The 57,671-nt window shown below is 58.7% G+C and carries 52 protein-coding genes and 5 pseudogenes (1 of these 57 cut by a window edge); 22 read left to right on the top strand and 35 right to left on the bottom strand.

Annotated elements, in window-relative coordinates; translation table 11 throughout:
• The first annotated feature begins 927 nt into the window (after positions 1–927).
• Complete coding sequence (locus RBB80_RS03800) at positions 928–1,620, top strand: OmpH family outer membrane protein (protein WP_433966978.1); 693 nt, start codon at positions 928–930, stop codon at positions 1,618–1,620.
• Between the two features lie 184 nt (positions 1,621–1,804).
• Complete coding sequence (locus RBB80_RS03795) at positions 1,805–2,485, top strand: OmpH family outer membrane protein (RefSeq protein ID WP_433966977.1); 681 nt, start codon at positions 1,805–1,807, stop codon at positions 2,483–2,485.
• Positions 2,486–2,919: 434 nt separating this feature from the next.
• On the opposite strand, the pseudogene lepA reads toward RBB80_RS03795, so the two are convergent.
• Positions 2,920–4,721, bottom strand: a pseudogene (lepA, locus tag RBB80_RS03790) (translation elongation factor 4).
• A 193-nt stretch (positions 4,722–4,914) separates the two neighbouring features.
• Between lepA and RBB80_RS03785 the strand changes: the two are divergent.
• The 4 genes from RBB80_RS03785 (at position 4,915) to RBB80_RS03770 (ending at position 10,718) form a co-directional block, all read left to right on the top strand.
• Positions 4,915–6,585 (top strand): hypothetical protein, encoded by a 1,671-nt coding sequence (locus tag RBB80_RS03785; protein ID WP_433966976.1) that lies wholly within the window; start codon positions 4,915–4,917, stop codon positions 6,583–6,585.
• Between the two features lie 386 nt (positions 6,586–6,971).
• A complete protein-coding gene (locus RBB80_RS03780) occupies positions 6,972–8,246 on the top strand; it encodes a PP2C family protein-serine/threonine phosphatase (protein WP_433966975.1) in 1,275 nt (424 codons plus the stop codon).
• A 146-nt stretch (positions 8,247–8,392) separates the two neighbouring features.
• A complete protein-coding gene (locus RBB80_RS03775; protein ID WP_433966974.1) occupies positions 8,393–10,255 on the top strand; it encodes a transglycosylase SLT domain-containing protein in 1,863 nt (620 codons plus the stop codon).
• 178 nt (positions 10,256–10,433) lie between these two features.
• Entirely contained in the window at positions 10,434–10,718 is a 285-nt protein-coding gene (locus tag RBB80_RS03770) for a hypothetical protein (protein ID WP_433966973.1), read from the top strand.
• Between the two features lie 132 nt (positions 10,719–10,850).
• On the opposite strand, the gene RBB80_RS03765 is transcribed toward RBB80_RS03770, so the two are convergent.
• From RBB80_RS03765 to RBB80_RS03725, 9 genes are all read right to left on the bottom strand, one after another.
• Positions 10,851–11,186: a hypothetical protein gene (locus RBB80_RS03765; RefSeq protein WP_433966972.1), complete on the bottom strand. Its 336-nt coding sequence runs from the start codon at positions 11,184–11,186 to the stop codon at positions 10,851–10,853.
• Between the two features lie 139 nt (positions 11,187–11,325).
• On the bottom strand, positions 11,326–11,874 hold the full coding sequence (locus RBB80_RS03760) for a peroxiredoxin (protein ID WP_433966971.1): 549 nt from the start codon (positions 11,872–11,874) through the stop codon (positions 11,326–11,328).
• Positions 11,875–11,999: 125 nt separating this feature from the next.
• Positions 12,000–12,866, bottom strand: coding sequence for an LpxI family protein (locus RBB80_RS03755; protein WP_433966970.1), 867 nt, complete (start codon positions 12,864–12,866; stop codon positions 12,000–12,002).
• Positions 12,867–12,885: 19 nt separating this feature from the next.
• Entirely contained in the window at positions 12,886–14,043 is a 1,158-nt protein-coding gene (locus RBB80_RS03750; RefSeq protein ID WP_433966969.1) for a Gfo/Idh/MocA family protein, read from the bottom strand.
• A gap of 51 nt (positions 14,044–14,094) precedes the next feature.
• Positions 14,095–14,880 (bottom strand): acyl-ACP--UDP-N-acetylglucosamine O-acyltransferase, encoded by a 786-nt coding sequence (lpxA, locus tag RBB80_RS03745; protein WP_433969475.1) that lies wholly within the window; start codon positions 14,878–14,880, stop codon positions 14,095–14,097.
• Positions 14,877–15,503: a 3-hydroxyacyl-ACP dehydratase FabZ gene (fabZ, locus tag RBB80_RS03740; RefSeq protein WP_433966968.1), complete on the bottom strand. Its 627-nt coding sequence runs from the start codon at positions 15,501–15,503 to the stop codon at positions 14,877–14,879. Before fabZ ends, lpxA begins: the two co-directional genes overlap by 4 nt.
• A gap of 54 nt (positions 15,504–15,557) precedes the next feature.
• Positions 15,558–16,613 carry a PLP-dependent cysteine synthase family protein gene (locus tag RBB80_RS03735; RefSeq protein ID WP_433966967.1) on the bottom strand — a complete coding sequence of 352 codons (1,056 nt, stop codon included), beginning with the start codon at positions 16,611–16,613 and terminating at the stop codon, positions 15,558–15,560.
• A gap of 49 nt (positions 16,614–16,662) precedes the next feature.
• On the bottom strand, positions 16,663–17,529 hold the full coding sequence (locus RBB80_RS03730; RefSeq protein WP_433966966.1) for a hypothetical protein: 867 nt from the start codon (positions 17,527–17,529) through the stop codon (positions 16,663–16,665).
• 11 nt (positions 17,530–17,540) lie between these two features.
• Positions 17,541–18,344, bottom strand: coding sequence for an SDR family NAD(P)-dependent oxidoreductase (locus tag RBB80_RS03725; RefSeq protein ID WP_433966965.1), 804 nt, complete (start codon positions 18,342–18,344; stop codon positions 17,541–17,543).
• 90 nt (positions 18,345–18,434) lie between these two features.
• On the opposite strand from RBB80_RS03725, the gene RBB80_RS03720 reads away from it, so the two are divergent.
• Positions 18,435–18,827, top strand: coding sequence for a DoxX family membrane protein (locus tag RBB80_RS03720; protein ID WP_433966964.1), 393 nt, complete (start codon positions 18,435–18,437; stop codon positions 18,825–18,827).
• Positions 18,828–19,086: 259 nt separating this feature from the next.
• On the opposite strand, the gene RBB80_RS03715 is transcribed toward RBB80_RS03720, so the two are convergent.
• Positions 19,087–19,542 carry an MmcQ/YjbR family DNA-binding protein gene (locus RBB80_RS03715; RefSeq protein ID WP_433966963.1) on the bottom strand — a complete coding sequence of 152 codons (456 nt, stop codon included), beginning with the start codon at positions 19,540–19,542 and terminating at the stop codon, positions 19,087–19,089.
• A gap of 67 nt (positions 19,543–19,609) precedes the next feature.
• On the opposite strand from RBB80_RS03715, the gene RBB80_RS03710 reads away from it, so the two are divergent.
• The gene (locus RBB80_RS03710; RefSeq protein WP_433966962.1) at positions 19,610–19,837 is read left to right on the top strand and encodes a hypothetical protein; all 228 of its coding nucleotides are present in this window, start codon (positions 19,610–19,612) and stop codon (positions 19,835–19,837) included.
• A gap of 65 nt (positions 19,838–19,902) precedes the next feature.
• Here the strand turns inward: RBB80_RS03710 and RBB80_RS03705 are convergent, their stop codons facing one another.
• Together RBB80_RS03705 and RBB80_RS03700 are read right to left on the bottom strand one after the other, a co-directional pair.
• Complete coding sequence (locus RBB80_RS03705; protein WP_433969473.1) at positions 19,903–20,091, bottom strand: DUF3253 domain-containing protein; 189 nt, start codon at positions 20,089–20,091, stop codon at positions 19,903–19,905.
• On the bottom strand, positions 20,025–20,312 hold the full coding sequence (locus RBB80_RS03700; protein WP_433969471.1) for a DUF2256 domain-containing protein: 288 nt from the start codon (positions 20,310–20,312) through the stop codon (positions 20,025–20,027). Before RBB80_RS03700 ends, RBB80_RS03705 begins: the two co-directional genes overlap by 67 nt.
• Before the next feature lie 346 nt (positions 20,313–20,658).
• On the opposite strand from RBB80_RS03700, the gene RBB80_RS03695 reads away from it, so the two are divergent.
• Positions 20,659–21,804 carry a D-alanine--D-alanine ligase family protein gene (locus RBB80_RS03695; RefSeq protein WP_433969470.1) on the top strand — a complete coding sequence of 382 codons (1,146 nt, stop codon included), beginning with the start codon at positions 20,659–20,661 and terminating at the stop codon, positions 21,802–21,804.
• 51 nt (positions 21,805–21,855) lie between these two features.
• The gene (locus RBB80_RS03690) at positions 21,856–22,491 is read left to right on the top strand and encodes an energy transducer TonB (protein WP_433966961.1); all 636 of its coding nucleotides are present in this window, start codon (positions 21,856–21,858) and stop codon (positions 22,489–22,491) included.
• 23 nt (positions 22,492–22,514) lie between these two features.
• Here the strand turns inward: RBB80_RS03690 and ilvA are convergent.
• The 8 genes and pseudogenes from ilvA to RBB80_RS03650 all read right to left on the bottom strand — a co-directional run bounded on the left by ilvA (position 22,515) and on the right by RBB80_RS03650 (position 34,016).
• Positions 22,515–23,641 (bottom strand): annotated as a pseudogene (gene ilvA / locus RBB80_RS03685) (threonine ammonia-lyase).
• A 164-nt stretch (positions 23,642–23,805) separates the two neighbouring features.
• The gene (locus RBB80_RS03680) at positions 23,806–24,657 is read right to left on the bottom strand and encodes a prephenate dehydrogenase (RefSeq protein WP_433966960.1); all 852 of its coding nucleotides are present in this window, start codon (positions 24,655–24,657) and stop codon (positions 23,806–23,808) included.
• A 16-nt stretch (positions 24,658–24,673) separates the two neighbouring features.
• Entirely contained in the window at positions 24,674–25,693 is a 1,020-nt protein-coding gene (gene aroF / locus RBB80_RS03675) for a 3-deoxy-7-phosphoheptulonate synthase (protein WP_433966959.1), read from the bottom strand.
• A gap of 91 nt (positions 25,694–25,784) precedes the next feature.
• Positions 25,785–26,048: a chorismate mutase gene (locus tag RBB80_RS03670; protein ID WP_433966958.1), complete on the bottom strand. Its 264-nt coding sequence runs from the start codon at positions 26,046–26,048 to the stop codon at positions 25,785–25,787.
• Positions 26,049–26,163: 115 nt separating this feature from the next.
• Positions 26,164–26,919 carry a tryptophan synthase subunit alpha gene (gene trpA / locus RBB80_RS03665; protein ID WP_433966957.1) on the bottom strand — a complete coding sequence of 252 codons (756 nt, stop codon included), beginning with the start codon at positions 26,917–26,919 and terminating at the stop codon, positions 26,164–26,166.
• 17 nt (positions 26,920–26,936) lie between these two features.
• A pseudogene (trpB, locus tag RBB80_RS03660) lies at positions 26,937–28,174 on the bottom strand (tryptophan synthase subunit beta).
• A gap of 237 nt (positions 28,175–28,411) precedes the next feature.
• Positions 28,412–30,886, bottom strand: a complete 2,475-nt coding sequence (locus RBB80_RS03655; protein WP_433966956.1) for a RelA/SpoT family protein — start codon at positions 30,884–30,886, stop codon at positions 28,412–28,414.
• A gap of 235 nt (positions 30,887–31,121) precedes the next feature.
• A complete protein-coding gene (locus tag RBB80_RS03650) occupies positions 31,122–34,016 on the bottom strand; it encodes an aconitate hydratase (RefSeq protein WP_433966955.1) in 2,895 nt (964 codons plus the stop codon).
• A gap of 418 nt (positions 34,017–34,434) precedes the next feature.
• On the opposite strand from RBB80_RS03650, the gene RBB80_RS03645 reads away from it, so the two are divergent.
• A complete protein-coding gene (locus tag RBB80_RS03645) occupies positions 34,435–36,309 on the top strand; it encodes a hypothetical protein (protein WP_433966954.1) in 1,875 nt (624 codons plus the stop codon).
• 68 nt (positions 36,310–36,377) lie between these two features.
• On the opposite strand, the gene RBB80_RS03640 is transcribed toward RBB80_RS03645, so the two are convergent.
• The gene (locus RBB80_RS03640; RefSeq protein ID WP_433966953.1) at positions 36,378–36,983 is read right to left on the bottom strand and encodes a hypothetical protein; all 606 of its coding nucleotides are present in this window, start codon (positions 36,981–36,983) and stop codon (positions 36,378–36,380) included.
• 124 nt (positions 36,984–37,107) lie between these two features.
• On the opposite strand from RBB80_RS03640, the gene purD reads away from it, so the two are divergent.
• From purD to RBB80_RS03615, 5 genes are all read left to right on the top strand, one after another.
• Positions 37,108–38,394 (top strand): phosphoribosylamine--glycine ligase, encoded by a 1,287-nt coding sequence (purD, locus tag RBB80_RS03635; RefSeq protein ID WP_433966952.1) that lies wholly within the window; start codon positions 37,108–37,110, stop codon positions 38,392–38,394.
• 382 nt (positions 38,395–38,776) lie between these two features.
• Positions 38,777–39,727 (top strand): aldo/keto reductase, encoded by a 951-nt coding sequence (locus RBB80_RS03630; RefSeq protein WP_433966951.1) that lies wholly within the window; start codon positions 38,777–38,779, stop codon positions 39,725–39,727.
• 149 nt (positions 39,728–39,876) lie between these two features.
• A complete protein-coding gene (locus RBB80_RS03625; RefSeq protein WP_433966950.1) occupies positions 39,877–40,371 on the top strand; it encodes a DinB family protein in 495 nt (164 codons plus the stop codon).
• 115 nt (positions 40,372–40,486) lie between these two features.
• Positions 40,487–40,678: a hypothetical protein gene (locus RBB80_RS03620; protein ID WP_433966949.1), complete on the top strand. Its 192-nt coding sequence runs from the start codon at positions 40,487–40,489 to the stop codon at positions 40,676–40,678.
• 37 nt (positions 40,679–40,715) lie between these two features.
• On the top strand, positions 40,716–41,585 hold the full coding sequence (locus RBB80_RS03615; RefSeq protein WP_433966948.1) for a TIM barrel protein: 870 nt from the start codon (positions 40,716–40,718) through the stop codon (positions 41,583–41,585).
• A 16-nt stretch (positions 41,586–41,601) separates the two neighbouring features.
• On the opposite strand, the gene RBB80_RS03610 is transcribed toward RBB80_RS03615, so the two are convergent.
• The 5 genes and pseudogenes from RBB80_RS03610 to RBB80_RS03590 all read right to left on the bottom strand — a co-directional run bounded on the left by RBB80_RS03610 (position 41,602) and on the right by RBB80_RS03590 (position 47,581).
• Entirely contained in the window at positions 41,602–42,015 is a 414-nt protein-coding gene (locus RBB80_RS03610) for a MerC domain-containing protein (protein ID WP_433966947.1), read from the bottom strand.
• A gap of 205 nt (positions 42,016–42,220) precedes the next feature.
• Positions 42,221–43,687 (bottom strand): amidophosphoribosyltransferase, encoded by a 1,467-nt coding sequence (gene purF, locus RBB80_RS03605; protein WP_433966946.1) that lies wholly within the window; start codon positions 43,685–43,687, stop codon positions 42,221–42,223.
• A gap of 82 nt (positions 43,688–43,769) precedes the next feature.
• Positions 43,770–46,286, bottom strand: a pseudogene (gene purL / locus RBB80_RS03600) (phosphoribosylformylglycinamidine synthase subunit PurL).
• Between the two features lie 44 nt (positions 46,287–46,330).
• Positions 46,331–47,227, bottom strand: a complete 897-nt coding sequence (locus tag RBB80_RS03595) for a DUF5996 family protein (RefSeq protein ID WP_433966945.1) — start codon at positions 47,225–47,227, stop codon at positions 46,331–46,333.
• Between the two features lie 56 nt (positions 47,228–47,283).
• Positions 47,284–47,581 (bottom strand): annotated as a pseudogene (locus RBB80_RS03590) (dUTP diphosphatase).
• A gap of 329 nt (positions 47,582–47,910) precedes the next feature.
• On the opposite strand from RBB80_RS03590, the gene RBB80_RS03585 reads away from it, so the two are divergent.
• A complete protein-coding gene (locus tag RBB80_RS03585) occupies positions 47,911–48,405 on the top strand; it encodes a gluconate 2-dehydrogenase subunit 3 family protein (RefSeq protein ID WP_433966944.1) in 495 nt (164 codons plus the stop codon).
• A 56-nt stretch (positions 48,406–48,461) separates the two neighbouring features.
• On the opposite strand, the gene RBB80_RS03580 is transcribed toward RBB80_RS03585, so the two are convergent.
• Genes RBB80_RS03580 through RBB80_RS03570 form a run of 3 tightly spaced genes read right to left on the bottom strand, consistent with a single transcriptional unit; the run spans position 48,462 to position 49,793 of the window.
• Complete coding sequence (locus tag RBB80_RS03580) at positions 48,462–48,965, bottom strand: DinB family protein (RefSeq protein WP_433966943.1); 504 nt, start codon at positions 48,963–48,965, stop codon at positions 48,462–48,464.
• A gap of 58 nt (positions 48,966–49,023) precedes the next feature.
• A complete protein-coding gene (locus RBB80_RS03575) occupies positions 49,024–49,179 on the bottom strand; it encodes an SDR family oxidoreductase (RefSeq protein WP_433966942.1) in 156 nt (51 codons plus the stop codon).
• Positions 49,180–49,184: 5 nt separating this feature from the next.
• Positions 49,185–49,793: an SDR family NAD(P)-dependent oxidoreductase gene (locus RBB80_RS03570; protein WP_433966941.1), complete on the bottom strand. Its 609-nt coding sequence runs from the start codon at positions 49,791–49,793 to the stop codon at positions 49,185–49,187.
• 900 nt (positions 49,794–50,693) lie between these two features.
• Between RBB80_RS03570 and rplU the strand changes: the two genes are divergently transcribed.
• Together rplU and rpmA are read left to right on the top strand one after the other, a co-directional pair.
• Complete coding sequence (rplU, locus tag RBB80_RS03565; protein ID WP_433969468.1) at positions 50,694–51,020, top strand: 50S ribosomal protein L21; 327 nt, start codon at positions 50,694–50,696, stop codon at positions 51,018–51,020.
• An 84-nt stretch (positions 51,021–51,104) separates the two neighbouring features.
• Positions 51,105–51,380, top strand: a complete 276-nt coding sequence (rpmA, locus tag RBB80_RS03560) for a 50S ribosomal protein L27 (RefSeq protein ID WP_433966940.1) — start codon at positions 51,105–51,107, stop codon at positions 51,378–51,380.
• Between the two features lie 86 nt (positions 51,381–51,466).
• Here the strand turns inward: rpmA and RBB80_RS03555 are convergent, their stop codons facing one another.
• The 4 genes from RBB80_RS03555 to rpsU form a co-directional block, all read right to left on the bottom strand.
• Complete coding sequence (locus RBB80_RS03555; protein WP_433966939.1) at positions 51,467–51,742, bottom strand: hypothetical protein; 276 nt, start codon at positions 51,740–51,742, stop codon at positions 51,467–51,469.
• The gene (locus RBB80_RS03550) at positions 51,742–52,389 is read right to left on the bottom strand and encodes an MBL fold metallo-hydrolase (protein WP_433966938.1); all 648 of its coding nucleotides are present in this window, start codon (positions 52,387–52,389) and stop codon (positions 51,742–51,744) included. The genes RBB80_RS03555 and RBB80_RS03550 overlap by 1 nt, the downstream gene beginning before the upstream one ends.
• 52 nt (positions 52,390–52,441) lie before the next feature.
• The gene (locus RBB80_RS03545) at positions 52,442–52,855 is read right to left on the bottom strand and encodes a zinc-ribbon domain containing protein (RefSeq protein ID WP_433966937.1); all 414 of its coding nucleotides are present in this window, start codon (positions 52,853–52,855) and stop codon (positions 52,442–52,444) included.
• A 280-nt stretch (positions 52,856–53,135) separates the two neighbouring features.
• Complete coding sequence (gene rpsU / locus RBB80_RS03540) at positions 53,136–53,333, bottom strand: 30S ribosomal protein S21 (RefSeq protein ID WP_014267628.1); 198 nt, start codon at positions 53,331–53,333, stop codon at positions 53,136–53,138.
• Between the two features lie 151 nt (positions 53,334–53,484).
• Here rpsU and RBB80_RS03535 point away from each other — a divergent pair, with 151 nt between their 5' ends.
• The 3 genes from RBB80_RS03535 to aspS are packed head-to-tail and all read left to right on the top strand — an operon-like array spanning position 53,485 to position 57,277.
• Positions 53,485–54,006 (top strand): gamma carbonic anhydrase family protein, encoded by a 522-nt coding sequence (locus tag RBB80_RS03535; protein WP_433966936.1) that lies wholly within the window; start codon positions 53,485–53,487, stop codon positions 54,004–54,006.
• Positions 54,007–54,037: 31 nt separating this feature from the next.
• The gene (hisS, locus tag RBB80_RS03530; RefSeq protein WP_433966935.1) at positions 54,038–55,330 is read left to right on the top strand and encodes a histidine--tRNA ligase; all 1,293 of its coding nucleotides are present in this window, start codon (positions 54,038–54,040) and stop codon (positions 55,328–55,330) included.
• A gap of 60 nt (positions 55,331–55,390) precedes the next feature.
• A complete protein-coding gene (aspS, locus tag RBB80_RS03525) occupies positions 55,391–57,277 on the top strand; it encodes an aspartate--tRNA ligase (RefSeq protein ID WP_433966934.1) in 1,887 nt (628 codons plus the stop codon).
• Between the two features lie 157 nt (positions 57,278–57,434).
• Here aspS and RBB80_RS03520 read toward each other — a convergent pair whose 3' ends face one another.
• A protein-coding gene (locus RBB80_RS03520) for a hypothetical protein (RefSeq protein WP_433966933.1) crosses the window boundary here: on the bottom strand, positions 57,435–57,671 show its 3' portion. It continues 201 nt past the right edge of the window; the window shows 237 of its 438 coding nt (coding positions 202–438); the start codon falls outside the window, past its right edge — the gene reads right to left on this strand; it ends in the stop codon at positions 57,435–57,437.

Raw genomic sequence — 57,671 nt, 5'->3', positions numbered from 1 at the left:
AGGAACCAAACCGGTTTTGCAGCGTCGGATGAAACGGTCTCAAGTTTTACTCGAACGGACGTCTTCTATTGGTATTCGGCTGTAATCACGCCGGCCAATCCGCCGGTTACGCACAGCCTGGAGCGCCAGCAACGGCGAACCAGATTTTCACCCTCTACCTGTTTGCGACAGAGTCCGACAAATTCGGTCTACTGTAATCCTGTGTCTTCTGCCGCCAAACCTACGCAATTGGTAGTTTTCTGGTGACCACACAGCGATCGGCACCCACAGCCGGTTCACAAGGCAACTCCTAGGGTACGCCCAAAGAAGCCACTTGGCAAGAGCTCCCTTCTACGACTTCCTGGGGACGATCTGGTTGTGAAACCAGAAGGACCGCTTCGCGGAAGCGGCCCTTCTATCTCAATGGCCAGTCACTGGCCTCCTGAAAACTTCCGATAAAGGAAGCAGACCCCCGGGCTTACGGTCCACACCATCGGTTGGGTGCGGATTCTGCTAGCCGGCGGCAAGCAATCTGGCACACGTCGGATCGAGCCAACGTGTTGCCTTTCATGAAGAAGCAATTCGCTCGCCAAAATCGTAGCCAGCCATTTCACTGGCAATCTCGAGGAGAAGCTGCCAGACCTTGCTCGGAAGATTTGAAAAATAGTATATTGCCTCGAGCGTGTTCCATCTTTCTGTAGAAGGCCTCGAATCCCTCGATTGACCCTGCTCAGGCTGGACCCTATAATCTATGTGTTCCGGCAGCCCTCTCGTTTTGCTACCGATTTGCCCTCACGGAAGTCGGTTCAATCGAGGCAAAAGATGGGCGTGCTCTGTCTCAAGGGTGCGTTGATCGAGTGGATGGAGGGAACGGCCCAGACGGCACGCGACCGTGAGCCCGAAGCCGTACAAGGTTTGACCAATCCCTGAAGGAGTACCACACACCGCATGAATCGTACCTTTGCTTTTGTTACCGCTCTCGCTGCGGGAATGATATCCGCTGCCGGAGTGGCCCAGACCGCCGGCACACCGGCCACTCCCTCCGCAGCTCCCACCCAGGCAGCCCCCGCTCCAGTAGCGCCACACGCGGTGCCCGCGAAGATTGCGACCATAGAGTTCGAGCAGGTCGCCGCTGCGACCAACGAAGGACAACGCGCTCTCCAGGCCTTGCAGAAGAAGTACGAGCCCAAGGGGACCGAGTTGCAGGCGAAGGCGCAGGAGATCGACACCCTCAAGAAGCAGCTGCAGAGCGCTCCCGCGACGATGACCGAGTCCGAACGCGCCGCGAAGCTGCGTGCCATCGACACCAAGGAAAAGCAGCTGCAGCGCGATGGCGAAGATGCGCAGCAGGCCGTCGCCGGGGAGCAGCAGCAGGCCATCGGTGTGGTTGCGAAAAAGCTAGCGCCTGTCGTCAAGAAATATGTGGAGGACAACGGCTACACAATGCTCCTCGATATCACCGGCCAGCAGGGTGGTTCGATGAGCGTGCTCTGGACCAGCGAGGGTACAGATATCTCGCGCGCAGTTCTCGAATCGTACAACGCGTCTTCGGGAGTCGCACCTCCAGTGCCTTCCGCACCTTCCCCAACGGCTCATCCGCACGCCTCCGCGACTCCGAAGCCTGCGCTGCCGAAGCAGTAACACTCGCGTGACAGAGTCGGCTACGGAGAGCTGGCTGGTTGGAAGCTAGCCTCCGTAGACTTCGAAGACGATGTCGCCTGGTGATCCGAAGTAGTTCAGATATTTTGTAACAAGCTATCGAACATTTGTAACTAGTATGGACCGATCGAACCGATCGAAATTTTGAAGGAGTATCACAGACCGCATGAATCGCACCCTCGTTCTTATCTCCGCGCTCGGCGCCGGATTGATGACCACAGCCGGAATCTCCCAGACAGCCGCAGCTCCAGCTCCTGCCACCGCTGCACCTGCCGCTGTCGAGCCTCAGGCCATTCCCGCAAAGATTGCGCTCGTTGCCTTCGAGCAGGCGGTCTTTGCTACTAACGAAGGCCAGCGTGCCGTCCAGCAGATTCAGGACAAGTACAAGCCCAAGAAGGATCAGATCGATACCCTCTCGAAGGAGGTCGATTCGCTCAAAGCCCAGCTACAGAGTGCTCCCGCGACTCTCTCCGATGAAGAGCGCGCTACACGTCTGCGCAACATCGACACCAAAGAGAAGGAGCTGAACCGCAACGCCGAAGATGCCCAGACCGCCTACAACGCGGATCTGCAGGAAGCCTACGGCAAGGTTGCAGCGAAGGTCTCGGTCACCCTGAAGGACTACGTCAGCAAGAACGGCTACACCTTGCTGCTCGATGTCAGCGGACAGCAGAGCAACGTGATGTGGGCCAACCAGAGCACGGACGTAACACAGGCCATTGTGACCGCGTACAACACCACGTCCGGTATCGCTGCGCCGGCGCCGTCTGGGCCGTCTTCCCCTGCCCCCACGACAGCTCGCCCGCGTCCAACAACAGCGCCGAAGCCTGCTGCACCGAAGCAATAATTCAAAATCAACGGCATGATGCAGCGACGAGAGATCTAGAGATATTCGCTCCTCGCTGCATCATGCTCTGTTTTCAGAACTAAGCACAGCTCTCCTGTGGAAAAACCTGTGGATTGCGGATACCAAAGGGTAGGAGAATGACGCTGAATCTCGGCGCCTGCTAACCTGGCTACTTCTGCAACGCCTCGCTAAGTGCATAAAAATCAGCCAATTGAGAGGCCCCCGCCAACACTGCGACAAGCAAAAGTGGGTAACTCTCGGCAACTAACGCTATTTCAAGGGTTTCCACAGATCGACGTTACGACCAGGTTACAAATTCCCGCATCTAACGCCATTGGGTGCCAAAATTCCCCTACAAACTTCAGCGATTAATCGTATTTAGACAAGAAGTTGCGTCGAAAATCGAAGCCATCTGAAACCTGTAGCGGACCAGGTTACTCCTCGCCAACCTTGAGAACTGCGAGGAAAGCCTCCTGCGGAATGTCAACCTTCCCAATCCGCTTCATCCGCTTCTTTCCTTCTTTTTGCTTCTCGAGAAGTTTACGTTTCCGGCTGATGTCTCCGCCGTAGCACTTGGCAATGACGTTTTTTCGGATCGCCGTGACGGTCTCACGAGCGATGACCTTCGAACCGATCGCGGCCTGAATGGCGACCTCGAACATCTGTCTCGGAATCAGTTCCCGCATCTTCGATACGAGCGCCCTGCCTCGCTGCTGCGCAAAGTCTTTGTGGATGATGATCGAGAGAGCATCCACGGGATCGCCGCCAATAAGAATATCCATCTTCACCATCGGCGAAACCCACATACCGGCAAGCTGATAGTCAAGCGAAGCGTATCCCGCGAGACGGTCTTCAGACGATCGTAAAAATCCAGCACAATCTCGTTCAACGGAAGCTCATATGTAATCAGGACCCGCGTGTCCGAGACGTACTCCATGTTCTGCTGCCGTCCGCGCTTCTCTTCGACGAGCTTTAGAATGCCGCCAACGTACTCTTCGTTCGTCAGAATCTTCGCAACGATCACAGGCTCTTCGATTTGTTCAATCTCGGTGGACTCCGGCCAACGCGACGGGTTATCCACCTCGCGTACGCTGCCGTCGGTCATCGTGATCTTGTAGCGCACGCCTGGCGCAGTTGTAATCAGGTCAAGATCGTACTCACGTTCCAGGCGCTCTTGGATAATCTCAAGATGCAGCAGCCCAAGAAAGCCGCAGCGAAACCCGAAGCCAAGCGCTACTGAAGACTCGGGCTCGAAGGAGAAAGAAGCATCGTTGAGGCGAAGCTTCTCGAGCGCGTCACGCAGCATCGCATGCTCGTGTGAATCAACGGTGTAAAGGCCCGCAAACACCATGCTCTTGATGTCTTCAAAGCCCGGGAGCGCTTCAGCGCAGGGGTTTTCAACCGAAGTAATGGTGTCGCCGACCTTGGTATCGGCAACGTTTTTGATCGTGGCGACGAAGAAACCAACCTCGCCCGCGCTGAGTTCTCCAAGCTCCACTGGCTTCGGAGTCATCACGCCCATGCTCTCCACATCGAACATCTTTCCGTTCGACATGACCTTGATCTTCATGCCCTTGCGCAGCCTGCCGTTGATGATGCGCGCCAGAACAATCACGCCTCTGTACGGATCGAACCAGCTATCGAAGATCAGCGCCTGCAGCGGCGCCTCCGGATCGCCCAGCGGCGGCGGCAACAGCGTGACAACAGCTTCAAGGATGCTTGCAACATTCAGGCCCGTCTTTGCGCTCACGGCAATGGCATCGTCCGCAGGCAGCCCCACGGACTTCTCAATCATCTCCTTCGTGCGTTCAATGTCGGCGCTGGGAAGATCGATCTTATTGATGATAGGAATGATCTCGAGTCCGTTCGAGATGGCAAGATAGGCATTCGCCAGCGTCTGCGCCTCGACACCCTGCGACGCGTCGACCACCAGCAGCGCCCCTTCGCACGATGCCAGCGAGCGCGACACCTCATAAGAAAAATCGACATGCCCCGGAGTATCGATCAGGTTCAGCTGATAGGTATCGCCATCCTGCGCCTTGTACATCATGCGAACCGTGTGAGCTTTGATCGTGATGCCGCGCTCGCGCTCCAGATCCATGGCGTCAAGCACCTGGGCCTGCATCTCGCGCGAGGTCAAAGAGCCGGTCAGTTCCAGAAGCCGGTCGGAAAGGGTGGACTTGCCATGGTCGATATGCGCGATGATCGCGAAGTTGCGGATGTGACTTGGATCCATTTTGTAGCTGGGTAGCCTCAGTATCCATCTTAACACCGCATCGAGACCGTCTGCGGCCCCGCGGACAAACCGCGTCCACAAAATCAGCATCCAAAACCGCGTACAGTCAGCTCTCGCGGGTAACTGAGAATTTATCGCGGTAAGTTACGTACGAAGATGTGAGCAAGCGCGGGTGGGCCCAAGAGAGACGATATTGAGATATTCGATCGTTCTGCTTCCACTTTGGTTATGCGGCCTTCACAACGTGGCTCAGGCTCGCGAGATGCCCCCTGCGCCATTTGACTCTGCGAACGCGCCCAGCCCTGCCACCGTAACCGAGCTACCAGACTCTCCCGGCACGGTGATGATGCGATCGCGGGCAAAGGAATTGGACCGAGAGCTACTGAACGAAGAGCCACCGAACGAAGAGCCACCGGACGAAGAGCCACCGGACGAAGACAAGACCAGCAGCTACTTTAAAGTCGATGAGATTCGCGTCCCCGATCTTAGCTCTTACCATCTCAACCTCGTTGGCGCGCCGACATTTCCGTCTTCCTCCACGCAGTCCCGCCGGCCCGCCCCAACGGACATCAAAGACGAACCATACCACTGGAAGGGGCTCATCCTGCAATCGGTTGCATTCAGCGCGCTGGAGAACGGCGTGCGCATCATGACCGCCGATCAGGAGGATCGCCACATCCTTCTCAACAAACCGTTTTGGTCCGACTACTTTGCCTCGGTCCAGCAGTTCAACATGCGGCGCTGGAACGATGGCGACAGCTTCCTGGTCAACTACATTGGCCATCCCTTGCAGGGCGCCGTCTTCGGATACATCGAGATACAAAACGATCCGCGCGGACGCGAACTTGAGATCTCCTCCAATCCGCAATACTGGAAGAGCATCTTCCGCGCCCTGATTTGGTCCACGGTGACCTCCACACAGTCGGAGATCGGGCCCATGGGCGAGGCAGCCATCTTCAACGCGGGCGGCTTTACCTACCCCATCCACTGCCCCCACAAAGACAAGTACTCCTGCCCGCCCACGTCGAAGTACACCAACAACACCGGATGGGTCGATTTCATCATCACCCCCACGGTGGGCACACTCTGGCTTCTCGGTGCGGATACCATCGACCGATACGTTACCGACCCGCTGGTCCAAAAGCACCCCAGAGCCTTTGGATACAAGATGCTGCGCGCAGGCCTCAATCCTGCTAAGTCGCTCGCCAATTTACTGCGCGGTCACTTTCCATGGTTCCGCGACTACGAGCATCCAGGCGTCTATGAGTCGCTCGCCGTTGAAGAGTTCCAGCGCGCCATGGACGTCGAGCCGCGCGACCACGTCGATGTCTTTCTTCACTACACCGCTCTCACCCTCAACGTGAATACGCTAGGCTGTACCGGGTGCCGTCGGACAGCTGACGGAGCAGGGATTGAGTTGGGGTTCGCCGTGCGCCGCTATCTCGATCTTGTCATCGACAGTGACATCCTGCCTGGAGCAAGTCCGGAGTCCTCACTCAACGTTGGCGGCACGCTCTGGACCGGGCGCGCCGGCCTTCGCTCCGGCTACTCGGGCAAGCACTTTGCACTCAAGGTCACGCTCGCGCCCGGATTCGCCAGCTACTCTCGCTCGCAGTCTGCTCCCGCACAGCCCATCGGCCGCAACTACAACTTCTCCGCGATCGCCGCACTCTCCGCCGATATCCGCTTCACCGACCGCATCGCCTTCCGCCTCACCACCGAGCAGATGCTCATCCGCTACAAGAGCCTCTATCGAGACCCGCCCGACATCGGCACGCCGCCGAATCTCTCGTTTCTCTCGCACGACAACTACATCAACTCCACAAACTGGGGAGTGACCCTCGGACCGGTCCTGCGCTTCTGAGGAAAGCGAGTCGCAGACCATTGCTTCGACCTGCGTGAATGAGAGTGCAGACAGGTGCCGGACGCCGTTAGCTCCGCACAGTCGGGCGTCAAACCTGCTAACCATGCCCAAAGCAGTTGCGTCGAACAACAAGTCTTGCCTTGCGAGAATGATCTTTCAAACCTCATACGCCAGGCCTTCGCAGATCTCCGCCAGAGCGTATCTAACTGAGGCGCAGACTGCTTGACCAGATCAGGTTGATCTGTAATGACTTGCAGCCAGGCGACACTTCATTCGACTGCCTTCCGAAATCGGGCCAATTCATAAGATCAAACTTTGCATCGCGGCGTTAGCCGCGACATCAAACGGGCATAGATTCACGTCCGATCCTTGCTAAGGAGGACACTATGGCGACTCAACTGTCTCCGATCAGTTCGCTGGAAGCGGTTCCCAGGCGTATTCACTCATCCTGCGATTTCGTACAGGCTTTGATGAAGTTGCAGCGGGCCGCGCAACTCATCACGTCTAGCCTGGATCTGGATGTCTTGTTCGATCGGGTCGTAAACGATATCGCCGCTGCGATTGGCTGCGTAGAGGTCTGTGTCTGGCTGCGCGATGCCGGCACCGACGAGATGGTGCTTCATGGCGTTCGTGGCTGCACCACCTACAGGAAAGGCGACCGCGCCAAAATTGGCGTTCGCGGCATGGTCGGCCACGTCGCTGCAACCGGCGTGACGCGCTACGCCCACGATGTGACGATCGATCCTTACTACGTGGCGTGCGAGTTGGACACCCGGTCCGAAGTTACCGTTCCGCTTCTGCTCGACGGAGAGGTCATCGGAGTGCTGTGCGTCGATCACAAACGGATCAATGCCTTCTCGGACGATCAGATCGCCGTAATGGAGGCGTTGGCCGGCCACATCGCGGTGGCTATTGAAAACGCCCGGCTGTTCCGCAACGAGCGCCAGGTACGTGAGCTGATGCAGCGCGAAGCAGACGACGCCCGTGCCGTCCAGCAATCGCTCTTCGTTAAGGCTGTTCCACTGGTCTGTGGCTTCGCATTTGAAACCGCGTGGAATCCGGCCGGAGCTGTCGCGGGCGATTGGTTCGATCTGATCGATCTCGGCGACGATCGCTGCGGAATCGTGCTCGCCGATGTATCCGGCAAGGGCATGCCTGCGGCCTTGTTGATGGCGGCAACGCGCGCCATCCTGCGCTCGCTGGTCAAGCTCGACCACTCACCAGGCAGCACGCTCATGAAGCTGAACCAGATCCTGATCGATGACTTTCCGATGGGCAAGTTCGTCACCATGATCTACGGCGTGCTTGATGCGCGATCCCGGGAGATCACAATTGCCAGCGCCGGACATCTGCGTCCGCTCCTCATCAACGGCGAGTGCTCCTTCCTCGACATCGACACCGGCATGCCGCTTGGACTCGGTGCGACAGCCTATCCCGAATATAAAGTGACCCTGAAGCCAGGCACCAAGCTCCTCTTCTACACGGATGGAATAACCGAGGCAATGAACCGTAGCGACGAAGAGTACGGAGCGGGGCGGCTTGTCGAACACTTCCTGCGGCCCTCGGCCTGCGTGGATGGACTCATTGAGGAAGTGGGCAAATTCAGCCACGGATCAAACCACACCGATGACGCAACCGCGGTCCTGATTCGAAGCCGATAACCCAGAAGCAACGCCCATTCGAATGAGACAGCACGTCGTCTCGCCTGCCTTCAGAGCGCACCTCTCCTCTGCGCAGGATGCTATTCCAACAGCACCGGCGAATTTGCTTCTTGCACCCCGTACAATGAAAAGCGAAGATGGTGCGGATGACCTTAGGAGATTCGGTGCGAACGGTAGCACTCGTGGTGGCGTGTGTGCCGCTTGTACTGCTGACGGGCTGCCCGCAGGATCAGGCAGCCTCGCCCGGCAAGACCTCTGCTCAGACAACCGCTCCTACAAAAACGCAAGCCTCGAGCGCGGCTGCATCTCAGTCCGGGCAGACAACTCCGTCCACAGAGCAGTCTGTCGACGGCGCGGCCCGGGCTTTCACGGTGCAGCAGCTGATCAACTCTGCCGAGGCCGCCTATCGCAGCGGCGTGGACAACTATCGCGCCGGTCGTCTCGACGCAGCCCGGCTGGACTTCGACTCCGCCGTCGATCTCATGCTCACCAGCGGCATGGATCTGAAGACCGACCCGCAGCTAGCCGATGAATTCGATCATCTCTTGAACGCCGTGAATTCACTGGAGATGGCAGCCCTGAAGCAGGGCAACGGTTTCTCTCCAAAGATCGAAGAGGCGCCCCTTGATACTGCCGAGGACCTCACCTTTCCCGCGAACCCGGAGCTTACCGCAAAGCTGAAAGCAGAACTGCAGATCTCCTCCGATCTGCCCCTGGTCATCAACGACCAGGTCGCAGGCTACATCGGGTACTTTGCGAACTCACCCTCCTTCCATGCCCACATGCTTCGGAGCATGGAGCGCGCCGGCAAATACAAGACCATGATCCAGAGCGCGCTGACCGCCCAGGGCGTCCCCCAGGACCTCATCTATCTCGCCGTGGCCGAGTCCGGCTTTCAGCCTCAGGTGCTCAACGCGAAGTCGGGTGCAGGCGGCATGTGGCAGTTCATGCCCACCGGCGCCTACGGCCTGGCACGCAACGGCTACTTTGATGAGCGCTTCGATCCAGAAAAGTCTTCGATCGCCTACGCAAGATACATGAAGACCCTCTACAACCAGTTCGGCGACTGGTATCTCGCGATGGCCGCCTACGACTGGGGCCCGGGCAACGTGCAGCGCGCCGTGCAGAGAACCGGCTACGCGGATTTTTGGGAGCTCTATCGCCGCAACGCGCTGCCAAAGGAGACCCGCGACTACGTCCCGAAGATTCTTGCCGCCGTCATCATGGCGAAGAACCCCGAGAAGTACGGCCTCGACAAGATGGTGCCAGACGAACCTGTCGTCTCCGATACCGTGTCGATCGACTACGCGATCGATCTGCGTCTCGTGGCCGACGTCACCAACTCCTCCCTGCCCGAGATCGTAGCGCTCAATCCCAGTCTCCTGCGCATGACGACGCCGAGCGACACGCCGTTCGATCTGCACATACCCGTCGGCACGCATGGCGTTTTTACAGAGCGCCTCAAGGAGATTCCCCAGGACAAACGCAGCACCTGGCGCTTTCACGTAGTCCGTTCCGGCGAGTCGCTCGACGGCATCGTGACCTCTCTGCACGCCCATCTGAGCGACGTCGCCGCCGCGAATGGCCTCTCTGCGAACGACGGTGTCGATACAGGAGACGAACTTGTCATCCCCGTCACCGTCGCTGCAAGCACACGGCCGCAGCGATACACCGTACATCACGGCGACACGCTGGTCACCGTCTCCGATCGATTCGGCGTATCGGTGGAAGAGTTGCGGCGATGGAACCATCTTTCCTCGGGCACCGTGCGGCCCGGTGCCTCCCTCGCAGTCGCAGAGCCGGTGAAGCTCGCACCCGGCACACACGTACACGGCAGAGGTTCTCGAAAGAGAAGTGGCTCGCGCACGGTTTCGACCAATGTTCATCAGGGTTCCGCGCACTCCCCAGCGGGCGCGCTGGTTCGAAGGCAAGCGGATCGTCAACGACAAACAAGCCCGCAAGTAAGAAGAGTTCCCATGCAGCGAAGCCCAGCTCAACCACCAAAATGAAAAAGAAAGCTACACGATAAGCTTCCTCGTGAAAAAGATTGCTTGCCTTCGGTAGCGCTTGGATGCATCCTGTTGCTAGAATCTCGTGCCGGGAAGTAAAGATGTTTTTTGTTGCAGCGAAGCTGGTAACACAACGCAGAAAGCGATAGAAGTAGAGAGTAGTGAGGGGACAACAACAATGATGTTCGACGACACCATCAAGCTTCACGCAACTGCAGCCGATGACAACCATAACTTCGGCGATGAACCCGATGACGAACAGGATGATCTGCACGGCCGCTTCAATGACGACGACGAAGAGGAAGAGGTCACGATGACCTCGGATGACGACGACGAGGAAGCTCAGCTCGACGAAGAAGACACCGACGACGATCCCCATGCCGAAGATGCGAAGCTGTTCGCGCTGCCCCCTCGCCGGTGCGTAGCTACGAGCCGCCAACAAAACAGTCGGAGTTACCGGTAAAGAGCGAATCCTCCGCGAGCCCGGCGAAGCCCGCGGTAAAGAAGGCCGCTGCAACACCAGCCAAAAAGGCCGCTCCCGCCAAGAAGGCAGCAGCAAAGAAGCCCGTCCCCGCAAAGGCAGCGGCGAAGAAGGTCAGCAAACCCGCCGCCAGCAAGACGCCTTTGAAAAAGGCGGCCCCGAAGAAGGTCGTTGCAAAGAAAGTTGCGGCGAAGAAGTCCGCAGTGAAAAAGTTCTGGCGAAGAAGGCCACACCAAAGAAGGCCGCCGCCAAATCGAAATCTGCCGCGAAGAAGGTCAGTGCTCTGCGCGGCGGTAAGGTCGCCCCCAAAAAGGCGATCGGCAACAAGGGCACTCCAAGCAGTAAAAAACTAAAGAAGAGAGGTACTACCTTGGCAACTAAGAAAGCAGCAAAGAAGGCACCAGCGAAGAAGGCAGCAGCAAAGAAGGCTCCTGCTAAGAAGGCAGCCAAGAAGGCTCCTGCAAAGAAAGCCGCAAAGAAGGCTGTTAAGAAGGCTGCTCCAAAAAGAAGTAACTAACACCAAGGCAAGCAAATAGGCCCGGACTCCTCAATTGAGAGCCCGGGCCTTTTTGCGTCTGCTGATAACTTCCTACTTCTTGTTAGCCGTGATCTCTGCCAGAACTTCCGTGCTGTGAACATTCGGATCGACCTTCTCCCAAACCTTCACCACCTTGCCGTCGGGCGAAATCAAAAACGTCTCGCGGTTGGCAAACTTCATCACGCCGTAGTTCTTCACCGGTACGCCATACAAGTCGACGACCTTGTGGTCCGGATCAGCGAGCAGTTTGAAGCCAAACGTATCCTTCGAGCACCAGGTCTTGTGTCCCTCCACGGTGTCCAGGCTCACGCCGAGAACGACCGCATTCAGAGCATCGTACTTCGCAAGGTCGTGCTGGAAGTTATGCGCCTCAATCGTGCAGCCGGTGGTCTGATCCTTGGGATAGAAGTAGAGGACGACCCACTTGCCTTTGTAGTCGGTCAGGCTCACCGGCTTGTCCTCCTGCGAGGGCAGAGTAAAGTTGGGCGCCATGGCTCCAGCCTGTATTGTGTCTGCGGCAGGCGCTGCATGCGCCCTGATACCTACGCCGCATGCCGCTGCTACGCCGATGATTGCTGCGATCCAAACTGCTTTGCGCATGGTGGTTCCCCTTATGTTCTTCTCTTAGCTGTAGACGAATGGCCGCCGCGTTAGACGCGCACCGAATGTCCTGACGGCAATTTTACCCTTCCCATGCAACCCTTTACAGAGCGGTGACAAGATCTTTACATCGCGACGATCGTAATCCCAGCCTCATCCGCTGCGCTGAAGAGCGCCGCAGGATCGAACATCAGTGTTCTCTCCGCTTCAATCGCCAGACAGGTGGCCCCCGCGGCCTTCATGGCCTCGATCGTCGCGACGCCAATCACAGGCACATCGAAGCGCATATCCTGATTCGGCTTGGCGACCTTCACCACCGTCAATCCACGCCGAAGCGTCGTCTCATCTCCCTGCTCAAGGGTACGAAAGAGCTCCCCGGCGCGCGCAATCGTAGCATCCGTTCCTTCCATGGCCTCCACCGCAACACAGGCCTGCGCCGCAATCACGACGGTCTGACCAAGATCGTACCCCGCGATTGCCTGCGCCACCGTGCGTCCATACACGATGTCTTTCTCCTCCTCCGCGTCAGGCGCCCGCCGCGTAAGCACACCAGCCTTCGCCAGCAACGGCTCCAGATACTGCGTCGACGAGATCAACTCAATCCCCTCATCGCCAAGAACCTTCGCCACCGCACCCAGCAGCATATCGGTATTCCGAGTGCGAAGGTTCAGCAGCAGCTTCGCCAGCCGCCAGTCCGGCCGAATACTGGAGAAGATCTGCTTATGCTTCACCTGACCAGCCATCACGGCCCTCGTCACGCCCTCCGCACGAAACGTCTCAATCAGCCGCGACAGCTCGCCAAGCGAGAGCCAATGAACGTGAATGCAGGCATCAGCAGCCGCGCGTTCATTCATCTCAGGGTCGGTCTCTTCATTGATCGCCGCGACCACAACCTGCAGGCCGTGCGCACGCGCAGCATCCAGAAGGAGAAACGGAAAGCGCCCGTTCCCCGCAATCAGTCCCAACTTTTCTGATTCGCCCGATACAGTCATTTTTCCACGTCGAGAACGGCTACTTGCCTGCTGCTGCAACTTCTCGTGCGAGATAAATCGTCTTCCCGCTCTGTGCGGAACGACGCGCGGCATCCAGGATGCGAACCACTGTAATGTTCGTGTCCAGCGAGTTCAGATCATGCTGCGGCTTCACCGTCCCGGCCAGAACCGCAGCGAGATAGTTCAGCGAATCATTTTGCGGAGCCTGAAGCGGCGGCGCAGTCTCAACGTGTTCAGATTTCTCCCCGGTCAAACGAGCGCGAAGCTTTGCACCAGGCGCCGCATCCTCATACACCGTATCCACATACCCGGTCGCCCCGTAGATCTCCATATCCTTGCGCGCGAAAGGCCAGTTCCACGAGCCCTGAAGGATGGCCTGCGCATGGGGATAGGTCAGCACCACCGTGCTGTCGTCATCGACGTTGGGATAGATCTTCGGCTTGATCTGCAACGTAACTGCGGTCACAGTGGTTGGTAGCTCCCCATGCAGAATCCACGTCGCAAGATCCACACCATAGCAGCCAAAGTCGAACAGAGCGCCCGCGCCGTTCTGCTTCGGATCGGTGAGCCAGCTCAAAAACTCCGGATCAACCCCAATCTCCTGCGGACCCTCATGACCGTCATGGACGACCAGCTTCCGCAGATCGCCAATCTTTCCCTCTTCCAGCATCTTTACTGCTGCAGTGTTCGAGTTGTACCAGGTCGTCTCGTAGTTCGTCAGAACAGGAACGTTGTATCTCTCCGACAGCGCCTGAATGGCAAGCGCGTCTTCCACCGTAGTGGCCAGCGGCTTCTCCACCATGGCCGCGATGTGCAACGGCGCAGCCTCCTCAATAGCCGCTCGATGCCCCGCGATCGAGGTATAAACCAGAATCGCCTGCGGCTGCGTGTGCTTCAGCATCTCAGCTTCAGTCGCGAAGAACAGATCTCCCGACAGGTGTGTCTTCGCAATATACTTCTGGCGCAGCGCCGGATCAGGATCGGAGATGCCCACAAGCGTGATCTCAGGATGAGCCGCAAGCTTACCCAGAAAACCCTGCACGTGGCCATGAACCAGTCCAACGATTGCCACGCGCAAAGGCGGAGCCGCCTGAGCCTCAGCGTTTGCGGAGAATGAAAAAGTTGCCACGAGAAGGGAAGCGGCGAGGAGGAGACGATTCGGAACCGACAACATCATAATGGGCCAAACTCCAATCTGATTCTGTGTGCCAAATACTGGCTAAAACGCTTACTTGATAATCCCACGCTCGCTGTTGGCGATAAAGTCGGCAAGATAGACGACATGCTCGCCCGCCCCGCCGGAGGCGATCGTCTCGCGAATAGAAGCCAGTGCATCGGTCGTGTTGAGCTTCGAAGCAAGCAACGTACGATAAGCCGCGCGCAGCTCCCTCAACTGTTGCGGCGTAAAACCCCTCCGCTCCAGACCCACCTTGTTCAAACCGTAGGCGTGATTGTTCCGCTCAATGGAGGTCAGCGAGTAGGGAAGAACATTCTGCGTAATGGTCGTTCCGCCGCCGATGTAAGCATACCGTCCAATCCGGCAGAACTGATGCACAGGACACAGCGCCCCAACCACCGCGTAGTCCTCCACCGTCACATGCCCCGCCAGCGTAGCCGAGTTCGCAAGAATACAACCATTGCCAATCTGCGAGTCATGCCCAATATGCGTGTAGGCCATGATCAGGCACTCACTCCCGACCGTGGTAACGCCGCCCCCGCCCTTGGTCCCGCGCGATATCGTCACATACTCGCGAATCGTATTGCCGTCCCCGATCTCAAGCCGCGTAGGCTCGCCCGCGTACTTCAAATCCTGCGGCGAGATCCCGAGGCATGCAAACGAGAAGATACGATTCCCACGCCCGATCGTAAGATGCCCATCAAGCACCACATGCGAAACCAGCTCACACTCCTCGCCCAGCACAACATCAGGACCGACGGTGCAATAAGGACCAACCGTGCAGCTCGCAGCAATTTGCGCCCCCGCCGCAACGATGGCTGTCGGATGAATACTCACTCTGCCGGAGCCTCCGCCGCCTTCTTTACCACCCGCGGCACCACCTGGCACATTACCGTAGCGTCGCACACCAGCTTCCCATCCACCGTAATATTGCCAAGCATCTTCACGGCCCGGCTCCTCCACTGCTGCACCGTCACCTCGATGCGAAGCTGGTCTCCCGGCAGCACCGGCCGGCGAAACCGCGCATTCTCGATCCCCGTAAACACCATCAGCTTCTGATCGCGATCGGGAATCTCCGTCAGCAGCAGCGCTCCACCCGTCTGCGCAATCGCCTCCACCATCAGCACCCCAGGCATGATCGGATAGTCCGGAAAGTGCCCCTGAAAGTGCGGCTCGTTGATCGTGACATTCTTGATCGCCACAATCCGCTGCTTCCGCTCCATCTCCACCACGCGATCGATCAGCAAAAAAGGATAGCGGTGCGGCAGCAGCGACATGATCTCAAGAATGTCCATCGTAGTGCGTGCCGCAGTCTGTTGGTCGGCAATCTGATCCGTCGTAGTTTCATTCATGGCAAGGATGAGTATAAACGCCGAACCACGCCCTGCGCGGGCGGCGGTCACTTCGTGACTTCTATACCGGCTTGGCGAAGAGATCGTCTCCGCGACCAACGGGAGCACCAACCGAAGGGGTACACCTGTCACGAAGTGACCGCCCCGCGCGCAGCGGGAACCTCACCCCGCCGGCTGCAGCTGCGCCCCCGGCGTCGACCGCGAGATCTCCAACTCCTCCGGCGTCATATCCACCGCAATATCCGCAAACAGAGGCGTACTCAGGTACCGCTCCCCCGTATCAGGCAGCATGCACAGCACAGTCGAACCCTTCGCCGCCTCCGCACACACCCTTAGCGCACCCGCAAAGGTCGCCCCCGACGTGATGCCCACGAAGATCCCCTCCTTCACCGCCAGCTCCCGGCTCCACTTCATCGCATCGGCGTTCGCAATCCGCAACACCTGATCGATCCGATGCTCATCGATCGCATCCTGCGTAAGGCTCGAGATAAAATCCGGACTCCAGCCCTGCTGCGGATGCGGAGTCCACGCCGGATGTCCGGCCGATGGAGTCCCATCCGCATTCCGCGGCTGCGCCTCTCCGCTCGAGATCATCGGCGCCGCATCCGGCTCACACACAACGATCTTCGTCTCCGGCCTCTTCTCCGCCAGCACCCGCGCCACTCCCTTCAGGGTCCCGCCCGTCCCGAACCCCGTCACCCAATAGTCCAGCCGGTCGCCTTCGAAATCATTCAGAATCTCCTGCGCCGTCGTCCGCGAGTGCATATCCGCATTCGCTTCATTCTCAAACTGCCTCGTCCTGAACCACCCATGCTTCTCCGCCAGTTCATCCGTCTTCCTGACCATCCCCACAGCCCGCTCCGCCGCAGGTGTCAGCACAATCTTCGCGCCGAGAAATCTCATCAGCTTTCTCCGCTCAATACTGAACGTCTCAGCCATCACCACCACCAGAGGGTACCCCTTCTGCGCGCACACCATGGCAAGCCCAATGCCCGTATTGCCGCTCGTAGCCTCAATCACGGTCTGCCCTGGCTTCAGTGTCCCGCGTCGCTCAGCATCCTCGATCACGCCCAGCGCAAGCCGGTCCTTCACCGATCCCAACGGATTGAACGCCTCAATCTTCACGAACAGATTCACATCCGGCGGCCCAAGCCTGTTGATCCGAACGACTGGCGTATTTCCCACGGTCTCCAGAATATTTGCGAACTTCCGTTTCATATCGTGTCACTCCTTCGGTCTCAGAGAGTCTACTCACGCCCGGCTATCGCTACTGTTTTTTCTTCAACAACACATCCGGATTGAACATGTCCGGAGCCGCATCCACGTCATACTCCACCTTCAGCAAAAACGTCTGACTCGTCAGGTCGCCATTGTGGTATCTGCTGATCGTAAGCGCCGTCGGCAGCCCCTGAATCGTGTGATAGTCCGCATACTCCTCAGCATCCTCGTCGAGGTCTTTGAATGTCTCATTCCTCCACTCGAAGGTACGCCGCAGCGGCAGGTGCGTCGTGGCGTCCAGATCGAGCGTCACCGCGTCATTGTTATCGCTCAGGATCGTCACCTTCTCCGCGAGACGCCGCTCCACCATGCTCGTCCCTTCATAAACCACCACCACGCCCGGAGCCTTCAGCCACGTATTCACCACCGCTTCCACCGAGTGATCCCGGCGTCGATAAAAGTCCTCCACCTGATCCTTAGGCAGTTCGACTCTCCCTTTGTAAGTGACCTCATATCCCTTACCGGCCGTCCAGATCTGCACGATATCGATCTTCTTCCCCGGCAGAAGAATGCTCTTATCCGTGATAAATCCAACCCGCAACGCCTCAAAGCGATCAGCGGTCGGAAACTGGCGCGTCGAAGTAAAGTCAATCACGATGCCCGTCGGCGTGCCGCGAAAGAATCGTCCAATATGCCCCAGCTCGCGCATATTGCGCCGATGCAGCCACGCATCACCGCCCAGCGCCTCCACCATCTCCTCCAGCACCTTGCGCCCATGTTGCTCCGGCGTCTGTCCGGCAGGCATCACAGGAGCAGCACTGGGAATCTCATTCGCCTGCGACCACAGCGGTTGAGCCGCCCCCAGGCCCAGGCCAAGAGCGAGCGCGACGCCGATTCTAACCACCACCTGCTTCATCGAGACTCCGCTCATCCGACCAGCACCGCCCCGCCGTTGACGTTGAAGATCTCACCCGAGATAAATCCCGCGAACGGAGTACAGAGAAAAAGTATAGGAGCCGCAATCTCATCCACATGCGCCGGACGCCCCAGCGGAATCAGGGAGAGCAGCCTCTTCGAGACCTCCGGATCGCTCAGAACACCAACCGTAGCATCGGTCGCGACCCAGCCCGGAGCTACGCAGTTGCAGTAAATCCCCTCGCCAATCAGCTCCGTCGAAAGACTCTTGGTCATACTGATCAACGCCCCCTTCGTAGCCGCGTAGTCCGCATGAAACGCCTCACCCCGCTGCCCAGCCGTCGAGCTGATCAAAACAATATGCCCGCGAGCAGGCCCAATCTGCGGCTGAGTCTTCATCTGGCCCACAGCGGCCCGCACCACTCCGAAGACACTATCAAGATTCGTGCCAAGCGTCGTGCGCCACTGCTCACTCGTCATCTCCGCGATCGGTGCATCATGCGCAGGCCATATGCCGTGATTCAGAATCGCGCAGTCGACCCGCCCAAACGCAGCCACCGCCGCGGCAACCAGCGCGTCTCCCTCTTCCGGGTTGGAAAGTCTCTGCTCCACCGCACGACACACCTCCGGACCGCCGCACTCCGCAACAAGAGCCTCAGCCTGCTCCGCCGCAAAGCGATAGTTGAACACCACCTTCGCCCCAGCCTGACAAAACATCCGAACCGTCGCAGCGCCAATCCCGCGCGAACCGCCCGTAATCAATGCGACCTTCCCAGCCAGCGACATCGTGATACCGGAGTTACCGTTCGTAAGCATAGACTCGACGCTATCCAATCAATCTTCTTGACGCAAGTATTGCGAACACAGAGAATTCTCTACTAATCCCTTTGAAGGAGTTCGTCGCTCATGAAAATCGCCGTCCTGATCGCCCGCATTCTGCTTGGACTCGTCTTTCTCGTCTTTGGGCTCAACGACTTCTTCCACTTCATCCCCAATCAGCCGATACCCGGCGACGCCGGTGTCTTCGCCAACATCCTGTACACGCATGGGTGGATGACCTTCCATGGAATCCTCTACACCATCGCCGGAATCCTGTTGCTCATCGGCCGATACGTCCCCGTCGCGCTTGTAATCCTCGGCCCCATCCTGGTCAACATCCTGATGTTTCACCTGACCCTGATCCCCGGAGCCGCAGGAGTCTCTCCGGGACTGGTCTGCACTCTCCTCGAGCTCTTCCTCATCTGGGCCTACTGGCCAGCCTTCGCAGGAATCTTCACCCCAAGCGGCCTCCGAGTGTAGCTACTCCGCGGCTGTTGTCACGCCATCCTTCCAGCGACCACCAAAGTCTTTAGCGCCTTTGTCCTTGCCGTTGCACTTGTTCTTGCCGTTGCCTGTCCTTTTGGTTGTCATCCCGCAGGGATCTGCGGTTGCTCTAGCCCTTGTCTTTGCCTTTGTCTCTGCCGTTGCCTGTCCTTTTGGTTGTCATCCCGCAGGGATCCGCGGTCGCCGTTTCTATTCCCCAACCACACCAACGCAGTCGGAGTAATAATCGAACCGCTCACCGCCCTTTAGCCACCTTCGCAGCCAGCACCTTCTTCCGTTCCACAATCAGCCGCTTCTGCTGAGCCGCAGGCAAGGCAAGCACAGCACGAGTCTTCGGCGGCAGCTTCGCCAGCGTTAGCGCATGCGCAGCACTCAACTCCCGCTCCCACTCCGCCTTACGAAAAACATCCCAACTCCTGACCGCAACCCAGGAGAGACGCGCCGAGTAAGGAGCCGGAAAGATTCCCTCTATCTCCAGCAGTTCGTGGTAGCGCTCGGGTCCAGCAGAATACGAGATCACACGGCTCTTCGCATCTCGCTCCAGGCTCTCGCTCTGATCGAGTCGCAACATCGCAAACATCTTCCCGCCAATCGCTTTATCTCCTGCCCAGAAGACAAGCCCACCCCACTGCGCCGCCTCGATCACGTGGGGCAGCGTCAGCAGATACGCGCGGATACGTTCCACATCCATCCCGGCAGTATAGCCCGTACTTCACGCAGCCTTGCGACGCGGATTGGGCTTGCCCTGCTTCTCCAGCTTGCTGGCGGCCGCAGATTTCTGGTCCGCGCGCTTCACACCAGCCGACTTCTTTCCCGGCCTAGGCTTGCAACTCCCTTTTTCGCGCGGCGCCTTCCCCGCCACCGGTTCAAAACCCGGCCAGCACCGAGAGCTCTGCTTCGCGTTGGAGGATTTGTCGGATGAAGACGAAGACGTCTTGGAGGAGGTTTTCTTTGCCGATTTCTTCGCGGTTGTCATGCAGACTTAGAAGCGTCCCCCGCATCACGCGTGGCCGCAAAATAGTCACGTTTTACGGCAATCAGGACAATCATTTCAACGCAGTCGTAAACGAATAGCTCCCTTTGCAGTAGAGGGATCAACCACGTGTCCATGCTGGGTCACCACGATCTTCCCCGCAGCAGCCAGACGTCGCGCCGCAGCTCGTGCCGGTTCCATCAAACCCTCCCAGTCCCGGCGGCTCCCCAGCCCGCCCACCGCCTTGGCCGCCTCCGAAGGGCAGATCGTCTTATCCCGCCCGCGCTCCGCCAGTAGCTCGAGAATCGCCGCCTCAAGCTCAGCATCGGACTCCCCGGCTTATGCCCCCGGCACTCATCGCTGCAGTACTTGATCACATCCCAGTCCCGCTCCCACTTCTTGCGCCACTCGAAGGTGCGCCCACAGGTCTTGCAGATCTTGTCCTTGTGCGGAGTAGTGCGTTCGGGTTTGCGTCTCCGGTCCGGCATAAGAGGAAAGATGCAGGAAGCTCCAGAACCATTCACCCGATCCGGACCGAATCCCGGAAAATTATTACAAAAAGTTGGCACATTTTTTTGACCTCGAAAAGTGACTGCCAAAACACCACATCAGCCACCCAAATCACCACAACTTCACCACAAAAAACCACCACAAAATGAACCAAAATCCGCAAAACCCCCTGCAAAAGACCACTTCGATACCCGGCAATTTTTTTCCCGCGGAACCATTCAAATTTAGGAGAGACTTATACCTATCCATGACGAAAAACACGAAACAAAAGAAACAGACCAAAAAGCAGACCAGCAACCCCTCCCCCAAAAACTTCGCGTCGGCATCCTCTTCGGTGGCCGCTCCGGCGAGCACGAGGTCTCCCTCCTCTCCGCCGCCTCCATCCTCAACTCCATCGACCAGACAAAATACGAAGTGGTTCCCATCGGAATCACAAAACAAGGCCAGTGGCTCGCCTCCACCGAAGCCCGGAACCTGCTCGCAGGCGACACAAAACCCGCTCCAGTCCAGAAGAAACGCGCCACCTCCAAATCCATCGAACTCCGGGGCAGCACGGGCTCTGCTCTTCGACATGAAACCTTCGCCCAGCAAAACGGCTCCCTCGTACAGTCCCTCGACGTCATCTTCCCCGTCCTCCACGGCACCTTCGGCGAAGACGGCACCATCCAGGGCCTCTTCGAACTAGCCGACGTCGCCTACGTAGGCTCCGGTGTACTCGGCTCCGCCACCGGCATGGACAAGTCCGTCATGAAGCAGCTCTTCGCCGCTGCGGGCCTGCCCCAAACTCCACACGTCAACCTCCTGCGCAGCGAGTGGAAGGCCGACGCCAAACGCTGCATCAAGCGCATCGAAAAGAAGCTCGCCTATCCCGTCTTCGTGAAACCCGCAAATCTAGGCTCTTCCGTGGGCATCAGCAAAGTCCACGACCGCAGCGAGCTAGCCCCCGCCATGGACCTCGCCGCCAGCTACGACCGCAAACTCATCATCGAGCAAGGCGTAGGTGGCCCCGGCGCCAAACCCCGCGAACTCGAAGTCGCTGTTCTCGGAAACGACTTCCCCGAGGCCTCCGTCGTCGGCGAGATCGTTCCCGGCGCCGAGTTCTACGACTACAACGCCAAGTACCACTCCGACGCATCTATCCCCATCATCCCCGCCCAACTCTCCAAGTCCGAATCAAAACAAATCCGCGAAATGGCCATCGCCGCCTTCCGCGCCTGCGACTGCGCCGGCCTGGCCCGGGTCGACTTCCTCATGGAGCCACCGGTTGTAAACAAGAACGGCAGAGAATCAAAAGCCGCCCGCATCTACCTCAACGAAATCAACACCATGCCGGGCTTCACCAGCATCAGCATGTACCCCAAGCTGTGGGAAGCGACAGGCGTGCCCTATAGAGAGCTCATCGATCGCCTCGTCGCCCTTGCCGCCGAACGCCACCAGGAAAAACAACAGACGACCTTCACTCGCGTCTAATAAGAGTTGCAACGAACGAACCCAAACCGCAGATAAAGGAGGAGATTAGGCATGGACACCATCGGCAAACCCGTTACAACCGCACGCCCCACGCCGAACCACGCCATAGCCTCGTCCCTCCTGCATCTGCTCCTCATCGTCGTACTCGTTCACCAGGCGGGTCCCTGGGCCGCCCCCATCCGCCTACCCGGTAGTCCGCACGGAACCAATCTGCTTCTGACGTATTCGCCAGGCAGAGCCCCTCTACAAACCTCCGCTCCGAACCCCAAAGCCCGTCCAAAGCGGACCGAGTCCACCACTCCGCTGCCAAGTCCACCCACACAAAAGCCGAAGGACACTCCCGCCTCTCCCAACACCAGCTCTCCTGCCTCTGCCGCACCAGACTCTGCCGCAGGCGCCGACTCCCTGGGCACTGGCAACATCAACATCGCCCTCGCCAGCTACTTCCCCACTCCGAAACCTGACCTCTCAGTGCTTCCGCGTGGCACCAAGGGCGACATCATCCTCGATATCGTCATCGACCCCACAGGAAAAATCGCAGACATCAAGATGACCAGCGGCCTGGGTCATGGCATCGATGAAAACGTCATTGCGACCGTTCAGCAGTGGACCTTCCATCCAGCCACCAAAGACGGCCAGCCCGTAGCCAGCGAGCAGGAGCTTCACTTCCACTACGAAAAAGCCTAAACGCCCAAGACCTACGCGGATTGCTAAATCACACGGCTGTGTCTGTAACCCGCCGCCGTCATCGCAGCCAGCAACTCCTCTACCTGCTCCCGTCCACGCGTTTCCATAGTAATGTCGATCGTCGTATCGCCAAGGTTCACTCCGTAGTACGCCCGGTTGTAGAGCGTATCCACGATGTTCGCGCGATACTTTGCAATCAACAGCGTCAACTCCGCAAGCGCTCCGGGCTTATCCAGCAGATGGATTCTCAACCGGATCATCCTTCCATCCTGGACCAGGCCGCGTTCAATAATCCTGCTCAGCAGCGTCACATCGATATTTCCGCCGCACACCATCACCGCAGTGTGCGCCCCATTCAACGTGGTCTTCTTCTGTAGTAAAGCCGCCAATGCCGCGGCTCCTGCGCCTTCGGCCAATGTCTTCTCGCGCTCGAGCAAAACAAGAATCGCCGATGCGATCTCATCCTCATCAACGGTCACAATCTCATCGACATAGCGCTCGACCACAGGAAATGTCGTATCGCCCACACGCCGCACCGCAATACCATCCGCAATCGTAGTCGAGGGCTCCAACGTCACCGGGTGCCCAACCGTTCGCGCTGTCACCATCGAAGGCAGTCTCGAGGTCTGAACCCCGATCACACGAACTTCCGGACGCGACTCTCTGATTGCGCAGGCGATCCCGCCAATCAACCCCCGCCGCCAATAGGGACCACCACCGCTTCGAGCTGCGGCACCTGCTCCAGCAATTCAAGTCCAATCGTGCCTTGGCCAGCCATCACCATCGCATCGTCGAACGGATGAATAAACGTCATTCCCTCCGCCTCGCAAAGCCGTGTCGCCTCCTCGCATGCCTCGTCATAATTCGCGCCATGCAGAATTACCTCTGCGCCAAATCCACGCGTCGCCGTCACCTTCACGAGAGGTGTCGCGAGCGGCATCACGATCAGCGCACGAATCCCTCGCTTCGTCGCGTGGTACGCCACTCCCTGAGCATGGTTTCCCGCGCTCGCCGCAACCACGCCACGCGCAGCCTGCGCCGTTGTCAGCATCGCAATCCGGTTCAGCGCTCCGCGTTCTTTGAATGAGCCGGTCATCTGCAGGTTTTCAAGCTTCAAATACACCTGCTGCCCGGTCAGCGCTGATAGCATCTGCGAGTGCGGGCAAGGCGAATAGTAAATCGCGCTACGTACCCGTTCCCGCGCAGCAGCGACGTCCGCAAGGCTGATACTCAGTTCGCTTATTGAATCCTTCACAGGCATCATGATCTCTCTTAAAACTCGTAAAAACACAATCTTCTAGCGCTACTCTCAAATCACCGCCGCTGACGAAACCGGTTTGCCAGCACAAACTCATCCCGCAACTCCGGCGTCCGCAGATTCTCCCGCACGTGCTGTAATTTTTGCTCCAACGCCAGCAGAGTGTCCGCGACCGGGCCAGTGTTGGTCATCGCGACATCTCGCCACATGCTGTATGGGCTGGCTCCCAGCCGCGTTGTCTCTCGCAGCGCGCGTCCGCCAATCGCCGCAATCTCCGGAGCATCGCCAAACTTCTCTTCAAGCAATGCCGCCAGCGCAGTCGACAGCATCTGCGGCAGATGACTCACCCAGGCGCACATCTCGTCATGCCGCGTCGCATCCATATCCAGCATTCGCGACCCGAAGCACCCAATCCATCCGCGCCACTCTTTTTCTATCGCGATCATCTCGGCTGATGTCGGCGTAAACAACCACATCGCGCCATCGAAAAGCCCCGCCTCCGCCAGCAGAGCGCCTCCCGACTCCTTGCCCGCCATCGGATGACCAGGAAGAAAAACAGCAGCATCTCCCGTAAATAATTGCCGGGCCAACTCCACGATCTCTAGCTTCGTGCTCCCAACATCGGTCACAAGTTGCCCCGCACGCAGCACCGGAGCCAGTTGCTGCATCCAGTCTTTGATCGCAAGCACCGGCACCGCCAACACAATCACATCCGCCAATCTCGCCAGTTCCAGAGCATTCTCGCGACTCGCAGCCCTGCCATCGATCGCGCCCATCTGAACGGCCGAGGCCATCTCGAGTTGACTGGTATCCCACCCATCGATCCGGCCCCGAAACCCAGCCGCACGCAGCGCGAGGCCCGTCGAAGCGCCAATGAGTCCTGTCCCGATGATGAAAACCCGCTCCATGATTCCGGAACCTCGCTTACGCAATCTTTCTGTTCACGACCGGCGCCAGTAACCTTAGCTGCGTCATCAGTTTTTGTAACTGTTCAGGATACAAACTCTGCGCACCATCACTCATCGCTTTATCGGGGTTAGGATGCATCTCCATCAGCAAACCATCCGCTCCAGCCGCGACGCTCGCCAAGGCCATCGGCGCGACGAGATCCCGAATCCCGACCCCGTGAGACGGATCACCCAGCACAGGAAGGTGTGTCAGCTTCTTCAGCACAGGAATCGCCGAGATATCCATCGTATTCCGCGTATAGGTCTCGTACGTCCGAATCCCCCGCTCACACAGCATCAGGTTATAGTTGCCGCCAGACAAGATGTACTCCGCGCTCAACAGTACCTCCTCGATGGTCGCCGAGATGCCGCGTTTCATCAGCACCGGCTTTCGCACATGCCCAAGCTCACGCAGCAGGTTGAAGTTCTGCATATTGCGCGCGCCTACCTGGAAGCAGTCGATATATGGCAGCATCAGCTCAATCTGCGAGATCTCCATCACCTCGGTGATCACCAGCAGTCCCGTCTCATCGGAGACTTCACGCAACAGCTTCAACCCATCCAGCCCCATGCCCTGAAAGCTGTACGGCGAACTCCGTGGTTTAAATGCGCCTCCCCGCAGAAACTTCGCACCCGCAGCGGCAACCTGTTTCGCGCTGGTCAGGATCTGCTCCCGCGACTCCACCGAGCAAGGCCCCGCCATCACCACAACTTCCTCTCCGCCCACCACCACGCCGTTTGGAAACGTAATCGTAGTTCCTTCGGGTCGGAAGTTCCGTCCTGCCAGCTTGTACGGCGACGAGATTCGATAAGCGTCATAAACGCCAGCCAACACCTTGAACTCCGCGACCTCAAAGTGTTCAGGCGTCCCCACGCCTGCCAGAATCGTCTGTGCCGCCCCCGTAGTGCGGTGAACGTTGAAGCCAAGCTCCACCATTCGCTCAATTACTTGTTGAATATTCTCTTCCGTCGCCCGGTCATGCATCGCAACTATCATCGTCTTCGCTTCACTCCCTTTTGTACGTAACCAAATTAGATACAAACCAATTCGGAAAGCTGCAAACATTTCCAGTGCCGGTGTGGCCAGCTCAAAGATCCCTGCGTTGCAGCGTTCGCATTACATCGATGATCCGCTCGTACACGTGCAGCAGTTCAGCGTCCGCCAACGGGCCAGGATTCGCCTTGCGTACACGATCGAAGACCTCCTGCTCTCGCCGCGGCTCATAAACCGGCAGATCCGCAGTCTTTTTGAGCTCTCCAATGGCACGTGCAGCTTCCGCTCGCCGGTTGATGAGTCGAACGATCTCAATATCCAGCTCATCAATCTTCTGTCTCCAGTCGGAGATATCCATCCACTCGCCTCGCAGTGCAACGGAGCACGCCTAAGCGCAACTCGCCGCAGAGTATTTTGTACTAACCATGATAAACGTCCCATCGCGCCGTTTCGTCCAGTCCCTCCGACGTTCCTCATGCTTTCAACCCCGCGATGAACTGTCCAATTGCGGTTGCCGCGTCTGACCGCGGAGTCTTTTCAATCAGAGCCACCAGAGCACTGCCGATGATGGCAGCGTCTGCGAACTCACCCACAGACCTCACGTGCTCTGCATTGGAGATCCCGAATCCGACTGCAATCGGCAGCTTCGTAAACTGCCGCAGCCGTGTCACCAGCTCTGAAGCATCGCCAGCCACCTTCTGTTGTGTCCCGGTAATTCCAACCCGCGAGATCGCGTACACGAACCCCTGCGACACGGCTGCAATCGCCTTCAGCCGAGCATCCGGACTCGTCGGCGCCGCCAGAAAGATTGGCGCCAGCCGGTTAGCCTTCATCTCCTCCAGATACTCCCTCGCCTCTTCGACGATCATGTCCGTCAGCAGCACGCCATCTGCTCCAGCCTCGGCCGCGCGCGCACAGAACGTCTTCATTCCCATCCGTACCACCGGGTTCAGATAAGAAAACAGCACCAATCCCGCCGTCGGCCGCGCCACACGCAACTCCTTCGCCAGCTCCAGCACATCGGTCAGCCTCACTCCTCGCGCCACGGCCCTCTCACTGGCTCGCTGAATCACCGGCCCATCCGCCAGCGGATCGCTGAACGGAACCCCAAGCTCGATTACATCCGCGCCGTTATCAATCGCTGCCAGCGCAATATCCTTCGTCGTCGCCAGGTCTGGATCACCCGCAGTCAAATAAGCAACAATCCCCGGCTTCTTCTTTAAACTCAATCGCCATCGTTCTGCACTTACCCTTTCGTTCTTTCGCTGCCCTTCAAATCAAGCTCCCGCGCCAGAATCCCCATATCCTTATCGCCGCGTCCCGACAGATTCACCATCAATACATCCGTCTTCGCCATTGTCGGTGCCAGCCGAATCGCCTCAGCCACTGCATGAGCGCTCTCGAGCGCTGGCAAAATCCCTCCGTACGAGACAACGTCACCGTTGCCTTCAACGCCGCGTCATCCGAGCACGAAACATAGCTCGCTCGCCCCGAATCGTGCAGCATTGCATGCTCCGGCCCCACGCTCGCATAGTCCAGCCCGGCAGAGACCGAGTGCGTGCTGCTTATCTGGCCAGCGTCATTTTGTAACACATACGAGTACGTACCCTGCAGCACGCCGGGTACGCCGCCCCCGATCTTCTGAAACCGCGCCGCATGCTCCCCCAAGGCCGTTCCGCGGCCCCCGGCTTCGACGCCAATCAGCTGCACATTCGCATCTGTCAAAAACTCGTAGAACGCACCAATTGCATTCGATCCACCGCCCACACAGGCAACCATCGCTGTCGGCAGCTTACCCTCTTGCTCCAGAATCTGCGCCCGGGCTTCCCGGCTGATCACGCGATGAAAGTCCCGCACCATCGTCGGATAAGGATGAGCTCCCAGCGCGCTCCCAAGAATGTAGTAGGTGGTCCGAACATTCGTCACCCAGTCCCGCATCGCCTCGTTGATCGCATCCTTCAACGTAGCCGACCCAGCCGAAACCCCGCGCACCTCCGCCCCCAGCAGCCGCATCCGGTAGACATTCAACTCCTGCCGCCGCATATCCTCCTCGCCCATGTAGACGACGCACTCCAGACCAAGCAACGCACAAACCGTTGCCGTTGCCACCCCATGCTGCCCCGCGCCGGTCTCCGCAATAATCCGTTGTTTGCCCATCCGCCGCGCTAAAAGTCCCTGGCCCAGTGCGTTATTGATCTTGTGCGCGCCCGTATGCAGCAGATCCTCGCGTTTCAAGTAGATCTTCGCTCCGCCCAGTTGCTCCGTCAGCCTCTTCGCAAAGTACAGCGGAGTAGGCCTCCCGCAGTAGTGGTGCAGCAGGTCATCCAACTCCGCTTGAAACGCCGCATCCTTCTGAGCGACTGCATACGCCTGTTCCAGCTCCTCCAGCGCAGCCATCAGCGTCTCCGGAACATACCTCCCGCCATACGCGCCAAACCGCCCTGCCACAGCCGCCGTTACACCTACCGTTGAACTCGCACTCATTGGTCTCTCCTGCAATCTCGCGTTGCGCAAAACAAAAGCCGCGACTTGGAAGGTCGCGGCTCGTAGGAATGTCGAATCAACTGAACTTACAGATATCTGTCAGATGAAGCTACTCCGCCGAGGCCGCTATTGTGCGCCAATAGCGGAGAATAAACGAAATTCGGCTGGACTGAGTAATCATCTTGATATCAACCATACATCCTGCTCGCCGCCGCCGCAACCCCGCGAGTCGCAAGGTTAGATCTTCTGCACTCGCTGCACATCCCGAACCCCGGGAACCTTGCGCAGATTCTGCACCAGCTTGTTCAGGTGCCGCACGTCCACCGTCTCCACGACAAAGTCCACCATCACTTGGCCATCCGGCAACGGCTTGGTATCCACGCTGCGAATATTGGTCCCATCATCGGAGATGATCGCCGTAAACTCCTTCAGCATCCCCGCCCGATCATCACACAACACCGTCAGCCTCACCGGATACGTCTGCGCTTTATTCGTTCCCGGCTCCGTCGGCGACGGTGACCACTCCACCTGAATCCTTCTATCCGACTCATACAACAGATTCTGCACATTCGGACAGCTTCTAGCATGCACTGCCACGCCCTTGCCCCGCGTCACGTACCCGACAATCTCCTCACCACGAATTGGGTTACAACAACGCGCCCGATACACGAGCAGATCGTCCTGCCCTTCCACCTGCAGCGAGTCCGAGCCCTTCCCGAAGAAGACACGCTTCACCGCCTCCGACATCTGCCCGACAGTATTGCCGACTCCACCCTCTGGTGCTGCAGGCTCCGCCGACATCGTCGAACCCGGCTCCAACTTATTCAACACCTGCCGAGCCGAAAACTTTCCAAAACCAACACCAGCCAGCAGCTCCGCCTGAGTCCCCAGCCCATACTCGCTGGCAACCTTGTCATAGTCAGCCTCATGAAACCTGCCCAGCGCCAGCTTGTACTTCCTGGCCTCGCGATCCAGCAGCTTTTTACCGATCTCGATCGCCCGTTCTCGCTGGTGTTCATTCAGCCAGTGTTTGATCTTGTTCCGCGCCCGGGAGCTCTTGGTAAAGCTAAGCCAATCGCGGCTCGGAGCATGCCCCGTCTGCGTCGTAATCTCGACGATATCGCCATTGCGCAGTTTCGTTCGCAACGGCACAATCCGACCATTCACCTTCGCGCCAACCGTCGTATTTCCAACTTCGGTATGAATCGTATACGCAAAATCAATCGGACTCGCGTCCTTCGGCAGCACCACCACCTTGCCCTTAGGAGTAAAGGTGTAAACCTCCTCCGGGTACAAATCGATCTTCAGCGTCGACATGAACTCATTGGGATCGGTCATCTCCCTCTGCCATTCCATCAACTGCCGCACCCACGCCAGCCTCTGCTCATCTTTGGCGCTTACATTGTCCGACGCCTTGTACTTCCAGTGCGCCGCAATACCCTCTTCCGCGACGCGATGCATATCCTCCGTACGAATCTGCACTTCGAACTGATGCCCACCGTCTGCAATCAGCGTCGTATGCAGAGACTGATAGAGGTTCGGCCGAGGCATCGCAATGAAGTCCTTAATTCTGCCTGGCACCGGACGCCAGATCGAGTGCAGCAGCCCAAGGAGCGCATAACAATCCTGCACCGAGTTACAGATCACGCGAATCGCGAGCAAATCGTAAACCTGATCGACCGGAATCTTCTGATCCACCAGCTTCTGTTGAATCGAATAAAGCCGCTTGATCCGCGACTCCACTCGGCCCTGGATCTCGACCTCCTTCAGCTTCGCCTCAAGCTGCTTCACGATCTTCTGCAAAAACTCTTCGCCGGCGCCGCGTAGTGCGTCCACCTCGGTCGACACCTGCTCATACGCATAAGGATCGGTATACCGAAACGCCAGATCTTCCAGCTCCCCACGCAGCTTGCCCATACCCAGCCGGTGCGCCAGCGGAGCGTAGATATCCAGCGTCTCCCGCGCAATCTTCTGCTGTTTCTCCGGCTTCAGGTGCTCCAGCGTCCGCATGTTATGCAGCCGGTCCGCCAGCTTGATAATCACAACGCGAACATCGGTCACCATCGCCAGCAGCATCTTGCGAATGTTCTCTGCCTGGTGATCCTCACGATTCGCGAATTTGATCTTCTCGAGCTTCGTCACTCCTTCGACGATGTGCGCGACCTGATCACCGAACCGCTTCGCAATCTCCGCCGAAGTAACGTCGGTATCCTCGACCGCATCATGCAACAGCCCAGCCGCAATTGCAGTCGAATCCATCTTCAACTCGGCCAGCACCTGCGCCACTTCCAGCGGATGAATGATGTAAGGCTCGCCGCTGGCCCGCTTCTGCCCTTCATGCTGCAGCAGGCAGAACGACCAAGCGCCGCGAATGATCTCCAGATCATCCGCAGGCCGGTTCTCATGCACTGTCTCCAACAGTCGGTGAAACTTCGCGTCCACCGCATGGATTGCCCTCGCCGAACTGCCCGTCAAATGGCTCGCCGAAGACTCATCCACGCCCGCAATGACCAACGTAGAAGTTTCAGGCGCCGCGGACTTCTTTTTCTTCACGCGAGGGGTCGTGTCCGATTCGACCGGTGGTTCCGCGACCGGAAGAGCTGCCTCCAGCTCGATCCCCGTTTCGGTATGTTCCACATCCGGTTGGCTCGGTTCTTCGTGCGGCTTCGGCTGCGGGCCAGCCTGCGAAGAGGCCGGAGGAGCGATTGCCATAGTTCATTATAGGCTGACCAGTCAAGGTCCTGCCGGACGGGCCCACTGCGCGTGGGGCGGTCACTTCGCGACGTGTATACCCTTCAACGCGAAAGGTCCTCCCGTTGGTCGGAAGAAAGATGCTCCCGACCAACGGGGAGGGCCTAAGCAACTGATCCCGCCTCAAACAGTACACAAGTCACGAAGTGACCGCCCCACGCGCAGTGGGCCCGTCCGGCAGGATAAGTCTTCATCCCTACGCCTTCCCGGCAAGTTGCCGCAGCACATACTGCAGAATCCCGCCGTTCTGGTAGTACAGAATCTCCTGCGGCGTATCGATCCTCACTGTCGCCGAGAACTCGATCGTCTTACCCAGGTCCGACTCCGCAAACACCGTCACCACCTTGCCATCGGCGAACTTGCTATCGAGCATCGCCTTCAACTGTCCTGGCTCATCTCCAATCGCAAACAGCTCCTCCCCCGTCAGGTGCAGCGACTCCACATTCTGCCCCGGCAAAAACTGCAGCGGCAAAATCCCCATTCCAACCAGGTTCGACCGGTGAATCCGCTCATAGCTCTCAGCGATCACGAACTTGATCCCCAGCAACCGCGGGCCCTTCGCCGCCCAGTCACGCGACGATCCCGACCCATACTCCTTGCCCGCGAGAATCGCCAGCGGCGTCCCCCGCTTCGCATACTCCACGCTCGCATCGTAGATCGACATCGGCACATCCTCCGGCAGCAACCGCGTCACGCCGCCTTCAGTTCCCGGAGCGAGTTTGTTCCGCAACCGCACATTCGCAAATGTCCCGCGCACCATCACCTCATGATCGCCGCGCCGCGACCCATAGCTGTTGAAGTCCGAAGGCTTCACTCCATGCTCGGTCAGATATTTTCCCGCAGGCCCATTCAGCTTGATCGAACCCGCCGGCGAGATATGATCCGTCGTCACAGAGTCTCCCAGCACTGCCAGCACCCTCGCTCCATGGATGTCCTCCACCGCAGCAGGCGTAGCCGGCATTCCATCGAAGTAGGGAGCTTTGCGAATATACGTCGAATTCGGCTCCCACCCGTACGTCTCCCCATCAGGAAACTTCAGGCTCTTCCAGTTGTTGTCGCCCTCCGACACCGTACTGTACTGCCGACGGAACATCTCCGAATCAATTGACGAGTTCACTGCAGCCGAGACCTCGTCCTGCGTAGGCCATATATCCCGAAGAAAAACCGGCTTACCATCCAGATCGCGTCCCAGCGCCTCTGTCTCGAAGTTGTGTGCAATATGCCCGGCCAGCGCATACGCAACCACCAGCGGAGGACTCATCAGGTAGTTCGCCCTCACCTCCGGAGAAATTCTCCCCTCAAAGTTACGGTTTCCCGACAACACCGACACCGCCACCAATCCATGGTCTTCAATCGACTTCGATACATCAGTCGGCAGCGGCCCCGAGTTTCCAATGCACGTCGTGCATCCATACCCCACCACCTGAAATCGCAACTGATCGAGATAAGGCATCAGTCCGGCCTTCACGTAGTAATCCGTTACCACGCGCGAACCCGGAGCCAGCGAAGTCTTCACCCACGGCGGCGTGCTCAGCCCCTTCTCCACTGCCTTCTTCGCAAGCAACCCCGCAGCCATCATCACGTAAGGATTCGAAGTGTTCGTGCAGGAGGTGATCGCCGCAATCACAATCGATCCGTGATCGAGATACTGATCCGGATCCACGCCAAACCTGCTCCGAATCGACACATGCGGAGCCTCCAGCTGCGGTATGGTCTGATCGCTGATCGTAATCACCGGCACCACCGGAGCCTCCACCACTGGCGCCGAAGCCCCAACGCTGCTGCTTAGATCCCCCGACTCCGATGCCGTCCCGCCCTCTCCCTCCCACCGAACCATCTGCCGAATCACATGCTTGTTTCCATTCGGACCTAACAGTCCTGGCAACTGTTCCTTGAAGCTCGCCGCCGCTCCCGACAGCGCCACACGATCCTGCGGCCTCTTCGGACCCGCCACACTCGGCTCCACCGTCGCCAGATCCAGCGAGATCGTCGCCGAGTAAACGGCGTCCTTCGCATCCGCCGTATGAAACAGTCCCTGCTCGCGGTAGTAGGCCTCCACCAGCGCAATCTGCTCTTCGCTGCGCCCAGTCAATCGCAGATACTTCAGCGTCTCCGCATCTACCGGAAAGATTCCACAAGTAGCCCCATACTCCGGAGCCATATTCGCAATCGTCGCGCGGTCAGCCAGCGGCAGCTCTGTAATCCCCGACCCATAAAACTCCACGAACTTACCCACAACACCCAGCTTCCGCAACATCTCTGTCACGGTCAGTACGAGGTCCGTTGCCGTCGTGCCTTCCTTCAACTTACCCGTCAGTTTGAACCCAACCACCTGCGGCACCAGCATGCTCACCGGTTGTCCCAGCATCGCAGCCTCTGCCTCAATGCCGCCCACGCCCCAGCCCAGCACGCCCAACCCATTCACCATCGTGGTGTGCGAGTCGGTCCCAACCAACGTGTCGGGATATGCGAACACCTTCCCCTGCCCGTCCGGCGCCGTGGTAAACACCACCCGCGCCAGATACTCCAGATTCACCTGATGACAGATCCCCATTCCAGGCGGTACAGCCGAAAAATTATCGAATGCCGTCTGCCCCCACTTCAAAAACGCATAGCGCTCGCGGTTCCTTTGAAACTCCAGCGCCGCATTCAGGTCATACGCCCGCTGAGTTCCAAATTCATCCACCTGCACCGAGTGGTCAATCACCAGCTCTGCCGGCTGCAGCGGATTGATCTTCTCCGGATCGCCACCCAGCGCCTTCATCGCATCCCGCATCGCAGCCAGATCGACAACTGCAGGCACGCCGGTAAAGTCCTGCATCAGCACTCGCGCCGGCATGTAAGCAATCTCGCGCGAGGGCTCCGCGTTCTGATCCCAACAAGCCAGAAATTGAATATCCTCGGCAGTCACGGTGCGGCCATCCTCATGCCGCAGCAAGTTCTCCAGCAGAATTCGCAGTGAGAACGGAAGTCGGCCAAGGTCGACACCCGTTCCCTCCAGCGCCTTCAGTCGAAACACATCGTACGTGGTCTTCCCGACAGCCAGTGTGGACAAGCTCTTAAACGAATCAGGATGCGATTGAGTCGGCATGGTATCTTCTCCGAGGCGCGCTCTTCGAAAGCGCGATGGTTGGGGCCGTGGTCACATCTTCGAACCGCAGACGGCGACGGCTGAAGCCTATCAAGTTTTCAGGGGAGGGGTCGAATTAGCAGCGGCCGCGGTCAGGGCGACCGTGGCGAAAGCGCTTGGTGTTGGGAAGACAGCCTGCCATCAAACTAATCTTACTGCGTCTCAGCCGGTTGCGGTAAAGCGCCTGCCATCCCACCAAAGGGTGATTGCGAACTCGGGCACGCTCGCGTCCAAACCGACGCAACTAGCTGACTCCACAGCACAACCCGCGGCATTGGTTATCGCGTTATCACTCGCAAAGTCCGCAGTGGTAAGAAAAGTGCATCTCATTCAAGAAGTTCGTGTTTATACCCGCAGCAGGTACGAGGAGACTGGCAGTATGTACAAAACATTTCCCAGGATTTTTCTAGGTCTATCGCTTGGCATTGCATCACTCGCAGCAACAGTGACACTCTCCGGCTGCCACAAGGGCGCAGAGCCGGCAGTCATCCCCGACAACTCCGGCCCCGACCCAGCCGACGCCAACGTGGCGCCCGTAGATAATAGCCAGCCCCAGGCCGCCCCCGCCCCACAACCCGTGCAGGGAAGAGTCCTCGGTATCCGCTCCCAGTCCACGCCCGAGCAAAGCTCCGAGCAGTACGCTCCACAAACCGCCCCTCCGCCTCAAAACGAGGCCTACACCGCCGCCCAGAGCGCCCAGCCCCCTGATCAGAACTACGGCCAGAACTACGATCAGAATTACGACTACAACGCTCCCACCAACGACGACGAGTCCCAGATAGACGCCGGCCAGCAGGCTCTCGAAGAGGCCAACGAACCGCCTCCGCCGCTCCCCGAATACCAGCAGCCCGAAGCCCCGGCGCCCAACTACCTCTGGACGCCCGGCTACTGGGGATACGCCCCTGCAGGCTACTACTGGGTCCCCGGCGCCTGGTGCGCTCCGCCGTTCTACGGAGCCCTTTGGACCCCCGCCTACTGGGGCTTCTTCGGCGGCCGCTATCTCCTTCATCGCGGCTTCTGGGGTCAACACATCGGCTTCTACGGCGGTGTCAACTATGGCTACGGCTACACCGGCAGCGGTTACCACGGTGGCTACTGGCAGGGCCGCAACTTCTACTACAACCGCTCGGTGAACAACGTTAATGTCACACGCATCACCAACGTGTATAACCGTACGGTCGTCGTCAACAACACCACCATCAACCGTGTCTCGTATAACGGCGGTCGTGGCGGCATCAACGTGCGTCCGCAGCCAGCGGAGATCGCAGCCAACCGCGGCCCCCGCGTCCCGCCCATGTCCACGCAACTCCAGAACCAGCGCGAGGCCGCACAGAATCGTCAGCAGTTCTACAACGTGAACAAGGGCCGCCCCGCTCTGGTTGCCTCACCCCGTCCTATTGCCGCGGTCGCTCGTCCAGCCGTGCAGCCAGCCCGTCCCGCTCAGCCCGGCCAACCAAACACGCGTCCTGGCGAAATCAACCGTCCCGGCCAACCTGCTGTCCAGCCATCCCGTCCTGGCCAGCCGGCAGTGCAAACCGCCCGCCCCGTCCAGCCTGAAACGCGACCCGGTCAGCCAAACGTCGGCCAGCCAAATACGCGGCCCGGCGAAAATACTCGCCCCGGCCAGCCACCTATACAACCTACCCGTCCTGGTCAGCCAGCCGTCCAGCCAGGCCGCCCCACGCAGCCTGAAACTCGTCCTGCTCAACCAAACCCTCCTCAGCCCAACACCAGGCCCGGCGAAACCAACCGCCCAGGCCAGCTTCAAACTCGTCCCGTGCAACCCGAGGCTCGTCCGGTCCAACCGCAGGTACGACCCACTCAACCCGAAACCAGGCCGGTTCAGCCACAGGTACGACCCACTCAGCCCGAAACCAGGCCGGTTCAGCCGCAGGGACGACCCACTCAGCCCGAAACCAGGCCGGTCCAACCGCAGGTGCGACCAGTCCAACCACAACCCCAAACCCGTCCTGTCCAACCCCAACCCCAACCGCAGCCCCAGGTTCGCCCCGCACCGCAGAGCAGACCTGAATCAACCCCGCAGAACGTATCCCGTCCTCAGTATCAACCGCAATCGCGTCCGGAATCGCGTCCGGCGCCTCAACCACAATCGCGTCCGGCACCTCAACCACAAACGCGTCCAGCGCCTCAACCACAATCGCGTCCAGCGCCTCAACCACAATCGCGTCCCGCACCTCAATCTAGACAGCAGGCTGAATCAAGGCCCGCTCCACACGGAGAAGGAAGGCACTAAGGTACTTTCGCCGTTGCACGTGGGAAGACCCGCCTCGCGCGGGTCTTTCTGTTTCTCTCAATCAAAAATTACTCCACCGCTGACGAAGCCTCGCCCTCCAGCCAGTCATGATCGCAGTCATCGCATCGCCATCGGTTGGCTGGCTCCACCGCCTCCAGCAGAGTCTCATGGCTCCCGCATATCGGGCAGGCCGGCAACGTAAACTCTCCCGACGCGGACTCGTCAACCTCCGTCTTGAACCGCTCAGCCAACGGCTGCGACAACAGTATCGCTGCGTCCTCGGCATTCTCTGGAGCCACCACAACACGAGGCCCCAGCACGTCCATCCGCGATCCATCTCCCTGCAAAACGACAGACTCAATCCCTGCTTCTCGTAGTGCGAGCGAGGCAGCCACCGCTCCACGCCCGTCTTTGTATTCAAAGACGCACTCCGCCGGAGCCAGCGCGGCAAAGGCCCGCAGATCCGCCAGATCGTCATCACTCAGCACCCTCGGCTCCGCACGCTCCGGAGCAGACGAAGCCTTAAGCCCGGGGCGCGACATCTCTCCTCGCAGCGCCTCCTGCGCCATATCCGTAAGGTCGCTCATTCCCCGAGCCAGCCCCAACAACTCGTCATCCCCATAGGCTGCGTAGAGCCTCACCAGCTCCTGATACTGCGCTGCATCGCCAATCATTCTCTTCTCCAGGTCAATAGCTTACAGCCGACCCGGTTTGACTTCATCTCCCACGATGCTAGCCTCGAAGTTGAGAAGCGAATTTGCATTCCACAGGAGCTCATCAGCAAATGAAGGTCAACGAATGAAGGTTCTGGTAATCGGCGGCGGTGGTCGCGAGCACGCTATCGTCTGGGCTCTCCAAAAATCGTCTCAGGTCACCGAGATCCTCTGCGCTCCCGGCAACGCCGGCATCGCCGCACTCGCCCGTTGCATCCCCTGCAACCCCGGCAACCTCCACGAGCTCGTCAACATCGTCGCCATCGAGCAGCCCGCGCTCACCGTCATTGGTCCCGAACTCCCTCTCTCCGTCGGCATCGTCGACGAGCTCACCAAGCGCGGGCATCGCGTCTTCGGCCCCACCCAGGCAGCAGCCCAGCTCGAGACCAGCAAAGCCTTCGCCAAGGAGTTCATGCAGCGCCACGCCATTCCCACCGCGGAGTACGGCATCTGCACCACCCTCGCGCAGGTTCGCGAAGAGCTCCCCCGTTTCGCCGTCCCCATCGTGGTCAAAGCCTCAGGCCTCGCCGCCGGCAAAGGCGTCGTCATCTGCGAGACCCACCTCCAGGCCGAAACCGCGGCTGCGGAGATGTTCAGCGGCTCCCTCCTCGGCACAACGGAGGAGGCAGTCGTCCTCGAGGAGTTCCTCACCGGCGAAGAGCTCTCTTTCTTCGCCCTCTGCGACGGCACTCACGCCATCGAAATTGCCTCCGCGCAGGACCACAAGCGCATCGGCGAAGGCGACACCGGCCCCAACACCGGCGGCATGGGCGCCTACTCCACTGACGGCATCGCCACGCCGGCCATGCGCCAGTGGCTCCTCCACAACGTCGCGCAAAAGGTCGTCGACGGCATGCACTCTGAAGGCGAACCCTTCAAAGGCATCCTCTTCTGCGGCATCATGATGACCCCGCGCGGTCCCATGGTCCTCGAGTTCAACACCCGCTTCGGCGATCCCGAGACCGAAGCTATCCTCCTCCGCCTCGAGACCGACATCGTCGACCTCTTCAACGCCTCTATCGACGGCACCGCCAATCAACTCACCATCAACATGCGCCCCGGGGCCAGCGTCTGCGTCATCGCGGCCAGCGGCGGCTACCCCGGCAAGTACGCCTCAGGCAAACCCATCTCCGGACTGCCTGATAACCCGATCAGCGACGCAAGAGACGAAGCCGAAGACGTAGTCATCTTTCACTCCGGCACAGGCCTCAAAGACGGAAAGGCCATCACTGCCGGGGGCCGAGTCCTCGCCATCTCCGCCGCCGCGCCCGATCTGCAAACCGCGCTCGACAAGGCCTACGCCCAACTCGCGAAGATCTCCTTCGAAGGCATGCAGTTCCGCCGCGACATCGGCCATCGCGCCTTACGCTAAGAATGCTCCACCATCCGAAATAAAACATCGTCATTTCGACCCGTCACTCCATCCAAAACAAAACCATCGTCATCTCGACCGAAGCGACAGACAGTCTCACCGTCTGTCGCGTAGTGGAGAGACCCCCGCATTTCGCCCGTACTAGCACGGCGATCCGCAGCCTAAGCGAGGAACATTCGGCAGAAACCAGGCTACGGCAAAGTCGTCATCACCTCGCCGACTAGAGCAAATCGTCATCTCTCAGAGAGTTTGCGCAGCCACTCAATTTATTGTCATTCCGCACCCTGAGCGTGCCGAACGGGGAGGAATCTGCTTTTCCACCAAAACTTACCAGGCATTCGCCCCTGCTGAACCCTCCGCAACCCTCAAGCGTCCAATAAAAATGGACAAGAAACAACTAGGCAACTCTGATCTCCTTCTCTCCCCCATCGGCTTCGGCGCATGGGCCATCGGCGGCGGCGACTGGGCCTTCTCCTGGGGTCCCCAGGACGACAACGACTCCATCACCGCCATCCACAAAGCACTCGACTTCGGCATCAACTGGATTGACACCGCCGCCGTCTACGGCCTCGGCCACTCGGAAGAGATCGTCGGCAAAGCCGTCAAATCCGCCTCGCAAAAACCCTACCTCTTCACCAAATGCTCCATGGTTTGGGACGACAAGGGCGAGATCACCAACAACCTCAAGCAAATCCGCCGCGAAGTCGAAGACAGCCTTCGCCGCCTCCAGGTCGAAGCCATCGACCTCTATCAAGTCCACTGGCCCAAGCCCGACGAGGACATCGAAGCAGGCTGGACTGTAATGGCTGACCTCCAGCGCGAGGGCAAAGTTCGCTGGATCGGCGTCTCCAACTTCAGCGTCACGCAGATGGAGCGCGCCCTCAAAATCGCCCCCATCACCTCCAACCAGCCACCTTACTCCATGCTCAACCGCGCCATTGAAGCCGAGATCCTCCCCTTCACCCACAAACACAACATCGCCACCATCAACTACGCCCCCATGCACTCCGGCCTCCTCACCGGAGCTATGACCAAGGAGCGCGTAGCGTCTTTCCCGACGGATGACTTCCGCCGCAACGCCAAGAACTACCAGGAGCCGCTCCTCTCCCGCAACCTCGCCATCGCCGACTTCCTCAAAACCGTCGGCACACGTCACAACGTAACTGCCGGCGTCGTAGCCATTGCCTGGACGCTCCACAACCCTGCCATCACCGCAGCCATCGTCGGAGGCCGCAACGCCAAACAGGTCGAAGGCGTCATCCCAGCCGTCACCTTCCGCCTCACCGAAGCCGAATACGCGGAGATCAACGCCTTCCTCGCCGCACATCCATAAACCGAAACCCCGCGAAACCGGCTGCAGCCTCTACACCGGCTCCCATGCTGCAGCCCTTTCGCGACCAGTTCGACACCGCGCAATTCTCGAACATCCCTTATTGCGTCTATAACAAAAAGAGAAGGGAACAAAAGAGAAGGGAGAAGACCATGACCGAACCCGCTCTCACCGCGCGCGACCTCATCGCCTGGCTCGAAAAAACCTCCACCGGATGGCGCGACCTCCTCACCCATAATCCCGAACTCTTCACCCTCCCTTGCGACATAACGGGAGTCCAGACCGTGGCCCAACTCCTCCAGCACATCGTAGCCGTGGAGCTCCGTTACGCCGAACGCCTCGCCGACCAGCCCGTGACCGACTACGCTAATATCCCCTACGACTCCGTCGAAGCCATCTACGCCACCCACGACCGCGCCATCGCTCTCCTCCAAAAACTGCTCGACTCTGAAGTCGATTGGAACGAGACCATCGAGTTCACCACCCGCACCAGGGGCTCGGCTCGCTCTGCTCGTAAGACCATCCTCTTTCACCTCCTTCTCCACGGAATTCGCCACTACGCCCAGCTCTCCACCCTCGTTCGTCAACATGGCGTCCAACCTGGCTGGCTCATGGACTATCTCTTCATGGATATGGAACACATCTGATCCCGCCAACAAAGCCCACACACAAAGCCAGCTCGAAGATCCTCCACACTGCAAACGAAGAACATCAAGCCGCATCTTTTGACAAAAGGTCGGACCACCAACTAAAGTGGCTCCCATGCGCAGAGCAAGGCCTCGTCTACCCCTCTCCCTAGTACCTGGCCACCTACTCTGCCTCTCCAGTCTCTCCCTCGCACAAGAGCGCCCCGCCATCACCGGCATCGCCTTCATACGCATGTACACCGCCGATCCCGGATCCTCAGCCACCTTCTACAACAAAACCCTCGGCCTGGGCCAAGCAGAAAGCTAGCATCCCACCAGCTCGAAGAACTCCAGGAGCATCCACCATGCCCACCCGCCGCGACTTCCTCCGCCTCTCCGCCCTCGCCACCGCCGCCGGCTGCACCCTCGGCCGTCTTCCCTCCGCCTTCGCCGCCGACGCTCCCTTCGTCTACGGCGTCCAGCTCTACATGGTCCGCAAAGAGGCCCCGCAGGATCTCCCAGGCATCCTCCACGCCATCCGCCAGATCGGCTACACCCAGATCGAGCTCTTCCCCATCGTCTACACCCACCCCGCGCCCGAGCTCCGCCGCATCGTCGCCGACTCCGGCCTCGGCCTCGTCTCCGCCCACTTCGACTACGCCAGCGTCCCCACCAAAATCGAATACGCCCACCAGCTAGGCCTCGAGTACATGGTCTGCCCCATGATCCCACCCGAACACCCGGGCCAGTGGACCCTCGACAACTTCCACAAAGCCGCCGACGACTTCAACACCTGGGGCCACAGTGTCCACCAGGCCGGCATGCAATTTGTCTTTCACAACCACTGCTACGAGTTCGCCCCGCAGGGAACCACCACCGGCTTCGACGAACTCATGAAGCACACCGACCCAGCCTTCGTGAAGCTCGAGCTCGACATGTACTGGCTCGCCCAGGCCGGCCAGGATCCCCTCACCATGCTCACCCGTTACGCCAACCGCGTCTCTCTCCTCCACCTCAAGGACCGCATCGCCAACGCCCCCACCGGCTTCGTCATGGGCCCCACCGCAAAACACATTACCGAGATGGGCAAGGGAACGCTCAACTGGCCCGCCATCTTCGCCCAGGCCCACAAGCAGGGCATCCGCTACGCCTACGTCGACCAGGACGACACAGCGCTCCCCATCCTCGACAGCCTCAAAGAAAACTACGCCTACCTCCAGACCATCAAGGCGTAACGCAGTTCAATAGGCATCAACAGACTCCCGCATCCGAGTGCGTACACCGCTTGCACTCTCTGCAGAAGGTGTGATTCATCCGGTGAGCGCAGATCATCAGCGCGCTCCCCGTCATCGTCACCGCGACTTCATATCCGTGGGAAGGCAGCCGCTCCCCAAAGAACGCCCCGGCGAAGATAAACCCCAGCCCAAGCACCATCAATCCGAGAATGCGTCTGCGCCCATGCGTTCGGAATCCCTTCACCAGCGCCATCGCGCCCAGCGCGGCCACCCCCACCGCCAGCGCACGATGCGTCCTCTCCTCCCCCGGAATCAATCGAGCCATCACCACCGACATCGAGATAACAACCGGTGTCACAACACAATGCACCACGCAGAGAACAGAAGCCCACACGCCAAGATTGTCCGCAGAAAAAATTGAAACACGCAACGAAGCATTCATAACTTTGGAGCCCTTTCAGAGGCAGATAGATCGGCGACACAAATCGCAATCATAAACGCTATTGATATTATAATATCAATAGAGGACCCGATGGTCGGTGGCAGAGATCTCCCCCGCGACCAACGGGAGCGCCAACCGAAGGGGTATACAAGTCACGAAGTGACCGCCCCGCGCGCAGCGGGCTTTGGCAGCCTTACGCCGTCGTCACCGCAGGCAGAATCTCCGACACATCCACCCACTGCGTCGGATAGTCCCCCGTATAACAAGCCGTGCAGAAGCTCCCCGGCGACAGCCCATGCGCCGGCTCTCCCTTCGTGCACGCATGCGTCAGCCCCACCAGGCTCAGGTACGCCAGTGAATCGGCCTCGACGAACTCACAGATCTCCGCAACCGACTTATTCGCCGCAATTAAATCTTTCTTACTCGGCGTATCCACCCCATAAAAACAAGGCGAGATCGTCGGCGGACAAGAGATCCTCAGATGCACCTCGGTCGCCCCGGCGGCCCGCACCATCCTTACAATCTTCCGCGAGGTCGTCCCGCGAATGATCGAGTCATCGATCAGAATCACGCGCTTGCCTTCCAGCAAATTCCGCATAGGGTTCAGCTTCATCCTCACGCCGAAGTCTCGCACCCTCTGTTCCGGCTGAATAAACGTCCGCCCCACATAGTGGTTTCGAATCAGCCCAAAATTAAATGGAATCCCTGACTCCGCCGCATATCCAATCGCCGCCGTCACGCCCGAGTCCGGCACCGGCACCACCAGATCTGCCGGCACACCCGACTCCCGCGACAGCTGCCGACCCATCTCCTCGCGCGACTGCTGCACCCATCGCCCATAGATCTTCGAATCAGGCCGCGCAAAATAAACGTGTTCAAACACACAGCTCGCCTGCTCAGTCGTCGTGTTGAAGTAGCGGCTCGTCACGCCATCTTCCGACACCATCACCAGCTCGCCCGGCTTCACGTCGCGCTCGTACTTCGCATGCAGCAGGTCGAACGCACACGTCTCACTAGCGAAAACGAACGTATCCGGCGCGCCGTCCTTACCCTCAATCCGCCCCATTGCCAGCGGACGAAACCCATGCGGATCCCTCGCCGCGAAGATGCGGTTCCGCGTCATCATCACAATCGAGAACGCGCCCTCCACCTGCATCAGCGCCTCAGCCATGCAATCAATCAAAGTGTTCTTCGTCGAATGCGCAATCAACTGAATGATGATCTCGGAGTCCGACGTCGTCTGGAAGATCGCTCCATCGCGCTCCAGCCTCTCCTTCGCCGTCCCCAGGTTGATCAGGTTGCCATTGTGCGCAATCGCAATCAGCCCCTTCGTGCTCTCCACCGAAATCGGCTGCGCATTCAGCAGTGCCGAGTCGCCTGTAGTCGAGTAGCGCGTATGCCCAATCGCAATATGCCCCGGCAGCCTCCCCAGCACGTCATCGGTAAAGATCTCCGACACCAACCCCATACCTTTGATGTCATTAACCTGATACCCGTCCGCGCTGGCAATCCCGGCCGACTCCTGGCCGCGATGCTGCAGCGAATAGAGCCCCCAGTAAGTCATCCGCGCCGCATCAGGATGGTTATAAATCGCCATTACCCCGCACTCTTCGCGAAGCTTATCGAACGGCGTCCCGTCTTCTTCATCAACATCAGACATCGTCATCTCGACCGGAGCGGTAGCGGAGCGGAGAGACCCCGCATTTTGTTCTGCACTCCCATAGCCTTTTCAGGAAGATCGCTCATGCCGTCACCACCTCTGCGGCCAACTGCTCTTCCAGCGCGCCCGTCCATGATCCCTTCAACGCCGAGACCGGCTCATCAATAACTTTCTTCCCGTTGATCACAACTTCGAAGTTACCCGCGGTCACCTCGCCCAACGGAGCCATCCACACCTTAGGATGCTCGGCAAGCAACGTCCGGATCGCTTCCACCTGTTTCGCGTCGGCAGAAACAATCACCGAAGAGCCAATCTCGCTGAAGAACCGCTCCTTCAACGCGAATGCCTCCGTCTCCGATACATTCATCGACGTGCGCATGCCCAACTCGCGAGGAAAGCACGCCTTCGCGAACGCTACCAACGAACCGCCGTCTGAGATATCCGTAGCCGAAGCCACCAAACCCTTCTCAGAAAGTGCAGCAAGTGCTTTATGCAACGCGGCCTCTTCCGTCAGATCCAGCAACGGTGGCGCGCCCCAAAGCTCGCCCATCACCGTCTTCGCGTACTCGGTCGAACCAAACTCCCGTTCGATATTCCGTCCCTCGCCCTGAAACGCCGAGACGAACAGAACCACATCGCCTGCCTTGCGAAACGCGGAAGGCACAGCCTTCGTCACGTCATCAATAATTCCAACGATCCCCAGCACTGGCGTCGGATAAATCCCCTCGCCCTTCGTCTCGTTATAAAGCGAAACATTTCCGCCCGTAACCGGAGTACCAAGCGCTATACAAGCCTCCGCAATCCCATCGATCGCCTGCGAAAGCTGCGCCATAATCTCCGGCTTTTCAGGGTTCCCAAAGTTCAAACAGTTCGTAGCCGACACAGGCATCGCACCCGTACAAGCGACCTTCCGCGCAGCCTCAGCCACCGCATGCATCGCACCCAGCTTCGGATCGAGATAAGTCCATCGCCCATTGCCCGCAAGCGCCATCGCCAATCCGCGATCGCCCTTCGCCGTCTCAGTAAACTCATGCGAGCCATCCGGCGAAACCACGGGATTCGTGGCGTCAAGATTATCGGTCGCAAGTGTCGCCTCGCCCTTCGGGGTTGAGGAAGCCACCAGGTCAGCCAGTTTGCCAAGCAAACCCTCATGGCGAGCCGCACCCAGGCTCTTACCCGTTCCCTTGATCCGGATCACGCCGGCCTCGCCACCGGGCCCCTGCACCGTATTGGTCTGCACCATCGAGTCATACTGCTCATACACCCAGCGCTTATCGCAGATATTCGCGCTAGCCAGCAGCTTCTTCAAATCCGCCGTGTAGTCTCGTGGCTTCTTCAACTCGTCCAGCACATGCGCCGGAGGATCGAGCGGCACCGGAGCCTTCCAAACCCCCACCGGCCGGTGATACAGCGGAGCATCGTCGGTCAGCGAGCGATTCGGAATATCCGCCACCAGTTCCCCATGCTGCGTGATCACCATATTCGGCTTCTCCGTCACCACTCCGACGATCGAAGCATCCAGCCCCCACTTCGCGAACACATCCAAAACCTCCTGTGCCCGCGGCTTATCGGCCACCAGCAGCATCCGCTCCTGGCTCTCGCTCAACATAATCTCGTAGCTCGACATCTTCGTCTCGCGCTGCGGCACCAGATCCAGCTCCACCGTCAATCCAAGATCGCCTCTCGCGCCCATCTCACACGTCGAGCAAGTCAAACCCGCCGCGCCCATATCCTGAATCCCAAGCACCGCGCCGGTAGCCATCGCCTCCAGGCAAGCCTCCAGCAGCAGCTTCTCCAGAAACGGATCGCCCATCTGCACATTAGGCCGCTTCTGTTCCGAGCCCTCGGTGAACTCCTCCGAAGCCATCGTGGCTCCATGAATTCCATCGCGGCCCGTCTTCGCGCCAACATAGATCACAGGATTTCCAACGCCCGTAGCCTTCGCATAAAAATCTCATCGCTGCGCACCAGTCCCAGCGCAAATGCATTCAGCAGAGGATTGCCCGAATAACAAGCCTCAAACCGAGTCTCCCCACCGACATTCGGAACGCCAAAACAGTTCCCATACCCAGCCACACCATGCACCACGCCGGTCGCGATCTGGTGATTCCTCCTCCGCAGCGACTCATCCGCCTCAGCCTCATCCAGAGGCCCAAACCGCAGCGAATCCATCACCGCCAGCGGTCGTGCATTCATTGTGAAGATGTCTCTTAGAATCCCACCCACACCCGTAGCCGCACCCTGATAAGGCTCAATGTAGCTCGGATGATTATGGCTCTCGATCTTGAACGCACAAGCCCACCCATCCCCTACATCGATGATCCCGGCGTTCTCCCCTGGCCCCTGCACCACGCTGCCCGGCCCGGTCTTGCGCTCGCCCTTCGTAGGCAGCCGCTTCAAATGAACGCGTGAAGACTTATAAGAGCAATGCTCCGACCACATCACAGAAAAAATCCCTAACTCAGTCAGGGAGGGTGCGTCCAAGCGCTGCTTCGATGCGCGTGTACTCTTCCGGAGTGATACTGTGCTGCTTGAGCAGCTCCGGAGTAATCGTAGCTGGGGAGGGGGCTTTGGCTTGCTGGGCTTGCAGATTTGGCATGGCTCGCTATTAAGATTGTCGCACGCTAACCCGCCTGCCGCACCTTACCTCCGCTCCAGCGCCGCCCGATCCCACTTCGCCACATCCGCTGCCGCGCCATAAGCACTCTCCAGAAACTCCCTCACCGCTGCTTCCGGAGCCGCCAGCGCCCGCACCGCATCGTACTTGAACACAAACTCCCCCAAAGTCTTATCCCATCCCGCCGCATCGGGCCGAATCGTAGCCTCCGACAACCCCGCCGGCACCGGAGCCGCATAGCAGTAAAACGCCGCCGCACCATACCCACCGTTGCCCGGCCAGAACCCAGCCGAGATCACCTCATGCGAATAGGCTTCCCGCTGAATCATGTCCGCACCCGGTCGAGGCGGCGCAACCCGCCCCGAGAACCGCGTCACCGCCAGATCAAAGCTCCCCCAGAAAAAATGCACCGGGCTCACCTTCCCCAGAAACCCGGTCCCCCACGCGCGAAACACCTTCTCCGTATGCACCAGCACCTGCCAGAATCGATGCACATACTCCGGGTCGTACGACTTATGCTCCGTATCGATATCGAACCGCACCGGATGCGCCACCTCCACCGGCATCGGATTGATCTTCACCAAAACCCCAAGCGCCTCCAGGCACCCCAGATACTCCTTATAAAAATCCGCCACCGTCCGCGCCTTCAACTTCATTGCCTGAGACGCACCCGACCCCATCCGCAGATGCAGCTCATGCGCCACAAAATCAAACTCAACATCCAGAACATCGTCCCCATAGTTCATCGCCGAGGTCCCCAGCCCCCGCGCGGTCACATACAGCGGCACATTCCACCAATGGTTCTGCAGCGGAGTAAACGCCAGCCGCGTCTTCCCAACAATCTGCGTCCACATATGCAGCGTATCGGCCGTCGCCGCCCAATCGCCCCACGCCAACTCAGGCCACTGCGAAGCTCCACTCATAACCCTCCCGCAGACTCACAAACCAGTAGCCGAAAGCATACGCCGCAGCCGCAAACCTAGCTCCCGGTGCTCCCAAACCCCCGTACGCCCCGCGGAGCCTCCACCAGCTCACCCACCTCTTCAAACACCGCCTCAATCCTCCGCACAATCCGCAGCTGCGCAATCCGGTCCCCGGCCTTGATCTCCACCGCCGCCCCGCTCAAATTCGTCATCACGACCCTGATCTCCCCTATACCCCGGATCGATCACCCCCGCCAGCGTCGTCACCCCGCGCACCGCCAACCCCGACCGGTCCTCCACCAGCGCCCCATGCGTCGAAGGAAACTCCATGCCCACTCCCGTAGCCACCGCCATCGTCGCCCCAGCCTCCAGCGTCGCCCCAGCCATCGCATAAAGATCCGCCGCCAGGTCTCCAAACTTTCCCGTATGCGCATACCGCGGCAACTGAGCCTCCGGCTGCAACTTCACCACCCGAATCCGCACCACATCATCCAATCCCATCCAGCCTCCAAAAAGTCTTCCAAATTCCTATTCTCACCCGAGCCGCAATTACGCCCGACTTATCCACATCCCACATAGCATCCAACAGTTTTGTATCCCACCTTTGGGGGAGAACCTCGCGCTCATTTTTCGGCTTTTCCTCGCTTTCCCAGAGTCAAATCACTAGCGAGGGACGTCTTGATATGCAGAGCCCAAAACAACAGGAGAGCCGTATCGTGGCCATCAACACCGAGCAGGTGACTGTAGCCCCTTCACGCCGAATAACGGCCCCTTCGCCCACCATCTGGTTGAAGCGCCTCATCGACAGCGGAACCCTTTACATCCCCCAGAACCTCAACCCCACCCAGTTCGCCACGCTCCAGGCAATCACCCTGCTTCTCTCGCACCCCTTCTCCCAATACACCGCCTCCCGCATCGACGCCAGCATGGTCACCAGCATCAGCCGCTTCGAACCCGACGCGCCCCTGCCCCCCGTCACCTTCGACTACCGCCTCGGCCTCGACGAGCTCGAAACCATCACCCGCACCCGCACCGGCTACTCCTTCACCGAGCTCCACACCGACCTGCAGGACGCCATCCTCAGCCTCGTCGCCTCCCGCGACCTCACCAGCCGCAAACTAGACCTGGCCTGTTGGCTCGAAGACCTCCAAACCCACACCCTCGCCCTCGCCGCCTGACAGCAGATAGCAGGGTTCACCCACTATCTGCTCCCGACACCCGGTCAACTCGTCACCTAGTTAAACTCATCCGCACTCGGCCCATAGATCGCCGGCACCTTCGCATCATTCAATCGCAGATAAACCGTGAGCTGCCCACGATGGTGTGCCAGATGGCTCAGCGCGCCGTTCGAAATCGTGACATACCTGGGCCCCTCCGAGAGCACCTGATCCCCCATCTTCAACTTCCAGGTCTTCATCAGATGCTCTTCGGTAGTGTTCTCCAGCGACTTCCGCGAAGCCTTTAGGCCCTCCTCGAGCAGCGCAGCCAGCTCAGCCCGCGTCTCAACCGCCTTTGTCTGAAATTTCTTTCCATTCCCATTCAAATCCAGTTCGTCGTGATCGATCATCAGCGCCACCCAACCCGGCATGGTCGCCACCAGCGCAGCCAGCTTACCCAGCTCCATCGACTTCTCATGCGGCTTCCACGAATTCTGCCCCTCAGGCACCCGCTCAAGGGCCTTCCGTGACGCCTCTGCTTCGCTCTCCAACTGCTCCAGAAAATACCGCTTGAACTCCATTGCACTTCCTCCTCTGCGACGTTGAGATTTTTTGACAAGTCCCTGTTTATCGACAGCTCTACCGCTTCCGCATCCTTAGACTCTGCCAACTCCCATCCGTGGTCCACCCACCGTCCACCGCCAGCGCCTGCCCGTTCACAAAACCACTCCGCTCCGGCTCCGCCAGAAACAAAATCGCCTGCGCAATATCCTCTGGCGACGCAAACCGTCCCATCGGATTCACGCCTTCAATGTCCGCATCGTTATACCCCCACCCGCCTGATCCGCCACATCCATCTCTGTCTTCACCCATCCCGGACACACCGCATTACATCGCACGCCACGCCCACCCCACTCCGCCGCCAACGTCCGCGTCAGCCCGATCAGCCCATGCTTCGAGGCGTTATACGCCGATCGGTCCGCAATCCCAACCAGTCCGGCAATCGAAGCCACATTCACAATGCTCCCGCTCTTCTGTTCCAGCATCATCGCGCCAAACGCCTTCGCCAGCAGAAACGGAGCCAGCAGGTTCACCTCCAGCACCCGCAGAAACGCTTTGCCTTCCACCGTCTCAGCCGGAGCAATAAAGCTGATGCCCGCATTATTCACCAGCACATCCACCCGACCCCACCGCGAGCGCACCGCCTCCACCGCCCGTTGCACCACCGCTTGCTCCGAGACATCCCCCAGCACCTCTTCGACCTCGACCCCCGCCCTCTTCACCGCATCCATCGTGGCCACACAAGCGTGCAGATCCATCAACAGCAACCCATACCCAGCCGCAGCCAGAACCTCCGCCGTCTGACGCCCAATCCCCTGTGCCGCCCCCGTAACAATCGCAATCTTCATACCCCCGAGATTACTGCACCGACCATCCACCAGCGAGCCAATCACGCCATTGCCATCGCCACCGCAATGTCAATCGCACGTTACGTTGCCATTTCTTCTTTCTCTCCGCCAATTTCTCTCCGCTTTTTCTCCGCCAATTAAAAGTCAGGTCATCCTGAGCGAAGTTGCTCCGGCATTTTGTGAGCAACGCAGTCGAAGGATCCCTGTATTTGCGTTTGTCTTTTTGTCGTTGCATCTGCTGTTATTTTTTTCATGTCATTTCGCACCGCAGCGGAGGAATCTGCGGTTGCCTTTCATCTTGATCGCCCGACAAAAGTTCTCTCGACCGGGAGCCGGCTCAGGGCCCCACCGTCAGCCACGCAGTGGAGAAAACTCGTCTTCCGCGCCCCAAAAAACCGTGTCAACCCCCAGACACAACAAAACCCGCTCCAGTCGCGGCTTTTCGCGTTGCGTATTAGTTTCATCCCGCAAGGTAAAATGGAAATGTAGAGATGAAAAAGTGTTCTCGTAAACGCAATCCAACTCCGATAAGCGCTAACTCGTTTGATATCAAATTTTTACCTCTAACCCCTTTGTGTGCAATATTTTAGAGGAAGTCATTTTTGGATCTCGCTGAAACAAAGCAACTTAGCCTGGGGTACCCCCCGGGGGTGCATGGATCCGTTGCGAACGACATTGACCCCCTCCCGGAACGCGATACACTCATTAAGTTTGGCGCTGCAACCCCTGTGTCTTCATCTCAAGGGTTGCAGGGACGACAGGCTTAGGCCCGGCGGTCACTGATACAGACTGCGATGGCTTGACCGGTTGGCTTACTGTAGTGCTCCTGTATGCGCCCATGCAGCACAATCTATTTTGAAGAAAGCGGTCAGCATTACGCGACCGCTTGAGGTTCTAGTCATGTACGCAGTCATCCGCACCGGCGGCAAACAGTATCTGGTCTCCCCTGGCGAGAAGTTGAAGATTGAAACCACCGCCCACGAGAACGGCAACATCGAGTTCTCCGACATCCTCGCCGTCAGCGGTGAAACAGGCAAGTTCGAGTCCGACCTCACCGGCGCCAAGGTCCTGGCCTCCGTCGTAGGCGAAGGCCGCGGCGACAAGATCCTCGTCTTCAAGCTCAAGCGCAAGAAGCAGTACAAGAAGATGCAGGGCCACCGTCAGAACTTCGTCGAGGTCAAGATCAACGAGATCCTCGTCAATGGCAAGAGCTTCAAGGAAGCGTAAGACAAGGCTTCCCCAAGTTTAGTTTTGGAATTCAAGATTCAGTGAGCGCAAAGGCCCAGAGGGCAGCGCGAAAGAGGCAATCGAATGGCACATAAAAAAGGTTTAGGTTCTTCTAAAAACGGTCGCGACTCAAACGCCCAGCGGCTCGGAGTCAAGGTATTCGGTGGTCAGACGATCCTCGGAGGCGGCATCATCGTCCGTCAGCGTGGCACCCCGCTCAAGCCCGGCGCCAACGTCGGTCGCGGCAAAGATGACACCCTCTTCGCTAAAGTCGACGGCATCGTTCGCTTCCAGAACAAGGGCCAGCACGGTCGCTTCGTCAACGTCGATCCGGCCGAGCTTACTTCCGTTCCGGTCTAGCTGCCAAGAGTAACGTGCAGCTGCCCGTAAGTAACGTAAAAGTCACCACAAGTCTGCATCAAAAAACCCTGCGCTCGCAGGGTTTTTTATTCGGGCGCGCCAAACCGTTCTTTCCCATGCAGAACAGGTTTGTTCTTCTCATTCAGTCCAATCCGCCCCATCGGCGTCTCATGGTCGTGCGTGAACAGCACCAGCCAATTCTCCGGAATCGCCCGCGAGTAGAACCGCTTCCGCTGTGCAATCGTCTCCGCCGGGTCCAGGTCATACCCCATCACCCACGTTGGATCCAGATGGGAACTCGTAGGAATTAAATCCGAGACATAGCAGGCATGTTGCCCCTTCGACTCGATGTGGACCGCCATCAGCTGCGCCGTATGACCAGGAAAACCTCCACGCTAACGCCAGGACAGATCTCCGGATTCGCCCTGATTCCAGCATCATCCAGCAGAGTCATCCGCCCTGATTCCACCAGCGGGTCATAGTTCGGCGACAGATAACTCACCCGATCCCGATCCAACTGCAAATGACCGTGTTCCACCTCGCCGCGATGCGCAAAGTACCGCGCGTTCGGAAACGTGGGAGTTACCGAGCCATCCGGATGCAGCGTAGTGTTCCACCCGCAGTGGTCGAAGTGAAGGTGAGTATTCACCACCACATCCACCTCTTCAACCTTCACACCCGCCGCAGCAAGGGAATGCGGCAGAAGCTCCTGGTTACACTGAATCTCCAGCATCTTCGCCGACTGCTTGTTGCCGACTCCGGTCTCGATCAATACCGTGTGTCTGCCGGTTCGCACGACCACGGTATTCAGCCCCAGCAGAATACGGTTCTGCTCATCCGCCGGGGCTCGCTTCTCCCACAACCGCTTCGGTACCACACCGAACATAGCACCGCCATCGAGCTTGTATGTCCCATCCGTACAAACCGTAAGCTCGAAGTCCCCAACCTGAGTCCGCGCCCGAACCAGCTCAGCGGCCGCTTCGTGCCCGCCCCCGTCATCAACGCCCATAAAGCCCCTCACTCACATCCTACTGTGAGGGAGATAGGCAAGAAGCAGCAGTTCAGACCCGCGAAGCTGCCAGCAGTTCAACGCTGGCAGCAACGTGCTCTCCAGCGGCACCAGCAACCATGCCAGCCGTCGCGGCCGCAGTCACCAGTGCCCCCGACGTAGGAGCACGCTTGCTCTGGAAGCACTGCCTGCAAAGCACCGGGCGCCCCTGTGTCGGCTTGAACGGCACAGTAGTTTCTATGCCGCACTCCGAACACTCGGTACGCGTCTCGGTTCGCGACAAGCCCGCCGCCGCCGGCCCCGTGCCAGCCTTCAGCCCCACCCCTGACCGTTTGGACTTGCAAGGCTTACAGCGTTTTGGGTCGTTCTTAAATTGTTTGTCGAAGAAGAAAAGTTGTTCCCCGGCGGTGAAGATGAACTCGCCGCCGCAATCTGCACAGGTTAGTAGACGATCCAGAAATTCCATGCCGCTTCTCCCGTCCTACGGAAAGGAAGAACACCCGAGGGGCCTGATCGTGGCAACACCGCAAGGGGTTTACCTTTACTGATGACCATTACTTTTAGATTTAAAGCGGGCCCGGAACTGCGCGTTCGTGGAATTACTTCGATTTGCCGGTCACGGTGAACCCGAGGTTCTGTCTGCCGGGGCTAGAAATATGGCGGGAGTCCATCTCTAGCGGTTTAGACCGCCGCCTCTTCAAACTCGGTGTAGAGGAAGAGGCGGCAGATCGTGGTTTGGGAGCGGACTAATCCTGCTCCTTACGGACCTTCTTACGATTACGCTTGCGTGCAAGCGCTTCTTTCACACGCTTCTTCTCACCTGGTTTCAGATAAAAAGAGTGACGCTTGACTTCCTTGATAATGTCTTCTGTCTGCACCTTGCGCTTAAAGCGCCGCAGGGCATTCTCAAGGGGTTCGCCTTCTTGTACTCGAACCTCTGCCAAGAAAAATACACCTCCAACCACTCCCAATGGGGATATGTACTAGAATACTCGCCTTTAGCGCGAAAAGCACACAAATCGTTGGTAATTAGACGACGAGTACCGTCCTGTCATAAGGACGAAAAGTTTTGCACTTACAGGGTAAGATTTCTGCATGATCCGCACCTATCAGGGAGCAGAACCCGTCATTCCGTCGAGTTGCTACGTCGACCTGTCAGCTCAGGTCATCGGTGACGTCATCCTCGGTGAGCAAGCCAGCGTCTGGATGAACGCGGTCATTCGGGGCGACGTAAATTCCATCCGCATCGGTGCCAAAAGCAACGTACAGGACTGCGCTGTCTTGCATGGCATGCGCGATCTCTACCCGGTGATCGTAGGGGAACTGGTGACGATCGGACACAATGCCACCGTCCACGGGTGTGTGTTGGAGGATATGGTCCTGATTGGCATTGGTGCGACCGTCCTGAACAACGCCAGGATCGGGGAAGGATCTATCATCGCGGCTGGTGCGGTGATTCCAGAGCATACGGTGATTCCACCCAACTCGCTGGTTGCCGGGGTTCCGGGCAAGGTGCGGAGAACGCTGGGCGATGCGGACCGGACCCTGATCCTCAAGTACGCGCAGAACTATCTGGATTACACGGCGATCTACCTGGCGGAAGCGGCTGCGACCTAAATCCGATGCCGCTTTCGCTACACTGGTGGTGATGGCTACTTTGAAGGCAGTACGCGGGACTCGGGACTTGTTGCCTCCCGAGACGGCGCTTTGGAACTATGTGGAGGCTACGGCGAGAGCCGTCTTTGCACGCTACGGGTTTGGGGAGATTCGCACACCGATCTTTGAGGATACGGTGCTGTTCGCGCGTGGTGTGGGCGAGGAGACCGATATCGTCTCCAAGGAGATGTACACGTGGCAAGATCGCACGCGTGCTGATAGCGATAGTGCACAGAGCCTGACGCTGAGGCCTGAGAACACGGCTGGGGTTGTGCGTGCTTACATCGAGCATAAGCTTGCAGATACGGGGATGCTGCAGAAGCTCTTCTACATCGGACCGCAGTTTCGGCGCGAGCGGCCGCAGCGCGGAAGATATCGGCAGTTCTGGCAGATTGGGGCTGAGGTGCTTGGACCAGCTTGGTCAGGAGCTGATAGTGCGCTGCGTGATGCTGAGGTTCTGGAGATGCTTGCTACGTTCCTGAACGAGCTTGGTGTGAAGGGATGGAAGCTTGAGCTGAACTCGGTTGGATCGTCGACCGATCGGCCGAAGTACATTGCGGCGCTGCGTGGGGCTTTGGCTCCAGTGAAGGACAAGATGAGTGCGGACAATCAGCGCAGAGCCGAGACGAATCCGCTGCGTGTGCTGGACTCGAAGGATGCTGGTGATCAGGAGATCATCGATGGTCTGCCGAAGATCGCCGACTTCCTGGATGAGGAGAGCAAGGAACACTTTGCGCAGGTGCTCGCGGCGCTTGATGCTTGTGGCGTTGCTTATACAGTGAATCCGCGGTTGGTGCGTGGTTTGGACTACTACACGCGGACGACGTTCGAGTTCACGGTGCCTGATGGGAGCGGTTTGGGAACGCAGAACGCTCTGCTTGGTGGTGGAAGATACGACGGATTGTCGGAGTTGCTTGGTGGTCCGAAGGCTCCTGGAATCGGGTTTGCGATTGGGGAAGATCGGTTGATCCTCACGCTTCAGGCTCAGGAAGCTGCGGCGAAGGAACGGAAGCTTGATGCGTTCATTGCTCCGATGGGAGTTGAGCGGAATGCTGCTGCTCTTGCGCTTGCGCAGGAGCTTCGTCGAGCGGGACTTTCGGTTGAGGTTGGAGATGGAAGTTTCCGGCTGAAGAAGTCCTTCGATGCTGCCGATAAGCTCGCTCGGAGAATGGTGATTGTCGGCGAAGATGAGGTTTCATCGGGTATTCTGACGGTTAAAGACTTTAGTGCGGGAGAGCAGACGAAGGTTCCTCGGGCTGAACTTGCGGGTTTTCTGCGTGCTTAGTGAATCTGCTCCCTGATTAGCTCCTCGCGAGCGACTTCGATTTTGAAAGTGAATGAGATCATGTTGGATTTTTTAGGTAGTTTGCAGCGGACCCATATGTGTGGCGAGCTTCGGGTAGAGCAGGATGGGCAGCCGGTGGTGTTGATGGGCTGGGTGAATCGGCGGCGGGATCATGGCAATCTCATCTTTCTGGATGTGCGGGACCGGAGTGGGATTACGCAGGTCGTGCTCGATAAAGAGGTGTCCGATGAGGCACACGCGAAGGCTGAGGCTGCTCGGTCGGAGTATGTGGTTGCGGTGAAGGGTAAGGTTCGGCGGCGCGGTGCGGGCCTTGAGAACCCCAATATGCCTACTGGCGCGATCGAGGTGGTTGCGAGCGAGTTGCTGCTGCTGAACGAGGCGAAGACTCCTCCGTTCTCTCCGGCGGAAGATGCGATTGCGAACGAAGAAGTCCGGTTGAAGTATCGCTATCTCGATCTGCGGCGCACGGAGATGCAGTATAACTTCGCGCTGCGCAGCAGGGTTGCGATGGCGATTCGAAACTATCTTGTCGAGCAGGGCTTTCTTGAGATTGAGACTCCTTTCATGACGCGGTCTACGCCTGAAGGAGCGCGTGATTACCTTGTTCCCAGCAGGGTTAATGCTGGTAGCTTCTATGCGCTGCCGCAGTCGCCGCAGATCTTCAAGCAGATCCTGATGATCTCGGGGTTCGATAAGTACTTTCAGATTGCTCGTTGCTTCCGCGATGAGGACCTTCGTGCGGACCGGCAGCCGGAGTTTACCCAGATCGACCTTGAGATGAGCTTTCCCCAGCAGGAGAAGGTGTTTCGCGTGGTCGAGGGTTTTTTGACTGCCGCGTTCAAGACGGCTTCGATCTCATTGACGGCTCCTTTCGTGCAGATGACTTATGACGATGCGATCAGGAACTACGGGATCGACAAACCGGATATGCGGCTGCCGGCGATGGTTTCGCTGACTGATGAATTGACTCCTGAGCTGCGTGAGACTTTGAAGATTGAGAAGGAGCTTCCTGTACTTGGGTTCGTGATTCCCAAGGCGGGGACGCTGAGCGGGACGCAGAAGCGTGCTCTGGTGGAGGAGATTCGGGCTACGTTTGGCGACTGCGGCCTCGACTTTCTGGATGTGGCCCGGTTGAAGACGAACGAGGCGTTTGCTCCGCTGGCTTTGGCGATTGAGGGTAAGTTGAAGTCTGTGGATCCCACCCTTCGCGGTGAGACTGCGAAGGATGGGGCACCCGAGCTTTCTGCTGCTTCGAGTGTCGCTGAGGATCTGATCATCGTTGTTACTCCCAAGATTGGTACTCCGGCTAAGTGGAACCATGATCCGCAGTGGATCTATAAGCGGGTTGGTGCGTTGCGGTTGCAGCTGGCTGCGAAGTTCGCGGACAAGCACAAGCTGTTCGAGAAGACTGGTACCGAGGCTGACTTCAAGTTTCTCTGGGTCACCGACTTCCCGATGTACGAGTGGGATGAGGAGACCAAGGTTTGGAATGCGGCGCATCATCCGTTTACCTCGCCGCATGAAGAGGACATCAAGGCGGGCAAGCTGACCAACGATAAAGGCGCGGTTAGGGCGCTTGCTTATGACATCGTGCTGAATGGAACGGAGCTTGGTTCGGGCTCGATTCGTATTCACCGGCAGGATGTGCAGGCGGAGATCTTCCGGTCGCTGGGCATGTCGGATGCTGAGGCGAAGGAGCGGTTTGGCTTCTTCCTGGATGCGCTGGAGTATGGCACGCCTCCGCATGGCGGCATTGCGTTGGGACTGGATAGGATTGTGATGATACTTGCTGGTGCGACTAGCCTCCGTGAGGTGATTGCGTTTCCGAAGACGGCGAAGGCGATCGATTTGATGGTCGATGCGCCTACGCCGGTGAGCGATCAGCAGATGCGGGAGCTGCATTTGAAGACTTCGGTTAGAAGCTAACTGCCCACTGCGCGTGGGGCGGTCACTTCGTGACTTGTATACCCCTTCGGGTGGTCCTCCCGATGGTCGGAATCAAGGTTCGTTCGCGACCATCGGGAGCGCCGGGCGAAGCCGGTATACACGCCACGAAGTGGCCGCCGCCCGCGCAGGGCGCTCTTTATTGCTCCTTTTCGAAGCGATCGTATATTTCGATCACGGAGCCGAGTTCGGCCAGGTCGAGTCCGTCGGGAGTGGATTCTACGGAGCGCACGACGTCGGGTGTGTCGGGTGCCATGTTGAGCCGGGCGGCGTTGCTTGAGGCCAGCTGAAGGCCGTAGAGTGGTGTTGCGGCGCGTTTGGGGTCGATGCGGTTGGCGGCGAGTGCGTTGATGACGACCGAGAGGGCGAACTGGAC

This window comes from Tunturiibacter gelidiferens (assembly GCF_051013345.1).
GTDB classification, from domain to species: Bacteria; Acidobacteriota; Terriglobia; order Terriglobales; family Acidobacteriaceae; genus Edaphobacter; species Edaphobacter gelidiferens_A.
This window is presented reverse-complemented; position numbering and strand designations above follow the sequence as displayed.

Excerpts from the sequence above, each read along its gene's own strand:
- RBB80_RS03690 (WP_433966961.1), top strand. The coding sequence starts at position 21,856 with ATGGACACCATCGGCAAACCCGTTACAACCGCACGCCCCACGCCGAAC.
- RBB80_RS03615 (WP_433966948.1), top strand. The coding sequence starts at position 40,716 with ATGCCCACCCGCCGCGACTTCCTCCGCCTCTCCGCCCTCGCCACCGCC.
- RBB80_RS03645 (WP_433966954.1), top strand. The coding sequence starts at position 34,435 with ATGTACAAAACATTTCCCAGGATTTTTCTAGGTCTATCGCTTGGCATT.
- RBB80_RS03650 (WP_433966955.1), bottom strand. The coding sequence starts at position 34,016 with ATGCCGACTCAATCGCATCCTGATTCGTTTAAGAGCTTGTCCACACTG.
- RBB80_RS03725 (WP_433966965.1), bottom strand. The coding sequence starts at position 18,344 with ATGCTTACGAACGGTAACTCCGGTATCACGATGTCGCTGGCTGGGAAG.
- RBB80_RS03555 (WP_433966939.1), bottom strand. The coding sequence starts at position 51,742 with ATGGCGGTCCACATCGAGTCGAAGGGGCAACATGCCTGCTATGTCTCG.
- RBB80_RS03655 (WP_433966956.1), bottom strand. The coding sequence starts at position 30,886 with ATGGCAATCGCTCCTCCGGCCTCTTCGCAGGCTGGCCCGCAGCCGAAG.
- RBB80_RS03730 (WP_433966966.1), bottom strand. The coding sequence starts at position 17,529 with ATGAAGCAGGTGGTGGTTAGAATCGGCGTCGCGCTCGCTCTTGGCCTG.
- RBB80_RS03535 (WP_433966936.1), top strand. The coding sequence starts at position 53,485 with ATGATCCGCACCTATCAGGGAGCAGAACCCGTCATTCCGTCGAGTTGC.
- aroF (WP_433966959.1), bottom strand. The coding sequence starts at position 25,693 with ATGATAGTTGCGATGCATGACCGGGCGACGGAAGAGAATATTCAACAA.
- RBB80_RS03575 (WP_433966942.1), bottom strand. The coding sequence starts at position 49,179 with ATGGGACGGTTTGCGTCGCCAGAGGATATTGCGCAGGCGATTTTGTTT.
- RBB80_RS03750 (WP_433966969.1), bottom strand. The coding sequence starts at position 14,043 with ATGATGTTGTCGGTTCCGAATCGTCTCCTCCTCGCCGCTTCCCTTCTC.
- RBB80_RS03640 (WP_433966953.1), bottom strand. The coding sequence starts at position 36,983 with ATGATTGGCGATGCAGCGCAGTATCAGGAGCTGGTGAGGCTCTACGCA.
- RBB80_RS03700 (WP_433969471.1), bottom strand. The coding sequence starts at position 20,312 with ATGCCGGACCGGAGACGCAAACCCGAACGCACTACTCCGCACAAGGAC.
- hisS (WP_433966935.1), top strand. The coding sequence starts at position 54,038 with ATGGCTACTTTGAAGGCAGTACGCGGGACTCGGGACTTGTTGCCTCCC.
- RBB80_RS03670 (WP_433966958.1), bottom strand. The coding sequence starts at position 26,048 with ATGGATATCTCCGACTGGAGACAGAAGATTGATGAGCTGGATATTGAG.
- RBB80_RS03550 (WP_433966938.1), bottom strand. The coding sequence starts at position 52,389 with ATGGGCGTTGATGACGGGGGCGGGCACGAAGCGGCCGCTGAGCTGGTT.
- RBB80_RS03545 (WP_433966937.1), bottom strand. The coding sequence starts at position 52,855 with ATGGAATTTCTGGATCGTCTACTAACCTGTGCAGATTGCGGCGGCGAG.
- RBB80_RS03585 (WP_433966944.1), top strand. The coding sequence starts at position 47,911 with ATGCAGAGCCCAAAACAACAGGAGAGCCGTATCGTGGCCATCAACACC.
- RBB80_RS03720 (WP_433966964.1), top strand. The coding sequence starts at position 18,435 with ATGAAAATCGCCGTCCTGATCGCCCGCATTCTGCTTGGACTCGTCTTT.
- RBB80_RS03735 (WP_433966967.1), bottom strand. The coding sequence starts at position 16,613 with ATGAAACGGAAGTTCGCAAATATTCTGGAGACCGTGGGAAATACGCCA.
- RBB80_RS03620 (WP_433966949.1), top strand. The coding sequence starts at position 40,487 with ATGCGCAGAGCAAGGCCTCGTCTACCCCTCTCCCTAGTACCTGGCCAC.
- RBB80_RS03625 (WP_433966950.1), top strand. The coding sequence starts at position 39,877 with ATGACCGAACCCGCTCTCACCGCGCGCGACCTCATCGCCTGGCTCGAA.
- purD (WP_433966952.1), top strand. The coding sequence starts at position 37,108 with ATGAAGGTTCTGGTAATCGGCGGCGGTGGTCGCGAGCACGCTATCGTC.
- RBB80_RS03775 (WP_433966974.1), top strand. The coding sequence starts at position 8,393 with ATGACCTTAGGAGATTCGGTGCGAACGGTAGCACTCGTGGTGGCGTGT.
- aspS (WP_433966934.1), top strand. The coding sequence starts at position 55,391 with ATGTTGGATTTTTTAGGTAGTTTGCAGCGGACCCATATGTGTGGCGAG.
- rpmA (WP_433966940.1), top strand. The coding sequence starts at position 51,105 with ATGGCACATAAAAAAGGTTTAGGTTCTTCTAAAAACGGTCGCGACTCA.
- purF (WP_433966946.1), bottom strand. The coding sequence starts at position 43,687 with ATGTCTGATGTTGATGAAGAAGACGGGACGCCGTTCGATAAGCTTCGC.
- RBB80_RS03780 (WP_433966975.1), top strand. The coding sequence starts at position 6,972 with ATGGCGACTCAACTGTCTCCGATCAGTTCGCTGGAAGCGGTTCCCAGG.
- RBB80_RS03795 (WP_433966977.1), top strand. The coding sequence starts at position 1,805 with ATGAATCGCACCCTCGTTCTTATCTCCGCGCTCGGCGCCGGATTGATG.
- RBB80_RS03770 (WP_433966973.1), top strand. The coding sequence starts at position 10,434 with ATGATGTTCGACGACACCATCAAGCTTCACGCAACTGCAGCCGATGAC.
- RBB80_RS03680 (WP_433966960.1), bottom strand. The coding sequence starts at position 24,657 with ATGGAGCGGGTTTTCATCATCGGGACAGGACTCATTGGCGCTTCGACG.
- RBB80_RS03760 (WP_433966971.1), bottom strand. The coding sequence starts at position 11,874 with ATGCGCAAAGCAGTTTGGATCGCAGCAATCATCGGCGTAGCAGCGGCA.
- RBB80_RS03570 (WP_433966941.1), bottom strand. The coding sequence starts at position 49,793 with ATGAAGATTGCGATTGTTACGGGGGCGGCACAGGGGATTGGGCGTCAG.
- RBB80_RS03630 (WP_433966951.1), top strand. The coding sequence starts at position 38,777 with ATGGACAAGAAACAACTAGGCAACTCTGATCTCCTTCTCTCCCCCATC.
- RBB80_RS03580 (WP_433966943.1), bottom strand. The coding sequence starts at position 48,965 with ATGGAGTTCAAGCGGTATTTTCTGGAGCAGTTGGAGAGCGAAGCAGAG.
- rplU (WP_433969468.1), top strand. The coding sequence starts at position 50,694 with ATGTACGCAGTCATCCGCACCGGCGGCAAACAGTATCTGGTCTCCCCT.
- RBB80_RS03755 (WP_433966970.1), bottom strand. The coding sequence starts at position 12,866 with ATGACTGTATCGGGCGAATCAGAAAAGTTGGGACTGATTGCGGGGAAC.
- RBB80_RS03800 (WP_433966978.1), top strand. The coding sequence starts at position 928 with ATGAATCGTACCTTTGCTTTTGTTACCGCTCTCGCTGCGGGAATGATA.
- RBB80_RS03595 (WP_433966945.1), bottom strand. The coding sequence starts at position 47,227 with ATGAGTGGAGCTTCGCAGTGGCCTGAGTTGGCGTGGGGCGATTGGGCG.
- RBB80_RS03715 (WP_433966963.1), bottom strand. The coding sequence starts at position 19,542 with ATGGATGTGGAACGTATCCGCGCGTATCTGCTGACGCTGCCCCACGTG.